At 62.3% G+C, this 54,578-nt stretch carries 54 protein-coding genes and 1 rRNA gene (1 of these 55 running past the window's edge); 24 read left to right on the top strand and 31 right to left on the bottom strand.

The window, feature by feature from the left end:
• Both hemW and rdgB read right to left on the bottom strand, forming a co-directional pair.
• Window positions 1-461 carry the 5' end (the start) of a radical SAM family heme chaperone HemW gene (gene hemW / locus AB5Y64_RS14295; protein ID WP_039040830.1) on the bottom strand. The gene continues 685 nt to the left of window position 1, outside the view, so 461 of the gene's 1,146 nt are visible here — the first part of the coding sequence; the start codon lies at window positions 459-461; the stop codon falls past the left edge of the window.
• 132 nt (window positions 462-593) lie between these two features.
• Window positions 594-1,190 (bottom strand): RdgB/HAM1 family non-canonical purine NTP pyrophosphatase, encoded by a 597-nt coding sequence (gene rdgB / locus AB5Y64_RS14290; RefSeq protein WP_039040831.1) that lies wholly within the window; start codon window positions 1,188-1,190, stop codon window positions 594-596.
• A 234-nt stretch (window positions 1,191-1,424) separates the two neighbouring features.
• Here rdgB and AB5Y64_RS14285 point away from each other — a divergent pair, with 234 nt between their 5' ends.
• The 3 genes from AB5Y64_RS14285 to AB5Y64_RS14275 all read left to right on the top strand — a co-directional run bounded on the left by AB5Y64_RS14285 (window position 1,425) and on the right by AB5Y64_RS14275 (window position 4,292).
• A complete protein-coding gene (locus AB5Y64_RS14285; RefSeq protein ID WP_039040832.1) occupies window positions 1,425-2,588 on the top strand; it encodes a multidrug effflux MFS transporter in 1,164 nt (387 codons plus the stop codon).
• A gap of 102 nt (window positions 2,589-2,690) precedes the next feature.
• The gene (locus tag AB5Y64_RS14280) at window positions 2,691-3,740 is read left to right on the top strand and encodes an oxidoreductase (protein ID WP_010675603.1); all 1,050 of its coding nucleotides are present in this window, start codon (window positions 2,691-2,693) and stop codon (window positions 3,738-3,740) included.
• Between the two features lie 306 nt (window positions 3,741-4,046).
• On the top strand, window positions 4,047-4,292 hold the full coding sequence (locus tag AB5Y64_RS14275) for a hypothetical protein (protein ID WP_010675602.1): 246 nt from the start codon (window positions 4,047-4,049) through the stop codon (window positions 4,290-4,292).
• An 80-nt stretch (window positions 4,293-4,372) separates the two neighbouring features.
• Here the strand turns inward: AB5Y64_RS14275 and AB5Y64_RS14270 are convergent, their stop codons facing one another.
• Together AB5Y64_RS14270 and AB5Y64_RS14265 are read right to left on the bottom strand one after the other, a co-directional pair.
• Complete coding sequence (locus tag AB5Y64_RS14270) at window positions 4,373-4,828, bottom strand: NfeD family protein (RefSeq protein WP_010675601.1); 456 nt, start codon at window positions 4,826-4,828, stop codon at window positions 4,373-4,375.
• The gene (locus AB5Y64_RS14265) at window positions 4,825-5,748 is read right to left on the bottom strand and encodes an SPFH domain-containing protein (protein WP_029314806.1); all 924 of its coding nucleotides are present in this window, start codon (window positions 5,746-5,748) and stop codon (window positions 4,825-4,827) included. The genes AB5Y64_RS14270 and AB5Y64_RS14265 overlap by 4 nt, the downstream gene beginning before the upstream one ends.
• Before the next feature lie 197 nt (window positions 5,749-5,945).
• On the opposite strand from AB5Y64_RS14265, the gene cysG reads away from it, so the two are divergent.
• The 5 genes from cysG to cysC all read left to right on the top strand — a co-directional run bounded on the left by cysG (window position 5,946) and on the right by cysC (window position 12,563).
• Window positions 5,946-7,370 carry a siroheme synthase CysG gene (gene cysG / locus AB5Y64_RS14260; protein ID WP_039040833.1) on the top strand — a complete coding sequence of 475 codons (1,425 nt, stop codon included), beginning with the start codon at window positions 5,946-5,948 and terminating at the stop codon, window positions 7,368-7,370.
• 104 nt (window positions 7,371-7,474) lie between these two features.
• Complete coding sequence (gene cysD, locus AB5Y64_RS14255; protein ID WP_052258884.1) at window positions 7,475-8,443, top strand: sulfate adenylyltransferase subunit CysD; 969 nt, start codon at window positions 7,475-7,477, stop codon at window positions 8,441-8,443.
• Window positions 8,444-8,467: 24 nt separating this feature from the next.
• Window positions 8,468-9,895, top strand: coding sequence for a sulfate adenylyltransferase subunit CysN (gene cysN, locus AB5Y64_RS14250; RefSeq protein ID WP_010675597.1), 1,428 nt, complete (start codon window positions 8,468-8,470; stop codon window positions 9,893-9,895).
• Between the two features lie 4 nt (window positions 9,896-9,899).
• Window positions 9,900-11,624 carry an SLC13 family permease gene (locus tag AB5Y64_RS14245; RefSeq protein ID WP_039040834.1) on the top strand — a complete coding sequence of 575 codons (1,725 nt, stop codon included), beginning with the start codon at window positions 9,900-9,902 and terminating at the stop codon, window positions 11,622-11,624.
• Window positions 11,625-11,969: 345 nt separating this feature from the next.
• On the top strand, window positions 11,970-12,563 hold the full coding sequence (gene cysC, locus AB5Y64_RS14240) for an adenylyl-sulfate kinase (protein ID WP_039040835.1): 594 nt from the start codon (window positions 11,970-11,972) through the stop codon (window positions 12,561-12,563).
• A gap of 219 nt (window positions 12,564-12,782) precedes the next feature.
• Here cysC and AB5Y64_RS14235 read toward each other — a convergent pair whose 3' ends face one another.
• The 11 genes from AB5Y64_RS14235 to AB5Y64_RS14185 all read right to left on the bottom strand — a co-directional run bounded on the left by AB5Y64_RS14235 (window position 12,783) and on the right by AB5Y64_RS14185 (window position 24,879).
• Window positions 12,783-14,459, bottom strand: coding sequence for a UvrD-helicase domain-containing protein (locus AB5Y64_RS14235; protein ID WP_039040836.1), 1,677 nt, complete (start codon window positions 14,457-14,459; stop codon window positions 12,783-12,785).
• Window positions 14,456-16,381 (bottom strand): ATP-dependent endonuclease, encoded by a 1,926-nt coding sequence (locus AB5Y64_RS14230; RefSeq protein WP_039040837.1) that lies wholly within the window; start codon window positions 16,379-16,381, stop codon window positions 14,456-14,458. Before AB5Y64_RS14230 ends, AB5Y64_RS14235 begins: the two co-directional genes overlap by 4 nt.
• Before the next feature lie 551 nt (window positions 16,382-16,932).
• Window positions 16,933-18,561 (bottom strand): PAS domain-containing methyl-accepting chemotaxis protein, encoded by a 1,629-nt coding sequence (locus AB5Y64_RS14225; RefSeq protein WP_039040839.1) that lies wholly within the window; start codon window positions 18,559-18,561, stop codon window positions 16,933-16,935.
• 237 nt (window positions 18,562-18,798) lie between these two features.
• Complete coding sequence (locus tag AB5Y64_RS14220; protein WP_010675590.1) at window positions 18,799-19,647, bottom strand: TIGR03899 family protein; 849 nt, start codon at window positions 19,645-19,647, stop codon at window positions 18,799-18,801.
• A gap of 121 nt (window positions 19,648-19,768) precedes the next feature.
• Window positions 19,769-20,245, bottom strand: coding sequence for a DUF3299 domain-containing protein (locus AB5Y64_RS14215; RefSeq protein WP_010675589.1), 477 nt, complete (start codon window positions 20,243-20,245; stop codon window positions 19,769-19,771).
• Between the two features lie 31 nt (window positions 20,246-20,276).
• Window positions 20,277-21,524 (bottom strand): ABC transporter permease, encoded by a 1,248-nt coding sequence (locus tag AB5Y64_RS14210; RefSeq protein WP_039040840.1) that lies wholly within the window; start codon window positions 21,522-21,524, stop codon window positions 20,277-20,279.
• A 58-nt stretch (window positions 21,525-21,582) separates the two neighbouring features.
• Entirely contained in the window at window positions 21,583-22,269 is a 687-nt protein-coding gene (locus AB5Y64_RS14205; RefSeq protein WP_039040841.1) for an ABC transporter ATP-binding protein, read from the bottom strand.
• A 4-nt stretch (window positions 22,270-22,273) separates the two neighbouring features.
• Window positions 22,274-22,882: a DUF2796 domain-containing protein gene (locus AB5Y64_RS14200; protein WP_182935264.1), complete on the bottom strand. Its 609-nt coding sequence runs from the start codon at window positions 22,880-22,882 to the stop codon at window positions 22,274-22,276.
• A 36-nt stretch (window positions 22,883-22,918) separates the two neighbouring features.
• Window positions 22,919-23,209, bottom strand: coding sequence for a hypothetical protein (locus tag AB5Y64_RS14195; RefSeq protein ID WP_080560573.1), 291 nt, complete (start codon window positions 23,207-23,209; stop codon window positions 22,919-22,921).
• Window positions 23,210-23,252: 43 nt separating this feature from the next.
• Window positions 23,253-23,795 (bottom strand): YtfJ family protein, encoded by a 543-nt coding sequence (locus AB5Y64_RS14190; protein WP_010675585.1) that lies wholly within the window; start codon window positions 23,793-23,795, stop codon window positions 23,253-23,255.
• A gap of 205 nt (window positions 23,796-24,000) precedes the next feature.
• Window positions 24,001-24,879: a hypothetical protein gene (locus tag AB5Y64_RS14185; RefSeq protein ID WP_010675584.1), complete on the bottom strand. Its 879-nt coding sequence runs from the start codon at window positions 24,877-24,879 to the stop codon at window positions 24,001-24,003.
• A gap of 123 nt (window positions 24,880-25,002) precedes the next feature.
• Between AB5Y64_RS14185 and AB5Y64_RS14180 the strand changes: the two genes are divergently transcribed.
• On the top strand, window positions 25,003-25,353 hold the full coding sequence (locus tag AB5Y64_RS14180; RefSeq protein ID WP_010675583.1) for a hypothetical protein: 351 nt from the start codon (window positions 25,003-25,005) through the stop codon (window positions 25,351-25,353).
• A 26-nt stretch (window positions 25,354-25,379) separates the two neighbouring features.
• Here AB5Y64_RS14180 and ppa read toward each other — a convergent pair whose 3' ends face one another.
• On the bottom strand, window positions 25,380-25,910 hold the full coding sequence (gene ppa / locus AB5Y64_RS14175) for an inorganic diphosphatase (protein ID WP_005335667.1): 531 nt from the start codon (window positions 25,908-25,910) through the stop codon (window positions 25,380-25,382).
• 233 nt (window positions 25,911-26,143) lie between these two features.
• On the opposite strand from ppa, the gene mpl reads away from it, so the two are divergent.
• Both mpl and AB5Y64_RS14165 read left to right on the top strand, forming a co-directional pair.
• Window positions 26,144-27,514, top strand: coding sequence for a UDP-N-acetylmuramate:L-alanyl-gamma-D-glutamyl-meso-diaminopimelate ligase (mpl, locus tag AB5Y64_RS14170; protein WP_039040843.1), 1,371 nt, complete (start codon window positions 26,144-26,146; stop codon window positions 27,512-27,514).
• A complete protein-coding gene (locus AB5Y64_RS14165; protein ID WP_039040844.1) occupies window positions 27,511-28,122 on the top strand; it encodes a flavin prenyltransferase UbiX in 612 nt (203 codons plus the stop codon). Before mpl ends, AB5Y64_RS14165 begins: the two co-directional genes overlap by 4 nt.
• A gap of 70 nt (window positions 28,123-28,192) precedes the next feature.
• Here the strand turns inward: AB5Y64_RS14165 and AB5Y64_RS14160 are convergent, their stop codons facing one another.
• The gene (locus AB5Y64_RS14160) at window positions 28,193-28,807 is read right to left on the bottom strand and encodes a TetR/AcrR family transcriptional regulator (RefSeq protein ID WP_029314803.1); all 615 of its coding nucleotides are present in this window, start codon (window positions 28,805-28,807) and stop codon (window positions 28,193-28,195) included.
• A gap of 201 nt (window positions 28,808-29,008) precedes the next feature.
• On the opposite strand from AB5Y64_RS14160, the gene hpt reads away from it, so the two are divergent.
• The 3 genes from hpt to AB5Y64_RS14145 all read left to right on the top strand — a co-directional run bounded on the left by hpt (window position 29,009) and on the right by AB5Y64_RS14145 (window position 31,339).
• Entirely contained in the window at window positions 29,009-29,539 is a 531-nt protein-coding gene (gene hpt, locus AB5Y64_RS14155; protein ID WP_010675579.1) for a hypoxanthine phosphoribosyltransferase, read from the top strand.
• 112 nt (window positions 29,540-29,651) lie between these two features.
• Window positions 29,652-30,569 (top strand): ABC transporter ATP-binding protein, encoded by a 918-nt coding sequence (locus AB5Y64_RS14150; RefSeq protein ID WP_039040845.1) that lies wholly within the window; start codon window positions 29,652-29,654, stop codon window positions 30,567-30,569.
• Window positions 30,566-31,339: an ABC transporter permease gene (locus AB5Y64_RS14145; protein WP_010675577.1), complete on the top strand. Its 774-nt coding sequence runs from the start codon at window positions 30,566-30,568 to the stop codon at window positions 31,337-31,339. The genes AB5Y64_RS14150 and AB5Y64_RS14145 overlap by 4 nt, the downstream gene beginning before the upstream one ends.
• Before the next feature lie 61 nt (window positions 31,340-31,400).
• Here the strand turns inward: AB5Y64_RS14145 and AB5Y64_RS14140 are convergent, their stop codons facing one another.
• The 9 genes from AB5Y64_RS14140 to thpR form a co-directional block, all read right to left on the bottom strand.
• Window positions 31,401-31,748, bottom strand: coding sequence for a putative quinol monooxygenase (locus tag AB5Y64_RS14140; RefSeq protein ID WP_010675576.1), 348 nt, complete (start codon window positions 31,746-31,748; stop codon window positions 31,401-31,403).
• A 20-nt stretch (window positions 31,749-31,768) separates the two neighbouring features.
• The gene (gene panC / locus AB5Y64_RS14135; protein WP_039040846.1) at window positions 31,769-32,623 is read right to left on the bottom strand and encodes a pantoate--beta-alanine ligase; all 855 of its coding nucleotides are present in this window, start codon (window positions 32,621-32,623) and stop codon (window positions 31,769-31,771) included.
• Between the two features lie 96 nt (window positions 32,624-32,719).
• Entirely contained in the window at window positions 32,720-33,514 is a 795-nt protein-coding gene (gene panB / locus AB5Y64_RS14130) for a 3-methyl-2-oxobutanoate hydroxymethyltransferase (protein ID WP_039040847.1), read from the bottom strand.
• A gap of 20 nt (window positions 33,515-33,534) precedes the next feature.
• Window positions 33,535-34,032, bottom strand: a complete 498-nt coding sequence (folK, locus tag AB5Y64_RS14125) for a 2-amino-4-hydroxy-6-hydroxymethyldihydropteridine diphosphokinase (protein WP_039040848.1) — start codon at window positions 34,030-34,032, stop codon at window positions 33,535-33,537.
• Window positions 34,033-34,042: 10 nt separating this feature from the next.
• Window positions 34,043-35,533 carry a polynucleotide adenylyltransferase PcnB gene (gene pcnB / locus AB5Y64_RS14120; protein WP_039040849.1) on the bottom strand — a complete coding sequence of 497 codons (1,491 nt, stop codon included), beginning with the start codon at window positions 35,531-35,533 and terminating at the stop codon, window positions 34,043-34,045.
• Window positions 35,534-35,633: 100 nt separating this feature from the next.
• The gene (gene gluQRS, locus AB5Y64_RS14115) at window positions 35,634-36,536 is read right to left on the bottom strand and encodes a tRNA glutamyl-Q(34) synthetase GluQRS (protein ID WP_039040850.1); all 903 of its coding nucleotides are present in this window, start codon (window positions 36,534-36,536) and stop codon (window positions 35,634-35,636) included.
• Window positions 36,537-36,645: 109 nt separating this feature from the next.
• Entirely contained in the window at window positions 36,646-37,095 is a 450-nt protein-coding gene (gene dksA, locus AB5Y64_RS14110) for an RNA polymerase-binding protein DksA (RefSeq protein ID WP_029314801.1), read from the bottom strand.
• 119 nt (window positions 37,096-37,214) lie between these two features.
• Window positions 37,215-37,958, bottom strand: coding sequence for a DNA/RNA nuclease SfsA (sfsA, locus tag AB5Y64_RS14105; RefSeq protein ID WP_039040851.1), 744 nt, complete (start codon window positions 37,956-37,958; stop codon window positions 37,215-37,217).
• Complete coding sequence (gene thpR / locus AB5Y64_RS14100; RefSeq protein WP_039040852.1) at window positions 37,955-38,500, bottom strand: RNA 2',3'-cyclic phosphodiesterase; 546 nt, start codon at window positions 38,498-38,500, stop codon at window positions 37,955-37,957. Before thpR ends, sfsA begins: the two co-directional genes overlap by 4 nt.
• A 184-nt stretch (window positions 38,501-38,684) precedes the next feature.
• Between thpR and hrpB the strand changes: the two genes are divergently transcribed.
• The 3 genes from hrpB to AB5Y64_RS14085 all read left to right on the top strand — a co-directional run bounded on the left by hrpB (window position 38,685) and on the right by AB5Y64_RS14085 (window position 44,025).
• The gene (gene hrpB / locus AB5Y64_RS14095) at window positions 38,685-41,138 is read left to right on the top strand and encodes an ATP-dependent helicase HrpB (protein WP_368204025.1); all 2,454 of its coding nucleotides are present in this window, start codon (window positions 38,685-38,687) and stop codon (window positions 41,136-41,138) included.
• Window positions 41,139-41,259: 121 nt separating this feature from the next.
• On the top strand, window positions 41,260-43,581 hold the full coding sequence (gene mrcB, locus AB5Y64_RS14090) for a penicillin-binding protein 1B (protein ID WP_010675566.1): 2,322 nt from the start codon (window positions 41,260-41,262) through the stop codon (window positions 43,579-43,581).
• Window positions 43,582-43,623: 42 nt separating this feature from the next.
• Window positions 43,624-44,025: a VOC family protein gene (locus tag AB5Y64_RS14085; protein ID WP_010675565.1), complete on the top strand. Its 402-nt coding sequence runs from the start codon at window positions 43,624-43,626 to the stop codon at window positions 44,023-44,025.
• A gap of 89 nt (window positions 44,026-44,114) precedes the next feature.
• Here the strand turns inward: AB5Y64_RS14085 and AB5Y64_RS14080 are convergent, their stop codons facing one another.
• Both AB5Y64_RS14080 and AB5Y64_RS14075 read right to left on the bottom strand, forming a co-directional pair.
• Window positions 44,115-44,435, bottom strand: a complete 321-nt coding sequence (locus tag AB5Y64_RS14080; protein ID WP_010675564.1) for an SMR family transporter — start codon at window positions 44,433-44,435, stop codon at window positions 44,115-44,117.
• Window positions 44,423-44,815, bottom strand: coding sequence for an SMR family transporter (locus AB5Y64_RS14075; protein ID WP_319882424.1), 393 nt, complete (start codon window positions 44,813-44,815; stop codon window positions 44,423-44,425). The genes AB5Y64_RS14080 and AB5Y64_RS14075 overlap by 13 nt, the downstream gene beginning before the upstream one ends.
• Before the next feature lie 157 nt (window positions 44,816-44,972).
• On the opposite strand from AB5Y64_RS14075, the gene AB5Y64_RS14070 reads away from it, so the two are divergent.
• Window positions 44,973-45,854, top strand: a complete 882-nt coding sequence (locus AB5Y64_RS14070; RefSeq protein WP_039040858.1) for a LysR family transcriptional regulator — start codon at window positions 44,973-44,975, stop codon at window positions 45,852-45,854.
• 42 nt (window positions 45,855-45,896) lie between these two features.
• On the opposite strand, the gene AB5Y64_RS14065 is transcribed toward AB5Y64_RS14070, so the two are convergent.
• Window positions 45,897-46,412 (bottom strand): DUF2937 family protein, encoded by a 516-nt coding sequence (locus AB5Y64_RS14065; protein ID WP_010675561.1) that lies wholly within the window; start codon window positions 46,410-46,412, stop codon window positions 45,897-45,899.
• A gap of 202 nt (window positions 46,413-46,614) precedes the next feature.
• Between AB5Y64_RS14065 and AB5Y64_RS14060 the strand changes: the two genes are divergently transcribed.
• Both AB5Y64_RS14060 and AB5Y64_RS14055 read left to right on the top strand, forming a co-directional pair.
• Complete coding sequence (locus AB5Y64_RS14060) at window positions 46,615-47,298, top strand: phosphatase PAP2 family protein (protein ID WP_010675560.1); 684 nt, start codon at window positions 46,615-46,617, stop codon at window positions 47,296-47,298.
• Between the two features lie 259 nt (window positions 47,299-47,557).
• Entirely contained in the window at window positions 47,558-48,460 is a 903-nt protein-coding gene (locus AB5Y64_RS14055; protein WP_039040859.1) for a sulfite exporter TauE/SafE family protein, read from the top strand.
• Between the two features lie 46 nt (window positions 48,461-48,506).
• Here the strand turns inward: AB5Y64_RS14055 and AB5Y64_RS14050 are convergent, their stop codons facing one another.
• Entirely contained in the window at window positions 48,507-49,319 is an 813-nt protein-coding gene (locus AB5Y64_RS14050; protein ID WP_039040860.1) for a hypothetical protein, read from the bottom strand.
• 200 nt (window positions 49,320-49,519) lie between these two features.
• On the bottom strand, window positions 49,520-50,806 hold the full coding sequence (gene hemL / locus AB5Y64_RS14045; protein WP_039040861.1) for a glutamate-1-semialdehyde 2,1-aminomutase: 1,287 nt from the start codon (window positions 50,804-50,806) through the stop codon (window positions 49,520-49,522).
• A 209-nt stretch (window positions 50,807-51,015) separates the two neighbouring features.
• Here hemL and clcA point away from each other — a divergent pair, with 209 nt between their 5' ends.
• The 4 genes from clcA to AB5Y64_RS14025 form a co-directional block, all read left to right on the top strand.
• Window positions 51,016-52,410 carry a H(+)/Cl(-) exchange transporter ClcA gene (gene clcA, locus AB5Y64_RS14040; protein WP_039040862.1) on the top strand — a complete coding sequence of 465 codons (1,395 nt, stop codon included), beginning with the start codon at window positions 51,016-51,018 and terminating at the stop codon, window positions 52,408-52,410.
• A gap of 87 nt (window positions 52,411-52,497) precedes the next feature.
• Window positions 52,498-53,190, top strand: coding sequence for a DUF6776 family protein (locus tag AB5Y64_RS14035; protein ID WP_039040863.1), 693 nt, complete (start codon window positions 52,498-52,500; stop codon window positions 53,188-53,190).
• A gap of 89 nt (window positions 53,191-53,279) precedes the next feature.
• Window positions 53,280-53,630, top strand: coding sequence for an iron-sulfur cluster insertion protein ErpA (gene erpA, locus AB5Y64_RS14030; protein WP_010675554.1), 351 nt, complete (start codon window positions 53,280-53,282; stop codon window positions 53,628-53,630).
• Between the two features lie 490 nt (window positions 53,631-54,120).
• Window positions 54,121-54,578: ribosomal RNA gene (locus tag AB5Y64_RS14025) — 16S ribosomal RNA — on the top strand; the annotation flags it as partial.

Below are 54,578 nucleotides of genomic sequence, written 5' to 3'. Positions count from 1 at the left end.
GCGTGGGCCAGTTCGGCGGCCTTGCGCGCCTCCTCGGGGCCGTGGATGCGGCCGAGCCGGGTCAATTTCTCCTGCTGGAAGCTCTGCACCCCGATGGAGATGCGATTGATGCCGGCCCGCTGGAAGCCGGCGAACTTGTCCGCCTCCACCGTGCCCGGGTTGGCCTCCATGGTGATCTCGCAGTCCGGGGCGAGGGCGATCCGTGCGCGCACCCCGTCCAGCAGCGCCTGCATGGCGTCAACGGAGAGCAGGCTCGGCGTGCCGCCACCGATAAAGATGGAGGAGAGGGGGCGCCCCTGGGCCCAGTGCAGATCCTGCTCCAGATCCTCCAGCAGGGCCGCCACGTACTCGAGGTGGGGCAGCTCCCCCTTCTGGGCGTGGGAGTTGAAGTCGCAGTAGGGGCACTTCTGGACGCACCAGGGCACGTGGATATAGAGGGAGAGGGGCGGCAGTTGCAGCATGGGATTTCCAGTATTCAACAATCAAAAGGGGTCGGGTGGCCCTGGTTGCCGGTGACAACGGGCGGGGCGCCGCGAACGAAACGGGGGCCGACGGCCCCCATTGTAGATGACAACGCGGCGGGAGACAGCGCTTTAGTTGACCGCCGCCAGGGCCGCTTTGAGCTTGGCCAGGGCCTGGCCACGGTGGCTGAGCTGGTTCTTGAGCTCCGCCGGCATCTGGGCCGAGGTGCAGTTGTGGTCGGGGACGAAGAACACCGGGTCGTAGCCAAAGCCGTGCTGGCCGCGCGGTTCGTCGATGATCATCCCTTCCCAGCTGGCCTGGCAGATGATGGGGGTGGGATCGTCGGCGTGGCGCATGTAGACCAGCACGCACCAGAAGCGGGCGCTTTTCAGGTAATCCGGCGCGCCCTTGAGCTCGGCCAGCAGCTTGTCGATGTTCTCCTTGTCGCTGGCACCGGCACCGGCAAAACGGGCGGAGTAGACGCCGGGGCGCCCGTGCAGCAGATCCACTTCCAGACCGGAGTCGTCGGCCACGGCGGGCAGGCCGGTGACGCGGGCGGCGTGGCGGGCCTTGATGATGGCATTCTCGACGAAGGTGGTGCCGGTCTCGTCGGCATCGGAGACTGCAAACTCGCTCTGCGGGATCACCTGGATCTTCATATCGGCCAGCATGGCGGCCAATTCCTTCACCTTTTTCTGGTTCCCTGTTGCCAGGACAAGCTTGTTCATCACACACCTCCGCAAAAATAATCTGCGCATTCTATGCGGGGGAGGGGTTTAGTAAAAGCGCCAATTGCCCGGGATCCGGTGCCAACGGGGGATCCTGGTTCCACCCCCTGAGAGGTAGAAGAGATACATGTTTCCAGTGGGGAATAACCGAAGTGATTAAATACCATTTCAATTCATTACTCTGAGTCAGTAGACTCGCGGCCCAATCGATATTCCTAGGGCTTGAGGTGACTGATGCCATTGATTCTTTTGCTTGTACTCCTGGTGTTGTTCAGCCCGCTGGCCATCGACATCTATCTGCCTGCCATCCCCCAGATGGCCGAGCAGCTGGGGGCCGAAGTGACCCTGATGCAGGGCACCATCACCTGGTTCCTGTTCAGCATGGGGCTGGGGCAACTGCTGGTGGGGCCGCTGGCCGATCGCTACGGGCGTAAACCCATCGCCCTGGGGGGCGTGCTGCTCTACGGCCTGAGCGCCCTGGCAGCCGGCTTTGCCGCGAGCCTCGGCGAGCTGATGCTGGCGCGGGTGCTGCAAGGCTTCGGGGCCTGCGCCACCTCGGTGGCCGCCTTCTCGGTGGTCCGTGACAGCTATGGCCCCAAGAAGAGCGGTCAGATGATCTCCTATCTGAACGGTGCCATCTGCTTCATCCCCGCACTGGCGCCCCTGCTGGGTGGCTGGCTCACCGCCAAGGCGGGCTGGTCGGCGAACTTCTGGTTCATGGCCGGTTACGCCGTGGTGGTCGGTAGCTGGCTGCTGTGGCGGATGCCGGAAACCCGTCCTGAGGAGACCAGCAGTGCTGGCCCGCTCATCAGCTGGTCCCGCTACAGCCCGGTGCTGCGCTCCCCGAGCTTCCTGTTCAACGCGGCGCTGTGCATGCTGGCGATGGCGGTGATCCTCGCCTACGTGACGGCGGCGCCGGTACAACTGATGGTGACCCTGGGGCTGGACATGAGTGGCTTCAGTCACTGGTTCACCGCCAATGCGGCCCTCAACATCCTGGCCTGCTTCCTGGCCCCGCGCTTCATCGCCCGGGTAGGGCCAAGACGGACCCTGCGCATTGGCCTGCTGGTGCTGCTGCTCTCCGCCATCACCCTGACCCTGGCCATGCACATCCCGCACCCGCTGGCCATGATGGGCCCGGTGTTCCTCTCCAGCATCGGCTTTGCGATGATCCTGGGCGCCGCCGCGGGTATGGCGCTGGCCCCCTTCGGCCACTGCGCCGGCACTGCGGCCGCCCTGCTCGGCCTGTTCCAGATGAGCGGCTCCGGCGCCCTGGTGGGGATCACCGGTTGGCTGATGCCGGATCCCCTGAGCCAGCTGGCCTTGCACATGTGGCTGCTGCTGCCCCCGCTGGTGATGCTGATGACCCGCCAGGGCCGGCGCTTGTGTTTGCAATAAATCCTGTGCTCTGATGAGCACACTCAGGGGGCCTTGAGCCCCCTTCTCTTTTTCAGGCGACCCGCCTGCCTCGCATGATCACAGACCCGTGGAGAAAACCGGATGAGCCACACAATCAACGCCGCCCTGGTGGGATACGGCTTCGCAGGACAGACCTTTCACGCCCCCTTCCTGGCCACGACCCCGGGCCTGACCCTGCGCTGGGTGGTGAGCCGGGATGCCGCCAAGGTACAGGCCGCGTTGCCCGGCACCCGGGTCGGCACCCTGGAGCAGGTGCTGGCCGATGACAGCCTCGATCTGGTGGTGATCGCCACCCCCAACGACACCCATGCCCCCATCGCTCGCGAGGCCCTGCTGGCGGGCAAGCACGTGGTGATCGACAAGCCGTTTGCCCTGGATCTGGCCGAAGCGAAGGCGCTGGTCGAGTTGGCGGAGAAGCAGCAGCGGCTGCTCAGCATCTTCCACAACCGACGCTGGGACGGGGATTTCCTCACGGTGCGCCGTCTGCTGGCGGAGGGGGCGCTGGGGCAAGTTGCCCAGTTCGAATCCCACTTCGACCGTTATCGCCCCGAGGTGCGCCAGCGCTGGCGCGAGGCGGGCGGCCCGGGCTCCGGTCTCTGGTTCGATCTCGGCCCTCATATCCTGGATCAGTCGCTCCAGCTGTTCGGCCAGCCGGACTGGTTGCAGGCAGATCTGGGCAAGCAGCGCCCCGGGGCCCTGGCGGACGACTACTTCCATGTGGTGCTGGGTTACGGCGAGATGCGGGTCATTCTGCACGGCAGTTGTCTGGTGTCGGCCGTGATGCCCCGCTTCGTGGTGCACGGCAGTCAGGGCTCCTTCATCAAGTTCGGCATGGACGTGCAGGAGGAGCAGCTCAAGGAGGGCAAGCGGCCTCCGGCGGCGGACTGGGGCGTGGATCCCGCCCCCGGCCAGCTCAGCCAGATCCGGGACGGTCAGCTCCTGCAGCAGACCGTGGCTGGCGAAGCGGGGGACTACGGCGCCTACTATCGCGGTGTCTGCGCCGCCATCCGGGGAGAAGGGGAGAACCCGGTGCCGGCCGACGAGGCCCTGGCGGTGATGGCCTTGCTGGACCTGGCCCGGGAGAGCGACCAGCAGGGGCGGCGCCTGCCTTGTCAGAAGCTGTCTGACTGACGGCGTTATCCGACAGCGCCGAGAGCCTGACAGAAAGACAATGGCTGACTGGCAATCGCCAGGTAATTGGCGATTTGTTGTGCGAATTTGGTGGTGAATGGGTGTTTTATATTAATATTTGTCGTTGCAGCAGTGTTTCTTATCATGCCAACGAGAAAATATCATTGTGATACGCGTTTTCATCGGCCGCATATGGGGATATATTTCGCGCGCCTTCGGGCTCCAGCGGCCGGTGTGCCGACAGGAGCCGGGGCGTACAGTGATGGTCTCTGCACCATCTCTCCATCTTTTTTTGAGGGTATGCACATGAACAAAGTACTGGTAGCCGGTATCCTGGGTCTGATGTTGACCGCCTGTGGTCAGAAAGAAGAAGCTGCCGCTCCGGCTGCGACCCCGGCCGCAGACGTTGCTGCCACTGTCGAGAAAGCCGCTAGCGAAGCGTCTGCTACCGTCGAGAAGGCTGCTTCCGAAGCTTCCGCTACTGTCGAGAAGGCTGCCGCTGACGTGGCCACCAAGGCTGAAGCTGCCGTGAGCGATGCCAAGGCCAACTAAGCCAGCACCTCATTGAAAAACGGGTCCGGCGCACTCGCGCCGGGCCCGTTTTTTTATGGCCATGGCGGGGCGTTGCCCAGTCAGCCGAGGGGTTCCACCAGCAGGATGTGGGAGTCGGCCCCCACCACCTTGACCCGGCTGCCGGCCGGCAGCGGCGCGTTGCAGCGCACCGTCCAGACGGTGTCGTCCAGATGCACCCGGCTCATCCCCTGGCTGACCTCGTCCAGCAGGGTCAGCTCGCGGCCCATGTAGCTTTGCATCCGCTCGTTGATGGGAGCGGCGGCATCCAGCCCGGAGCGATCCCGGCGATGCTGCCAGCGCCACCAGGCCCAGGTGGTGAGCAGGGATTGCAGGGCGAAGAGCAGCAACTGCGCCTGCCAGCCGAAGGGCCAGACCAGCAGCAAGAGTCCCACCTCCAGGGCGGCGATGCCGGTCCAGAGCAGAAAGCCCACCGACCCCATCACCTCGATGGCCAGCAGCACGAAGCCGAGCCCCAGCCAGTGCCAGTGGGTCAGCCCCTCGAACAGGGCTGTCATGATTTGCCCGCCTTGCCGTCTTTGTTGAACAGCTCGGCCATGCCCGCCACCGAGCCTATCAGGCTGCCCGCTTCCAGGGGCATCATGATGATCTTGCTGTTGGGGCCTTCACCGATGCGGGCCAGGGCCTCGGTGTATTTCTGGGCCACGAAGTAGTTGATGGCCTGCATGTCGCCCTCGGCGATCGCCTGGGAGACCATGTGGGTCGCTTTGGCTTCTGCCTCGGCGGCCCGCTCCCGCGCTTCGGCGGCGAGGAAGGCGGCCTGACGCTCACCCTCGGCTTTCAGGATCTGGGACTGCTTCTCCCCCTCGGCCTTCAAGATCTTGGACTGGCGCACCCCTTCGGCCTCCAGCACCTCGGCCCGCTTCTGGCGCTCGGCCTTCATCTGGGCGTTCATGGCTTCCACCAGGGCGAGGGGCGGGCGCACATCCTTGATCTCGATCCGGGTCACCTTGATGCCCCAGGGGGCGGTGGCGGCATCCATGGTGCGCAGCAGCTTCTCGTTGATGGTGTCGCGCTGGGAGAGCATTTCGTCCAGCTCCATGGCGCCGAGCACGGTCCGCATGTTGGTCATGGTGAGATTGCGGATGGCACTGGTGAGATCATTGACCTCGTAGCCCGCCTTGCGGGCATCCACCACCTGCACGAAGCTGATGGCGTCGATGGTGACGTTGGCGTTGTCCCGGGAGATCACCTCCTGGGCCGGGATGTCCAGCACCTGCTCCATCATGATGATCTTGTGGCCGATGCGGTCGATGTAGGGGATCAGCAGGTTGAGGCCCGGGGAGAGGGTGCGGGTGTAGCGGCCGAAGCGCTCCACGGTCCAGTTGTAACCCTGGGGCACTATCTTGATGCCGGCACTCAGGGTGGCGAGTACCAGGAATATGAAGATCCCCAATACAATCAATGACTCATTCATGATTAAGCTCCTTATGAAACACTTTCACTAGCCTAGGGTCTGGTGCCATCCACCACAAGCAGATTCGCTTCTCTATTGCCGCCACACGGCTTTACTAATTACCAAAACGCATTAAAGAGCATTTTTTATTATTTTGAGGGATAAGCGCTCCTGCCTATAGTCGCCCCAGATGTCGCGATGCCGAGGAGCGGGCCCTGATGGATTATTTACCTATGTTTGCCAGGTTGGAAGGCCGCCCGGTACTGCTGGTGGGCGGGGGCGAGGTTGCCCTGCGCAAGGCGCGCCTGCTGCTGGCGGCAGGTGCCCGGATCACCCTGGTCTCTCCCGTGCTCGAGCCCGAGTTCCATGAATTTGCCGGTCGCTTCACCCATGTGGCGGCGCGTTTCGACCCGGCCCACCTGGCAGGGCAGATCCTGGTGGTGGCCGCGACCGACGATCTCGAGGTCAACGCCCTGGTCTACCAGAGCGCCACCGAGCGCGGTCTGTTCGTCAACCTGGTGGATGACCCCGAGCGCTCCAGCTTTATCTTCCCCTCCATCATCGATCGCAGCCCCATCGTGGTGGCCGTCTCCAGCGGCGGCAAGGCCCCCGTGCTGGTGCGCCTGTTGCGCGAGCGGCTCGAGAGCCTGCTGCCCCGCCATCTTGGCGGTCTGGCGGAGCTCTCCGGCCGGGTGCGCCGCCGGGCCAAGCAGGTGCTGGCCTCCCTCTCCGATCGCCGCCGCTTCTGGGAGCGCGCCTTTGCCTCCAACACCCTGGCCGGTCTGATTGAGAAAGCCGATTGGCAGGGTGCCGAGCAGTGGCTGAACGAGGGACTGGACAAGGCTCGTACCGAAGTGGGCGAAGTGGTGCTGGTGGGGGCGGGCCCGGGGGATCCTGGCCTGCTGACCCTCAAGGCGCTGCAACAGATTCAACAGGCCGAAGTGGTGCTCTATGACCAGCTGGTCTCCCCCGAGATCCTGGATCTGGTGCGCCGTGACGCCACCCTGGTGTCGGTCGGCAAGAAGGCGGGTGCCCACAGCGTGCCCCAGGAAGAGACCAACCGCCTCTTGGTGGAATACGCCAAAGCGGGCAACCGGGTGGTGCGCCTCAAAGGGGGCGATCCCTTCATGTTCGGTCGTGGTGGCGAGGAGCTGGAAGTGCTGGCCGAGGAGGGTATTCCCTTCTCCGTGGTGCCCGGCATCACCGCCGCCGCCGGTGCCACCGCCTATGCGGGCATTCCGCTCACCCACCGCGACCATGCCCAGAGCGCCGTCTTCATCACCGGCCACTGCCAGAAGGAGGGCAAGGAGCCCGACTGGCAGCAGCTTGCGGCCACCAACCAGACCCTGGTCATCTACATGGGGCTGATGCGCTCCGAGCATATCCAGCAGCAACTGGTGAGCCATGGCCGACGCGCCGCCACCCCCATCGCCATCATCGAGCGGGGCACCACGGCCCGCCAGCGGGTGCTGACCGGCACCCTGGCGGATCTGGCCGAACTGGCCCAGCAGGCGGTGAGCCCGTCGCTTATCGTCATCGGTGAAGTGGTGGCCCTGCGCCAGCAACTCGCCTGGTTTGGCGAGCAGGGGCAAGGGCAGGAAGCAAAAAGCGGCCACGAGCTCAAGCTGGTGAGCCTGGCCTGAGAGGCGAGACCCGAATCGATTTGACGGTGCGGCCAAGGCGGCACCGAACTGAACCAACACCGCGCCCCGAGCAGGTGCGTTAGCAATGAACCGAGGACCCAGACATGGACCGTGAAAGACTGACCCAACTGCAGCCATCCGATGCACAGAGCATCCGTGCAGGAGTCACCCGCGAGCGACTGACTCACCTGCAGCAACTGGAAGCCGAGAGCATCCATATCATCCGCGAGGTGGCCGCCGAATTTGAAAACCCGGTGATGATGTACTCCATCGGCAAGGACTCCTCCGTCATGCTGCACCTGGCCCGCAAGGCCTTCTACCCGGGCAAGATCCCCTTCCCCATGCTCCACGTGGACACCAACTGGAAGTTCAAGGAGATGATCAAGTTCCGGGACGAGACCGCCAAAAAGTTCGGGCTGGATCTCATCGTCCACAAGAACCCGGACGGTCTGGCCATGGACATCAACCCCTTCGTGCACGGCAGCAGCAAGCACACCGACATCATGAAGACCGAGGGGCTCAAGCAGGCGCTCAACAAATACGGCTTCGATGCCGCCTTCGGTGGTGCCCGTCGCGACGAGGAGAAATCCCGCGCCAAGGAGCGCGTCTACTCCTTCCGCGACAAGTCCCACCGCTGGGATCCGAAGAACCAGCGCCCGGAGCTGTGGCGCGTCTACAACAACCAGGTCAACAAGGGGGAGAGCATCCGTGTCTTCCCGCTCTCCAACTGGACCGAGCTGGACATCTGGCAATACATCTATCTCGAGAACATCGACATAGTCCCGCTCTACTTCGCGGCCATGCGCCCCGTGGTGGATCGCGGCGGCATCAAGATCATGGTGGATGACGATCGCATGCCCATCGGCCCGGAAGACGAAGTGAAGCAGGAGCTGGTGCGCTTCCGTACCCTCGGCTGCTACCCGCTGACCGGGGCCATCGAATCCAATGCCACCACCCTGCCGGAGATCATCGAAGAGATGCTGATCACCACCTCGAGCGAGCGGCAAGGGCGGCTCATCGACCACGATCAGGCCGGCTCCATGGAGCAGAAGAAGCGTCAGGGCTATTTCTAAAAAAATGTTCTAAGGAATCGCAACATGAACAACCACATTCAGACCGCCATCAGCGAACAGGGCATTGAAGCCTACCTGCACGCCCAGCAGCACAAGAGCCTGCTGCGTTTTCTCACCTGCGGCAGCGTGGACGACGGCAAGAGCACCCTCATCGGCCGCCTGCTGCACGACTCCCAGCAGATCTATGAAGATCAGCTCAAAGCACTGGAGTCCGACAGCCAGAAGCTCGGCACCACCGGCGAGAAGCTGGACCTGGCCCTGCTGGTGGACGGCCTGCAGGCGGAGCGCGAGCAGGGCATCACCATCGACGTGGCCTACCGCTATTTCTCCACCGCCAAGCGCAAATTCATCATCTCGGATACCCCGGGCCATGAGCAGTACACCCGCAACATGGCCACCGGCGCCTCCACCTGCGATCTGGCCATCATCCTGATCGACGCCCGCAAGGGGGTGCTGGATCAGACCCGCCGTCACAGCTTTATCGCGAGCCTGCTCGGCATCAAGCAGTTCGTGGTGGCAGTGAACAAGATGGACCTGGTGGAGTTCAGCCAGGAGGTGTTCGATCGCATCAGCTTGGAGTACCGCGAATTCGCCAAGAAGCTCAGCGTCGACACCATCCACATCGTGCCGGTCTCGGCCCTGGACGGCGACAACGTGGTGAACCCGAGCGACAAGCTGGCCTGGTACCAGGGCGAGACCCTGCTCTCCTTGCTGGAGTCCGCCGAAGTGGAGCGCGAGCTGGAGCGTCACCCGGTGCGCCTGCCGGTGCAGTACGTGAACCGCCCCAACCTCGATTTTCGCGGCTTCGCTGGCACCTTGGCCTCCGGCATCCTGCGGGTGGGCGACAAGCTTGCCGTGCTGCCGTCCGGCAAAGAGAGCACGGTGACCCGCATCGTCACCTTCGACGGGGATCTGGAGTACGCCCTGCCGGGTCAGGCCATCACGGTCACCTTCGCGGACGAAATCGACATCAGCCGGGGCGACCTGCTGGTGGATGCGGCGAAAAAGCCCCAGGTGACCCAGAACGTGCTGGCTCACATCGTCTGGATGGGGGAAGAGTCCCTGCAACCGGGCCGGGTCTATGACGTCAAGCTGGCCACCAAGAAGAGCCGTGGCCAGGTGGAGGCCATCCGCCACCGCATCGAGATCAACAAGCTCGACGAGCTGCCCGCTTCCGAGCTCAAGCTCAACGAGATCGGCCTGTGCGAATTCAGCCTCACCGACCCGGTGGCGTTCGACCCCTACAAGGAGATCCGCGACACCGGCAGCTTCATCCTCATCGACCGGCTGACCAACGTCACCGTCGGTGCCGGCATGATAGTGGAAGGGCTGGCGGCCAAGGTGATGGCAGGGCAATACAGCGAGTTCGAAGTGGAGCTCAACGCCCTGGTACGCAAGCACTTCCCCCACTGGCAGGCGCTGACCATCAGCAACGATTCCGGCAAGGAGTAAGCCCATGACCTGGCAACAATCCCTGGTGCTGGGTCTGCTGGCTGCCCTCGTCGCCCTGCTGATCCAGGGCAAACTCCGGCCGGCGCTGCTCTTCTCGGGCGCCGTGCTCATCACCTACCTGAGCGGCCTGGCGGACATCAACGCCGTGGTGGCGGGCTACACCAACAGCGCCCTGCTGACCCTGGTGTTGCTGCTGCTGGTGTCGCTCGCGGTGGAGAAGACTCGGGTCATGAGCTGGTTTGCCAACCTGGTGGGCACCGGCTCCTTCAACAAGGTGCTGGTGAAGGTGTGGTTTTCCACCGCCTTCCTGTCGGCGTTCGTCAACAACACCGCCGTGGTGGCGTCCATGCTGGGGGCGGTCAAGCGCAACCCCAACCATGCGCCCTCCCGGCTGCTGTTGCCCATGTGCTTCGCGGCGACCTTTGGCGGCGTGCTGACCCTGATCGGCACCTCCACCAACCTCATCGTCAACAGCTTCCTCATCAAGATGGGGGCCAAGCCGCTTGGCATGTTCGACTTCTTCATGGTGGGGGCGGGGACCCTGCTGACCGGCCTGGTTGCCGTGCTGCTGTTTGCCCGCCATCTGCCGGAGCAGGACACCGAGATGAGCCGGGAATCCGGCTATTTTCTCGAAGCCAAGGTGGGCCCCGGCTCGCCGATGGCCGGGCGCAGCGTCAAGGAGAACGGCCTGCGCAGCCTGAAAAGCCTCTATCTCGCCGAGATCATCCGGGGCAACCAGGTGATCTGCCCGGTGCAGCCGGAACACGAGTTGCACGAGGGGGACATGCTGCTGTTCTGCGGCGACGTGGAGAGCGTCGGCGTGTTGCAGGAGCTCAAAGGGCTGGATCTCTACGGCCAGCATCGCCTCAACGGCCAGCACCTGGTGGAGGTGATCGTCAGCCACAGCTCGCGCCTGGTGGGTCAGACCATCAAGGATGCGGAGTTTCGTACCCACTTCGATGCGGTGGTGCTGGCGGTGCGCCGGGGCGAGACCCAGCTCACCGGCGGCCTCGGCCAGATTGAACTGCACGCAGGGGACACCTTGCTGCTGGCCCCCGGCCCCAAGTTTGCGGGCAACAAGTCCCTCTCCCGGGAGTTCGTGGTGGTGAGCGGGCTGGAGGCCTCCACCCGGCTCGATGCCACGCGCAGCGCCGCCGTGGTGGCGGGGTTCCTCGGGGTGCTGACCCTGTCGGTGCTCGACCTGGTGCCGCTCTTCAAGGGGCTGCTGGTGATGCTGGTGGTGCTGCTCTTCTCCCGCATCCTGACCCTGGACGAGATCCGCCGTCGCTTTCCGCTGGATATCTGGCTGGTGGTGGGCGGGGCCCTCGCCATCGCCGATCAGCTGGAGAAGAGCGGCCTGGCCAAGCTCATCGCCGACTGGCTGATGGGGGAGTTCAACGGGGCCAGTCCCTTTATCGCCTTCGTGGGGATCTATCTGTTTACCCTGGTGCTGACGGAGCTGATGAGCAACAACGCGGCGGCGGCCCTTGCCTTCCCCATGGGATTCCAGCTGGCGCTCAGCATGGATGTCTCCACCATGCCGTTCATTCTGGCGGTGCTGTTCGGGGCGAGTTCCAGCTTTATCCTGCCCTACGGCTACCAGACCAACCTGATGGTCTATGCGGCGGGCAACTACAAGATGCCGGATTATCTCAAGCTGGCCCTGCCTGTCTCCCTGGCCTACAGCCTCGGGGTGATCGTCATGGTACCCCTGCTGTTTCCGTTTTAAGGTCTGATACCGGGGGATGTGTTAAGGGCTGCTTATGTTAACGCAGCTTTTATCAAGGCAGCTTATGATGCAGGGGAGTGCCAGGGCACTGGCATCCAGGCGTAAGCGCCAATCAGGGGGTGTTGCATGCGCAATATCAGGGCATCAGCACCTTGCCGCCTCATCGCGAGGCGGCTCCCCGCTGTAGCGGACAGTTTTCAGTATTGCGGCGTGAGCGCCAATCAAGGAGTGTTGGATGAGCAATGCCATGGCATCAGCACGTTGTCGACTGATAGTCCGAGGCGGCTCCCTGTGGTGCCGGACAGTTTAAGTTTTGAGGCGTGAGCGCCAATCAAGGAGTGTTGGATGAGCAATATCGTGTGGCATGCCCATGCCGTCGACAAACAGAGCCGGGCCGAGCAGAAGGGGCAAAAGCCCCTGGTGATCTGGTTCACCGGACTCTCCGGGGCGGGCAAGTCCACCCTGGCGGGGGCACTGGAGCAGGCGCTGGCCGCCTCGGGCAAGCACACCTATCTGCTGGATGGGGACAATGTGCGCCACGGCCTGTGCGGCGATCTCGGCTTCGATGACGCCGCCCGCCAGGAGAATATCCGCCGGGTCGGCGAAGTGGCAAAACTCATGGTAGATGCGGGCCTGATCGTCCTCACCGCCTTTATCTCGCCGTTCCGTGCCGAGCGGGATCTGGTACGCAGCCTCCTGGGTGCCGACGAGTTTGTCGAGGTGTTTGTGGATGCGCCCCTTAGCGTGTGCGAAGAGCGTGACCCCAAGGGGCTCTACAAGAAGGCGCGGGCGGGGGAAATTCGCAACTTTACCGGTATCGACTCCGCCTACGAGGCACCGGAAAACCCGGAAATCCATCTGCTGAACGCTGGCAAGCCGGTAGAGGCCATGGTGGATGAACTGCTGACGGCGCTAAGGCAGAGAGGGCTGACAGACTGAGGTCGATGTTCGCCACTGATCATCTATAGCAGAGGGGGCCTTGGCCCCCTCTTTATTTCCCTATTTCCCCGCAACGATTTATGTGTCGCTACAACCATTTATCCGTTGAACGTTTTTGATATCTTAGGATGCAATAAGCGTAGTGCATTGCATCGCAATGCCTAATTGTCGGGCTATTAAGCGTCAACCAATATTGCGGGTATGACGACCCTATTTTGCTTATGGTTCTTGTTTCACAAACGGTATGGTATAGCCGAAATATTCAGTTTGAGGTGTGCGATGCACATCCCAGCGCTTCGTATGTCCAGCTGGACGTTCTCGCTGATCCGCATGAGTAAGGACTAGGCGTTTTTTGGCACGTGAGACACCGACAAAAAAAGCACAGCGGTTTTCATCCTGATTTCCAAAGAAGTTCTCGTTTTCGATGGCCATGATGATGACCGAATCAAACTCAAGGCCCTTACTCTTATGGATGGTCAGTATTCGTACGGCTTGATCGTCTGAGAAGCGCTTAAGGGCTTGGGGCAAGTCAGGCTCCAGCGTTAGTAATTCTTCAATCTTGGTCTTAGTATCACGGATTACTTCGTTTAGCCGGTCACGAGACTCGTAATCAGGGGAAAGCGACATTAGTGTTTCAACACTGATTTGCTTCAGAAATATTTGAACAAACACCCACCAGCCAGAGAAAGGGGGGGCAACCAGCTCGTTAAGGGCTATTTCTTTTCGTTGCTGCTTGATCAGCCGATCAAGGTCTTTGCGCGCATTCGACGGAGTCTCGTCATTTGCAAACGGGATTAGCTGGTTCATGAGCCGAATCCATGATTTGGGCTCGCGCTGACCATAGAGGCAGGAAAGATAGTCCACGATCAAACGTGCTGCAGGCTCGACTGTGATGTCTTGCATCTGCTGCTCGTTGCGAAAGGGGATGCCACGAGCCTCCAGTGCCGTCATAAGGTGATCAGCGTACAGGTCAAGCTGATTACGAATCAGGACCGCAATTTCTGCTGGTGGCAGCTGTTCTGTGTTTATCCAACCTGCAATCAAATCTGCGAGGTAGTCTGCTTCTTGACGACTGTTTTCAAAGCGCCACGCGAATACCTCTCCTTCGTCGCCTGCAAGTTGCTCATCAGGCATGATAGAAGCTGGATCCAGCTTGCGAATGATCTCGTTCTGCAAGCGCAGCAAACGTGGTTGAGAGCGGAAGTTTCGGTACATATTGAGCGGAGTTGCTGCAAAATCAGCAACGAAGTCCTGAAAGATGCCTTCCAAAGCGCCTGCCCAGCCCATGATCTTTTGCTTGGTGTCGCCCACGGCGGTCAAGCGAATGTTCGTACCTTGAAAAGCGAGCTTGAGGAGTTCGTATTGACGATTTGTACAGTCCTGGAATTCGTCGAGGAAGACATCGCTGTAGGTTTGACGGATGGCATGTCGCGCGACAGGGGACTTTCTTAGAATCTCAATTGCCCATGGCACCAGATCGGAAAACGTGATCAACGTTCGTGATGGGCCAAGTTTCCGATCTGCAATTTGGTATCCAGCATCCAACGCATACTCACCAGTTAGCACAGGACGGAAACGATCGATGATGCGCTTGGCGAATGCGTGAAAGGTATAGCTGTCAAACCGCGTAGCAAGTTCTGAACCACAGCGTCGCTTGACCCGTTCTTTCAGGTTACTGCTGGCATCGACCTTGAACGAAATGGCCAGAATCCGTTTGGGATAGCGGCAGGTACCTGTGCGCAATAGGAAATCTGCCCGCTGTGCAAGCATTTCGGTCTTTCCCGCGCCTGGGCCTGCGGTAAGAGCAAGGCTGCGTGTTTGCTCCTTGGCTGCAATTAGGGCGTTGGGCTCAAGTGTCAGCCCATCTGCAGGTTCCCAAGTCTCGACGGTTATCATTCCGGCAGAACCGCGAGTTTGGTGATGACGGCATCTGCCAATCTGCTCAGGGATGCGGGCATGTTGGTCAGTAGTTCTGCATCAGTCAGCTGAGCCAATGCATCAATATGGGCTGCGGGTTTGCTACCAAGCTTGAAGCGCTGATGGTAAGTGTTAAATAGCTTCTGCTCATCTTTGCTGTACTGGCTTGCATCGTGGTGACTTTTACCCAAAACAGCTTTGATCGTGGATGCCTCAGGATCTTCCTTAACTACGCCATACGCATCTGGGTAAGCAAGTAACATGGCGAAATCGAGATCCATAGGAGCCGAGAAAAATACACCTCGACTCTCCAGCTCAAGAAATACGTCTTTCGTTCCTCCATCAAAATAGTGATGTGTTCGGACTGGTGTATCGGCTGTATCCCATTTCGGCAAAGTTAAAGCGGCAGGAAGTATTTTTGCCGGTTCAAACTTAAAGAGTTGATCATTCACGTACTTGATTCGTCCCCAACCAGCAGCATAGCGAGATACATCGAGGTCTAATAATGTCAAATATGGAATTTGCAGTGTGGAAAGTAGGCGCCAAAAGTGATTTACGTGACGTCCCCCCAAGGGGGCTATTGAAACCGCAGATTCATCAACAGGAGATCCCTTCGCTTTAAGAAGTCGTGGTAATACGATTTCTTCACTATCACCCTCTCCAAGAACAACAAGTCGCGAGAAATAAACCTCGGGAAAGGCTTGTACTGCCTCACGCACAAACTTGTGCGCTTCATCAGCTGTGTCTGGCAGCAGGATATGCGTGACTCGTGATGTTCGCTCTTCGGTCAACCTCAGATAACGGATATGTTCCGGAGCAACGCGCCGCAGCATGGATGGTGCGTGGGTAGCGATGAGCGCTTGTGCGTCACCTTGTCCGGTCATTCCATTGAGGGCATTGACGATTCGCCCAAGGTAGTGTGGCGAGAGACTGTTTTCTGGCTCTTCGAGAGCGACCACCGTAAAGACTGGTGGGCGCAGCTTGTCCGGATCGAATGAAGTATCTTCAGCCGCCAGTACAGCACGGCCAATCGCCTGCGAAGAGTGTACCAGTGACAGATACAGCATCGACTTCTGGCCGTCGCTAAGTCGTGAGAAATCGACCAACTGCTCCCCATGGCCAGGAGTGAAAGACACCGACATGTGCCGCAACAAGGCTTCGATCTCGGACGCAACAAAAGTGAGCTTGGGGTCGGCAAAGAAGTTGCCTTTGTGTAAAGCGCCCCATGCATTTCTCAAACTTGCGCTGAACGCATTGATTGATGGATTGCCCGCCAAGCTGTCACTGATTTGGTCGGTCAGTCCCTTGATGACTGTTCGCTCTGCATCCCAGTTCACCGCACGCAGCATGCGCCCCAGTAATGCATTGGCTCCATAGGCAATGTGATCGGCGGGATCACGGCGTGCGGGGAGGTAGTGGATATGTATATGGTTACGTTCCGCTCGGGGTACTTGGGTGGTGGTAAGTGGTGAGCCATCTGGATTGATGTCCAACACATAGACCATGTTTTCCTCTATATCCCCATCCAACCCCATGGTTGCATTAAGGCGAAAACGAATACGTGGTGTGCCATCGATCTCGTCGAGGCGCATATGACCGAAATGAGGTGCAACCGTGCTGTTGTCTCCGTCATCTTTTAATTCAGGGAATACAAAGTCGGCCTCGATCCATAACTGGCGCTCCGCCGGAGGCACTTCTTCGTTCAATGGGACATGAAAGTCTGAGCGCAGTATTCGACGCAGTGATGGATCAAAGGCAAACAACCGACACAAGGCCTGCAGTGCAGCTGTTTTGCCGGAGCCATTAGGCCCAATGAGGTAAGTCATCTCCTCCAATGGAATTTCGGTGGGTGCTGCCCCGAAAGATTGGAAGCTCGATAGGCGGAGGGTTTGCAGCTTCATTGGGCATCCTATGTCTTAGAACGAAGAGAATGGGGATCATCACCATGTTGAGTGATTCGTAGCAGGTTGCCGATTGCACATCTAACTCGGATGGCAAAGTTCTTGCCCGTGGATTCGCGGCATTTTACCTGTACTTTTGTGCAGGCTTGGCTCATGGCTGACTCCGACGAGAGGGTTGCCAAGCAGCTATGTTACCGAACGGCGCTGGGGAGAGAAGCGGAAGAGGGGCGTTTTCTGGGCAAGATCAACAAATTTATTAATAAGTCGGTGGTGATGGGTTTCTCAGCATTGGCCGTGCATCAGAGCAGGGTAGTGAAATCGAGGATTCACCCTGTTGAGTGCCCTGTCGCACAGCGGCCATTCAAAGCGCGGCAAGGGTAAGACGGTGGCAGCGGGAGTAGATAAGCGGCTGGCCGCCCTGTAACAGCGGGGTTGGATCTAGAGTTCTGTCCCAGCCTTATAATGTCGATGGGCCCCGTCTTGTGAGAGACGGGGCCCATGCTTTTTTGTATTAGCGCACGGTCTTTGGGTCTGGTTTGCTCCGTGAAGGCTTAGCGGGCCAGCAGAGGTTGGCCGCTGGTCAGGGCGGCACTGGTTGGCCGGGTGGCGGGATGCTGCTGGAACTGGCGCACCAGCCGCTCCAGATCCCCGAGCTGCTTCACGAGGGCAATGATGCCCTGCACGGCGTGGCGGCTGCCCTGGCTGGAGTCATCGGCCAGACGCTTGATGTCCAGCACGCTGTGATGGATGTCCTGGGTGACCAGGGATTGCTCCTGCATTGCCTGGGCTATCTGGTTGCTGCCTGCGGTCACCTGCAACAGGCGTTCACTTATCTGTTGCAGGATATCGCCGGTGGCGGCGGCCTTGAGGCGGCAACTGGCGGAGAGCTGTTCCCCTTGCGCCATGGCCTGCTGGGCATCGTCGGCGCTGGCCTGCAAGAGGCTTATCATCTGCTGGATCTCGCCGGTGGAGGATTGGGTCTTGATGGCGAGGGTGCGGATTTCGTCCGCCACCACCGAGAAGCCGCGACCGGACTCGCCCGCCCGGGCCGCCTCGATGGCCGCATTGAGGGCCAGCAGGTTGGTCTGGTTGGCGATGTTGTTGATGACGTCCAGGATGCCGTCGATGGCGCGGCACTGGCTGGCCAGCGCCTCTATCACGGCGCGGGAGGTGAGCAGCTCGCCGTGAACCCCTTCCACCGCCGCCACGGTATCGAGCACGCTGCGATTGCCCTCCCGAAACAGCACGGCGGTGTTGTCCAGGCTGTCCGAGGAGGCGCTCGAGCTGTGGGAGACCTCGCGAATGGACGCCGTCATCTCGGTGATGGCGGTCGCTACCTGGTTGGTCTGGGCCTGCTGTTGCTGCAGGTTGCCGGTGATGGACTCGGCATTGCTCAGATCCGTCTGCGCCGCCTGCACGATCTGCTGGCAAGTCTGCTGGGTTCGGGCCAGCACCGCATTGAACTCGGCCTGGTTCATCTTCATGGCGAGCTCGACGGCAGCCAGACGATCGACCCGGCCGGTATACAGCAGTTGCATCAAGGGGTTGTCGAAACGGTGGCGGGCCAGGGTCTCCAGCCGGGCGAGGCGCCGGGAGAGGATCTGGCAGATGACGAGCGCAACCACCAGGGGCAGGGCGCCGATGAGCAGTGGCCAGCCCGGGCCGTGCTGATAGCCGAGGGTGACCAGACTGGCCAGCAGTGCCATCAGGCAGAGGTGGATCCCCAGGGTGTGGCAGCAGGTGGGCAGGCGCAGGGCCCGGGGGGTCTTGCCGCGGCGCATCTCGTCATAGACCCGCTCCGCACGCTGTTTGACCGCGTCGTCCGGCGCCGTGCGCACCGACTGGTACTCCACCACCTTGCCGCTTGCGTCCTGAATGGGGGTGACGAAGGCGTTGACCCAGTAGTGATCCCCGTTCTTGCAGCGGTTCTTGACCGGGCCCATCCAGCTTTTGCCTTCCCGCAGATGGCGCCACATGTCGGCAAACGCCTGGGGCGGCATGTCGGGGTGGCGGACCAGGTTGTGGGGCGCCCCTTGCAGCTCCTCCAGGGTGAAGCCGGCTATCTGGCAGAACTCGTCGTTGGCATAGGTGATGCGGCTCTCCAGATCCGTGGTGGAAATCAGGTTCTGGTGCGACGGGTAGAGGCGCTCACGCTGGGTAACGGGTTGATTGACTCTCATGGTACTTCCTGCCTGACAGGGGAAAGAGAGTCTGGTTGCAATTCGTACACCAGAGTGCCCAAAAACGCTTAAATTGCGCTCTATATGTCTCTTTTGCGCTCAAAACCCGCAGAGGGGGGAACATGGCCCGGGCTCGCGTCCGCCCCTGCCGTCAGGATTCGCTTTTTGGGAGCCGTTTTGGCAATGGCGGGGCGGGTTTCGCAATTTGGCAAGGCGGGGCCGGGGCCTCCGCCAGCCTCAGGCGGGCAGATCCGGCTCGCTGACCGGGGCCGGCATCTGGGTCTCTATCTGCAGGTGGGTGGAGAGCAGGGTCTTCAGATCCTGCAGGTACTCCTCCAGGGGGGGCTCGTCCAGCAGCAGGGCAAGCTCGTTGCCTACAGGGGTGAGCCGGTAATAGAGCAGGGTGAGGTTGCTCTGGCGTTGGCGCAGACGCCAGCGCTGGTTGCCAAAGGCCAGCTCGACCCCGTCGGCGGGCAGGGGACCGGATTCGAGCTCGCCACGGTGCAGCAGCCCGAGATCGCACAGCAGCAGCAGGGCGCTGTAGGGCACCCGGTATTTGCCGAGCCCCATTCGGGTGACCTTGGCGCGACTGAGCAGGCTGGCCCCCTTGTGCATGCCCAGCAGCAGACGCTGCTCGTCGCTGCCCTCGTAGTGGCAGGAGAGGGCGCAGATGCGCTGGAACAGCTGGGCTTCGCGCTGGGTCATCTCCTTGAGGGTGTTGAGGGCACGGATGGAGAAGCGGCCCGGGGTCGCCACTTCCAGGGCGAAGATGCGACCCCACAACTGCTGCATGGGGGTCATGCTGATGTCTTCGGCCAGTTGCAGGAAGCGGGTGAGCCAGTCGCTGTCTATCTCGCCGCCGGCGGCGGTCTCTTCGCAGTGGCGCGCGGCCATCACCATGATGGATTCCAGATTGCGCTGGCGGGTGGCCTGCTCCGCCAGCTGGCGGAAGGTGGCGCGCTGCTCGAAGGTGCTGTCGCTGTTGCGGGTGAGCATGCCATCGATGCCGCGGCTGCGGGCCAGGCGCAGGGTCTGCTCCTGGCTGCTCAGGATGGAACTCTCTTTCTTGGGGGGCAGGTCAGCCATGCTGGCTCCGTGATGGCAAGGTCTGGTAGTGAATGTTACTCCAACCAAATCCATGAACAATCCCTTTGCCGGGGTCGTCACGGGATAAAAAAATGGCCTCCCGGGGGAGGCCATCAGGGGCTCACTCTTCGTAGACGCTGACCTCGACCGCGTCCATGGAGTAGGAAGCGGTGGCCATCTCGTGGCTGGAGCTGACGGTGTGCATCTTGCCCTTGACCCAGATGGCGTCCCAGAGGTCATCCACCGGCGCTCCCTTGGGGTAGCTCACGTAGATCACCTGGTTGGTGGGCGGGGGCGGCACGTGAATGCAGGCACCGAAGTAGGGGACCAGCAGGAAGGCGGTGATGGTCTTGGCATCCCCTTCCAGGGGCACCACGAACCCGGGGATCCGTACCTCCTGATTGTCCAGCTTCTTGTTGACGCCCCCCACCGGCTGGGGCACCGAGGAGAAGTCGCCGTCATGGCTGACCTGGGGCGGTGGCAGCAGTTTTTCCCCCTCCGGGATGAGGATATCCCAGTCGATGGTCTTGTAATCTGCAGCCATGGCAGGCAGCACCAGCAGGCTGGCCAGCAGCGCCACTATTTTCCACTTCATCATCTGTTCTTCTCTCTTGGTCGGATGCGTCGGGTCAGACGCGAATGCTCATGCCGTCGCTCAGGCTGTAGCGGTAAGCGCGGGCGGCAGGCAGCAGCCCGATCACCATGCCCGCCAGCCAGACCAGGCCCAGCAGTTGCCACTCATAGGCGCTCGGCAGACCCAGGCTCATTTGCAGGCCATAGTGGCTGAGCAGCCAGGGGCTAGCAAGCCCCTGACCGAGATAGAGCGCGGCCACCCCGAGGGCGATGCCCGCCGTGGTGAGTGCCATCGCCTCCAGCGCCAGCAGCAGGAAGAGATGGGCAGGGCCCGCCCCCAGGGAGCGCAGAATGGCGAGCTCGCGGCGCCGCTCGTTGAGGCCGGCGAGCAGGGTGGTCAGCATGCCGATGAGGCCCGCCACCACCACAAAGCCCGCGATCACCGACAGGGCGGTCTCCGCCACGCTCATCAGCCCCCAGAGCTCCTGCAGGGCGGCTCCCGGCAGGATGGCCATCAGGGGCTCCCTGGGATAGGTGTTGACGCTGCGCTGCAACTGGAACGCCAGGATCCGGTTGCTCAGCCCCACCATGAAGGCGGTGATGGTCTTGGGGGTGAGATCCAGCGCCATCGCCTGTTCCGGGGTCACGTTCTTGCTGTGACGACCGGTGTCCCAGCCCAGGTGGATCGCCTCTATGCCCGCCAGCGGCACATGAATGGTGCGATCGATGGGGGTGCCGGTGGGGGCCAGGATCCCCACCACCTTGAACGGCATGTTGTCGTGCTGGCTGAACGAGGTGTTGCCGGCGCCATGGGCGATGACGATGGATTGATCCAGGTGATAGCCGAGCTTTTCGGCCACCTGGGCACCCAACACCGCTTCAAACGGTGTTTCGAAGGGGCGGCCTTCGCGCAGAACGAGCGCCTGCTGCTGGCCGTACTTCAGGTGGGTGAAGTAGTCCCCGTTGGTGCCGAGCACGCGAAACCCCTTGTGGGAGTCGCCAAGGGAGAGGGGGATGGTCCAGGCGATACCGGGCCTGGCCTTGATGGCCTGGTAGGAGTCCCAGCCCACGTTGTTGGTGGGGTTGCCGATGCGAAACACCGAATAGAGCAGCAGGTTCACCTGGCCGGAGCGGGCGCCGACGATGAGATCGGTGCCGGAGACGGTGTTGGCGAAGCTATCCCGTGCCTGACTGCGCACCCGCTCCACCCCGAGCAGCAGGGTGACGCTGATGGCGACGGCCAGCAGGGTGAGCCCGGCGGTGAGGCGACGGGCCCAGAGACTTTGCAGGGCGAGTTTCAGCATGAAAGCCTCCGCAGTGAAGGGGAGATGGCCGGACGGGCTGCGAGATGATGGCGTGTGGTCATGCCGCCCTCCGGTTGAGCTGTTGCAGGTTCTCCACCCGGGGGAAGAGGGGCTCCAGATAGGGATCGTGACTGACGAAGACCAGGGTAGACCCCTGCTTGTCGCACTCCTCGAACAGCAGTCGGATGAAGGCGGCCCGGTTGTCAGTGTCCAGGGCCGAGGTGGGCTCGTCGGCGATCACCAGAGGAGGGGAGCCTATCAGGGCGCGGGCGGCGGCGACTCGCTGCTGCTGGCCGATGCTGAGGGCGTGGACGGGGCGATGGAGTGCCTCATCCGGCAGTTGCAGTTCTGCCAGCAGGCGGCGCGCCTCCTGCTCGGGGCTCCCTGTCAGGCGGGCCCGCTTGGCGGGTGAAAAGGTGAGGGCAGCGGTGACGTTGTCCTGCACCGAGAGAAACGGCAGCAGATTGAACTGCTGGAAGATGTACCCCAGATTGGCCGCCCGGAACTGGTCACGGGCGCGGCCGGAAAGCCGGGCCAGGGGCTGGCCCAGCACCTCCAGGGTGCCGTGGTTGGCGGTCTGGATACCGGCCAGCAACCCGAGCAGGGTGGACTTGCCACAACCCGATGGGCCCTTGATGAAGACGCGCTCACCCTCGTGGATGCGAAGGGCGGGCAGATCGAGGACGGCTTCGTGACCCGGCCAGGCAAAGGCCAGATCACGGATCTCAACCACGGCATGTTTCATGGTGTTACCAGCCCAGTTTGTTGGCGGACGGAGTCAGTTCGGCGGCGGTCTGGCCGGTGGGCAGTATGCCCTGCACGCTCAGCTTCTCCAGGCTCGGGTAGAGGCTGAACAGGGTGGCCTCGAGACCGGTGAGCTTGGCCGGGGTAGCGCAGGTGTAGGTGTACATGGCCCCCATGTCCGCATGGCCCGCGTCGTCGTGATGGTGTTCATCGTGAGCGCCATCAGCCTTGTCGTGCTCGTGCTCGTGCTCGTGCTCGTGCTCGTGCTCGTGCTCATGGTCATGGTCATGATCTTCCTTGGCGGCCTGCAGCTCCTGCTGGGTCAGCTTGCAGCCGGCGGCCGGGTCGAAACGGAAGAGGGCGTCGGGCTGCTGGAGGCGGGCCACCGCCTTGGCATACTGCGCTTTCTCCTCATCGGTGTTGGCGGCATGCTCGAAGCCCACCAGATCGGCGGCAGGGGCCTGCAACTCGATCATCAGCTGGTTGCCGTCGAGGACCAGGTTGAGGTGGCCGTGACCGTGCTCATGGGCACCGTGGCTGTGGCTTTCGTGTTCGTCGTGATGGGCCTGGGCGCCGAAGGCGGCAGCGGCCAGCAACAGGGTGACTGCTTTCATCGTTAATCCTTTTGAATAAATAGAGAAAAGATTGGTTCAAAAAAAGAAACAATGAAGGGGCGGTGGGGCGCGGATACGGCGATGTCCCGTGGTGCCGGTGGCCGCCCTCGGTTGGGGAGTGCCGATATACCGGTCGATGCCAGAGGAGAGGGGAGGGAGAACGGGGGTCGGCGTCAGTGCCAGCTTGCCATCCAGATGCAGGACGCAGAGGGTGCAGGTATGACCGTGATCGGGCAGGGCTGCTTCAAGAGGGTGCTGTGCCAGCGCCGGTTGCATCCACAACCAGCCCAGCAGCAACACCCAGATTGTCAGTGTGGAACGACCCATAGACCCTTGTGGAAAGGGCGCCATCAGCGCCCTTCTCTCTGATTCAGAGATGGGACTGGATGAGCCCCATCACCTTGGTTATCTCGGCGGCATCGAGCTGGCCATCTTTGGCAAACAGCACCTTGCCCTCTTTATCCAGCAGTATGATGGCCGAACTTTCCGGGGTGAGCGCCCAGGCGTTGCGGGCCATCCCCTTGGCATCCAGCACCATGGCGGACCAGGGGAACTCTTTCTTGCTGTCCTCGGCACTGCTCTTCACGAAACCGGACGTGCCCCAGATGGCGTCATTGCTGTTGATGATGGTGACGGTCTGGTACTTGTCGTGGGGCAGCTTGGCCGCCTTGATCGCCTCGATCATGGGGGCATTGAGCTCCTTGGCGCTGGAGCGACCCGCGATGTGCTGGATCAGGAAGACCTTGCCGGTCAGGACCTTGCTCTGCCAGGGCTGATAGCTGATCTCCTTCTCCTTGAGCACCAGCTCCCCCTTGTCGCTGATGTTGACCAGCGGCACCTGGGTTGATTCCTTGATGTTGTGGGCCATGACCAGGGTTGGCAGCAGCGCCAGAGTAAGCACGAGATGTTTCATCCGGATGACACTCCTTTGTGATGTTATAACGATTTTTGGGTCGAGGGAATGGGACCCTGAACATCCTAAACTGATCGGATCTGTTTAAAAAGTGTTAAATAATGCAGGGTGCGACGGTGATCTTGTCAACATGGTCGCCATCCCCCCAATGACGGCGGCAAGAATGGCATGTCATCCATCAAAAGCAAGTGATGGTCAGAAGAGGCTAGTAGAGCGGTTCGCTGATCAAGGGAATCTGGGCCATGGTCATCTGCTGGGCCAGCAGGGGAGAACCGGTGAGCAGCACGTGGCGCTGATTGCCGATCACCAGGGTGTCTCCCTCAAGGCCGCTGTCGGCCGTGATGGCGAGCCAGGCCGGCGAGACGCTGCCGATGCTGATGTTCGGATAGATGATGCTGAGGCTGTACTGGGGTGCCAGCTCCGCCAGCAGACTGGCCATGAGCAGCGCCTTCTCGTCGCTGTCGGCCTTGTTGTCCTGCAGGGCCTGCAAGGGCGGAGCGAAGTGGTCCATCTGCTCGGGCGGGGTGGGGATGCCGCTCAGCCACTCCTGCAGCAGGGTGACGCTGGTGGCGAGATCCTTGGCCGAAAACTGCTGTGCCAGGGGTTTGAGGTCTCCCTTGAACTGATAGAACAGCTGGGAGTAGTTGGGGCGCACGCAGGGCAGCTTCTGATTGGCCGGGTGAACGCAGGGCTGGACCCGCATCTCGTAGAAGGCGTCCTCCTGATATTGCCGGTAGGCCTGCCAGAACTGGGCGGATTCGAGGCTGCTGTCGTGCAGGGTAAAGGCCTGTTCCAGGTTGCGGAACTTGGTGGCCGTCTCCGGGCTGTGCTGGTTGATCTGGTTGATGCTGTTGTAGAGGCGCGGACTGATGTAGGAGTAGAGTGTTTCCAGCGGGAAGTTGAGGGCGGTGTCGAGCTGTGTCATCTCGTGACGGCTGGCTGAAAAGGTGCGCTCATCTGCCGTCAATTGCAGGTGCTTTTGCTGACCATCCGCAGATTGCCACTGCCAGCTCAGGTTGATCTCGTTGGCCTGCGCCATGGTGCCGAAGAGCAGACTGCACAGAAAGCCTTGTGCCAGTTTCATGGTGCGCCTCCGCCTGGGTTGATAATAAACAACTAGGTGAGTGACCGGCATTTGGATTGGTCTGGTGACAGATATATTGGTAATTATCTGATCTGACTTTAAATTTAATTCAGGAAATAAGTCATGGGGGAAATCATCATGAAGCTTGTTTCACGGTTTCTGCTGATATTGGTGGCCACGCCGGCGCTGGCGGGGCAGGTCATCGTCAATCAGGGATTGTCCAGCGCGGATACCTTCGCCCTGCGGGATCAGCTGGCCCGGGAGCATGAATGGCAGGAGTGGCTGCGCTTCCAGCAGGCCATCAAGTGGCTGGAGGTGCTGCCGGTCAACTGCGATCTGGTGGGAGGTGCCGGTCAGGAATATCGCTGCGGTGATGACTATTACCGCCCCTATCGGCAAAACGGGCGCGACCTCTATATCCAGGGGGATCCCCCCGGAGCGTCCCCGCAACGACCCATAAAAAAGGCGCCATAAGGCGCCTTTTTTTGCGAGGGATACGCTTATTTTGCAGCGTAACGCTCGGCAGAGGTCTTGATCTCGGCTTCGGCAGCGGCCTTGTCGCCCCAACCTTCCACCTTGACCCACTTGCCCGCTTCCAGCTCTTTGTAGCGCTCGAAGAAGTGCTGGATCTGGGCTTTCAGCAACTCGGGCAGATCGTTCACATCCTGGATGTGATCGTACTGCTTGGTCAGCTTGGAGTGGGGAACGGCCACGATCTTGGCGTCTTCGCCTGATTCGTCGGTCATCTTCAGCACACCGACCGGGCGGCAACGGATGACGGAGCCGGCCAGCAGCGGGTAGGGAGTCGGAACCAGCACGTCGACCGGATCCCCGTCCAGGGACAGGGTGGCGTTCACGTAACCGTAGTTGCACGGGTAGAACATCGGGGTGGACATGAAACGGTCAACGAAGATGGCGCCGCTGTCCTTGTCGACTTCGTATTTGATCGGGTCGGCGTTCTGCGGGATTTCGATGATGACGTAGATGTCGTCAGGCAGGCTCTTGCCGGCCGGTACCAGGTTCAGGCTCATGACGTTTCCTTTGAGTGTTGGAGTCAAGTTTGCAGGCCGACATTATAGCGATGTCCCGTCAAATGACCATATTTCAAGGGCCGGGTGGCGTGGCGGAGGGGAGCTTTTCCCCGCGCTTGCCCGATTTCTGTCGTCTGCGGGCGCCGATGCCTTCGCTCCCCATGGGCGCGGCTTGTGCCACCGGGTCAACAGACCCTAGAATGCGCACTCCCTTTACTGGAAAAGGCAGCGGTATGCACATTCACATTCTCGGGATCTGCGGCACCTTCATGGGTGGTCTGGCGGTGTTGGCAAAACAGCTTGGCTATCGGGTGACCGGCTCCGACGCCAACGTCTATCCCCCCATGAGCACCCAGCTCGAGCAACAGGGCATCGAACTGACCGAAGGCTACGACCCCTCCCAGCTCGATCCTGCGCCGGATCTGGTGGTGATCGGCAACGCCATGAGCCGTGGCAACCCCTGTGTGGAATATGTGCTGGACCGCAATCTGCCCTATATCTCCGGCCCTCAGTGGCTGCTGGAGCACGTGCTGAAGGATCGCTGGGTGCTGGCCGTCGCGGGCACCCATGGCAAGACCACCACCGCCAGCATGCTGGCCTGGGTGCTGGAGTATGCCAAGCTGGAACCCGGTTTCCTCATAGGCGGCGTGCCGGGCAACTTCCCGGTTTCCGCCCGTCTCGGCTCGGCTCCCTTCTTTGTGATTGAAGCGGACGAATATGACTGCGCCTTCTTCGACAAGCGATCCAAGTTTGTCCACTACCACCCGCGCACCCTGGTGATGAACAACCTGGAGTTCGACCACGCTGACATCTTCCCGGATCTCGCCGCCATCCAGCGCCAGTTCCACCACCTGATGCGCACCGTGCCGAGCAACGGCCGGGTGCTCTTCCCCAAAGGCGATGACAACCTTACCGCCGTGCGCGAGATGGGCTGCTGGAGCGAGGTGGAGCTGGTGGGCCAGGACGACGCCAAGTGGAAGGCGGTGAAGCTGGCCGATGACGGCTCCGCCTTCGAGGTGTGGCTGGATGGCGTGAAACAGGGGGAGGTGCACTGGGAGTGCATCGGCGAGCACAACGTCAACAACGGTCTGATGGCCATCGCCGCCGCCCGTCATGCCGGTGTCATGGTGGAGCACGGGATCAACGCCCTCTGCCAGTTCAAGTCCCCCAAGCGGCGCATGGAGCTGAAAGGGGAAGTGGCCGGCATCAGCGTCTATGACGACTTCGCTCACCACCCCACCGCCATCGAGACCACCCTGGGCGGCCTGCGCGCCAAGGTGGGCAAGGCCCGCATCCTGGCGGTGCTGGAGCCCCGCTCCAACACCATGAAGCTCGGGGTTCACAAGGAGGAGCTGGCCGGTTGCTTCGACGGTGCCGACGAGGTGTTCTTCTTCCAGCCCCCCAACATCGGCTGGGATCTGGGGGAGGTGACGGCCCACATGACCCGGCCTGCCCGGGTATTCGAGGCCCTTGATGCCCTGATTGGCGCCCTGGTGGCCGAGAGCCGCCCAGGGGATCATATTCTGATCATGAGCAACGGCGGGTTTGGCGGCATTCACGACAAGCTGATCGCCCGCCTCAAGGAGCTGCAGAGCGCATCATGAACAAGGCCATCACCCTGGCGCTGACCGGCGCCTCCGGCGCTCCCTATGCCCTGCGCCTGCTGGAATGCCTGGTGCAGACGGACTATCGGGTCTTCCTGCTCGCCTCCTCGGCGGCCAGGGTTGTGCTCAAGACCGAGCAGCAGCAGGATTGGCCGGGCTCCCCCAGGGAGCTGTCGGCGTACCTCTGTCGCCAATATGGTGCCAAAGAGGGTCAGATCGTCGCCTGCGGCAAGGAGGAGTGGTTCTCGCCGGTAGCTTCCGGCTCGGCGGCCCCCAAACAGATGGTGGTCTGCCCCTGCTCCATGGGTACCGTCTCGGCCATTGCCAACGGCACCTCGGACAACCTGCTGGAGCGCGCGGCAGACGTGGTGATCAAGGAGCGGGGCCAGCTGATTCTGGTGCCCCGGGAGAGCCCCTTCTCGGCGATCCATCTGGAGAACATGCTCAAGCTTGCCCGTCTTGGCGTGACCATCATGCCGGCGGCGCCAGGGTTTTACCATGAACCCAAAAGCATCGAGGATCTGGTGGACTTCATGGTCGCCCGCATCCTCGACCACCTGGGTGTCGAGCATGAGTTGACCAGTCGCTGGGGTTATGCCAACCACTGATACGGTGGGGAGCGGACAAAAAAGCGGCGNGCTGTAAAGCCCGGCGCCGCTTTGTCAACATCTGCGCGAGTCAGCTGGCCTGGATGGGGGCCGTCACGTACTTGAACAGGAAATCCGTCACCTCTTCCCGGCTCGGACGCTGTGGCTGATTGATCATCTGCATCATCACATAGCCAAAACCGGTCAGGGAGCGGGCCAGATCCTGCGCCGACAGCACGCTCTGGATCTCGCCGTTGTCGATGGCCCGTTGCAGGTGGGGGGCAATGCGCTCCAGCGCCTTGTCCAGCAGCCGGGTGTAGCGAGGCCACACTTCTTCCCGCACCGAGGAGCTCCACTCCAGCCAGATGCTGGCGTGATCGGGCTTGTCATAGGCGGCGTCAACGAACAGCTTCACGTGGCGGTGAATGCTCTCCCTGGCGGAGCCCTGACCGTTGTAGGCCTGTTCGAGGATCTGCTGTACGAAGGCTTCGATTTCTGTCAGCACTTCGTCGACCAGATCTTCACGAGTATTGAAATAGTTAAAAACGGTCGCAACCGAGACCTTTGCCTGTTCGGCTATTTCGGCATGCCCCGCACGGCCGATGCCGCGACGGGAAAATACCTCGACGGCACACTCCATCAATTGATCACGGCGAGCCTCCGGCGAAAGCCGGGTTCGACGTCTTATTTCTGCGCGTGGTTCCATAGTTTTTTCATCTAATAGTTATTGATTATGGTGTTTATAGTATTGTCACCGATAATGCCCGAAGGCTTGCTAACTCTATCAATTAAAATAAGCCGATAAAAGCATCACGTATGCCTGACGCCCACTGGTTGGAGTGGTAGAATCCTCGGTTTTGACGTTAATGAACGGCCAATAACCCTTTGGTCATTATTGGAGTATGTGATGAAACACATTGTCGAGGTGATGATCCCCGAGGCCGAGGTTGCAGCCCGGATCGCCACGCTAGGTGAAGAGATTACCGCCCGTTACCAGGGCTCCGAGGAAGTGGTCATGATCGGCCTGCTGCGCGGCTCCTGCGTCTTCCTGGCGGATCTCTGCCGTCAGTGCCAGTTGCCCATCACCCTGGACTTTATGACTGCCTCCAGCTATGGCTCCGGCATGCACAGCACCCGTGACGTGCGCATCCTCAAGGATCTGGATGACGACATCAAAGGCAAGGACGTGGTGATCGTGGAGGACATCATCGACACCGGTTACACCCTCAACAAGGTGCGCGAGATCCTCTCCCTGCGCGAGCCGAAATCCCTGGCCATCTGCACCCTGCTGGACAAACCGTCCCGCCGCGAGGTTCAGGTGCCGGTGGACTGGCTTGGCTTCTCCATCCCGGACGAGTTCGTGGTGGGCTGTGGCATTGACTACGCCCAGAAGTACCGTAACCTGCCTTTCATTGGCAAGGTGGTACCGCAAGAGTAAGCCGGGTCCGAAGTAGCAAGGCAGGCTGGCCGGCCCGCCATCGACTGTCTTCAGGCGGCGTCACAGCCGCCTTTTCTGTCTCGAGATGGGCTCATCCATCACAGGGGTTGCAATGAACGCATTGGAAATCAGCGGTCTGAAGAAGACCTATCAGGGGGGCGTCGAAGCCCTCAAGGGCATCGATCTCACCGTCAAACAGGGGGATTTCTTCGCCCTGCTCGGTCCCAACGGGGCGGGCAAATCCACCACCATCGGCGTGATCAGCTCACTGGTGAACAAGAGCGCCGGCAAGGTGAAGGTATTCGGTCATGACATCGATACCGATCTGGAGCTGGCCAAGTCCCAGCTCGGCCTGGTGCCCCAGGAGTTCAACTTCAGCCAGTTCGAGAAGGTGAGCCAGATAGTGACTCACCAGGCCGGTTTCTATGGAGTGCCGCGGGCCGAGGCCAAGGTGCGCGCCGAGAAGTACCTGCGTCAGCTCGATCTGTGGGACAAGCGCGACATGGCCGCCCGCACTCTCTCCGGTGGCATGAAGCGCCGGTTGATGATTGCCCGCGCCCTGATGCATGAGCCCAAGCTGCTGATCCTGGATGAGCCGACCGCCGGGGTGGACATCGAGATCCGCCGTTCCATGTGGAGTTTCCTCAAGGATCTCAACGAGCAGGGGGTGACCATCATCCTGACCACCCACTACCTGGAAGAGGCCGAGATGCTGTGCCGCAACATCGGCATCATCGACAAGGGCCGTCTCATCGAGAACACCAGCATGAAGAGCCTGCTCGGCAAGCTGGGTCGCGAGACCTTCCTGCTGGATCTGGTGCCGGGTTCCACCGTACCGGCCCTGCCCGAGTTCAACGGCCGGATGCAGGATGAGAACACCCTGGAAGTGGAGCTGGAGAAGAGCCAGTCCCTCAACAGCCTGTTCGAGCAGCTCTCCGCCCAGGGGGTGAAGGTGCTCAGCATGCGCAACAAGGCGAACCGGCTGGAAGAGCTGTTCGTCAATCTGGTAGAGGAGGGTCGCAAAGCATGAACCCCATGACCTATTACATCGCCTTCAAGAGCATTCTGGCCAAGGAAGTGAGCCGCTTCACCCGGATCTGGATCCAGACCCTGGTGCCGCCCGCCATCACCATGAGCCTCTACTTCGTCATTTTTGGCAACCTCATCGGCTCGCGCATCGGCGACATGGGGGGCTTCAGCTACATGGAGTTCATCGTACCCGGCCTCATCATGATGTCGGTCATCACCAACTCCTACTCCAACGTCGCCTCCTCCTTCTACAGCGCCAAGTTCCAGCGCAACGTGGAGGAGCTGCTGGTGGCGCCGGTGCCCAACTACATCATCATCGCGGGGTATGTGGGCGGTGGCGTGGCGCGCGGCCTCTGTGTCGGCCTCATCGTCACCCTGGTGTCGCTGTTCTTCGTGCCGCTGCAGATCCATCACCTGTTCAGCGTCTGCGTGACCGTGCTGCTCACCTCCATCCTCTTCTCCCTGGGGGGGCTCATCAACGCGGTGTTCGCGAAGTCGTTCGATGACATCAGCATCATCCCGACCTTCATCCTGACTCCCCTGACCTATCTGGGGGGCGTCTTCTACTCCATCACCCTGCTGCCGCCGTTCTGGCAGGGGGTTTCCCAGGTGAACCCCATCATCTACATGGTGAACGCGTTCCGCTACGGCTTCCTCGGGATCTCCGACGTGCCCCTCGGCACCGCCTATCTCATCATCATCGGCTTCATCCTGGTGCTCTACGGGATGGCCTGGTGGCTCATCTCCCGCGGCACCGGTCTGCGCCACTGAGGCGCAGCACCTGCCAGCAAAAAGGCGCCCTCGGGCGCCTTTTTATTTGCACATGTCGGTCTCAGAGGGCCGGGGCATCGTAGTCCGCGGGCTCGTCGCTGTAGACGCAGACGTTCCACTTGGCCGCGAGGCCATCATCCGCGAGGCAGTAGCGCTCGAAGAAGGCCTTGATACCGGCGCGCTGGCAGTGGGCCTCGAAGCTCGCCATGTCGCGCCAGATCTCGTTGAAGACGATGGGGAAGCTCTCCCCCTCGGCAAAGGGGCTCTGGATATGGCGGGTGACGATGTACTGCAGGCAGCCATCTTCACGCAGGGTGTCGGGTTCGAGCCCTTGCAGGACGCGGAACAGGGCCTGCTCCTGGCCCGGCTTGGGCTGGAACTGGGCGATGCAGTAAACCTTCTTGGACATCGTGGTCTCCTTGCCGTGTCTCAACCCCGCAGGGCGACGACCCGGTTGTCGATGAGGCGGGCCTTGCCCAGATAGGCGGCCATCAGGATCACCAGGCGCTGGCTCTCGGCGCTGGCGGATTCCAGGGTGTCGGCATCGACGATGTCGATGGCATCCGTCCTGAATCCCGCGTTGTCGAGGCGTTGGCTGGCCTGGGCAACCAGGGAGGGGAGGTGACTGTTCCCCGCTTCAATCTGCCCGGCAATCCAGTTCATGGTGCGCGCGAGCTCGGGGGCGATGGCCCGCTCGGCAGCGGTCAGATAGCCGTTGCGCGAAGAGAGGGCCAGCCCGTCTTCGGCCCGCACGGTCGGCACGCCCACGATCTCGATGGGCATGGCCATGTCGGCCACCATCTTGCGAATGAGCGCGAGCTGCTGGTAATCCTTCTCGCCAAAGCAGGCCACGTTCGGCTGTACCAGATTGAACAGCTTGGTGACCACGGTACTGACCCCGCGAAAATGCCCCGGACGCAGTGCCCCTTCCAGCAGGCTGGAGATGCCGGGCACCTCGACGAAGGTCTGGCTGGCGAGCCCCTGGGGATACATGATCTCCGGTGTCGGGGTGAAGACCAGGTCCACACCGGCGGCCTCCAGGGCGGCGCAATCCTGCTCCAGGGTGCGGGGGTAGTTGGCGAGATCCTCGGCCTTGTCGAACTGCAAGGGGTTCACAAAGATGCTGACCACCACCTTGTCGCCATGGCGGCGGGCCTCCTCGACCAGGGTGAGATGACCCTGATGCAGATTGCCCATGGTGGGCACGAATGCGATGGCGCGGCCTTCGCGATGCCATTGACCGATCTGCTCGCGCAGCGCGGCGGGATTGTTCACAACCAACATCGTCAGTTCACCTTCAGATGAATCAATAAAAGAGGGGGTCGTCAGGGGGGAGGGCGAGACGGGGGCACAGGCCCCCGCGCTCATGACGACAGAAAGTCAGTTGAAGCAGTGCTCGGGGCCGGGGAAGGTCCCCTCGCTCACCTGCTGCACGTAGAGACGAATGGCGGCACGCATGTCACCGGTCTCGGCCAGGAAGTTCTTGGTGAACTTGGGCACATAACCGGAGGTGATGCCGAAGGCATCGTGCATCACCAGGATCTGGCCGTCGGTGGCAGGGCCGGCACCGATGCCGATCACCGGAATGCGCAGCGCCTTGGTGATGCGCTCTGCCAGAGAGACGGGCACGCACTCGAGCACCAGCAACTGGATGCCGGCGGCTTGCAGCTCCAGCGCCTGGCGGTAGATCTCCTGGGCGTGGAACTCGTCGCGCCCCTGCACCTTGAAGCCGCCAAACACGTGGACGGATTGCGGGGTCAGGCCGAGATGGCCGCACACCGGCACCCCGTTGCGGGTGAGGTGGCGGATGGAGTCGCACAGCCAGTCCCCCCCTTCCATCTTCACCATGCGGGCACCGGCCGCCATCAGGCGCGCCGCGTTCTGGTAGGTCTGCTCCGGGGTGGCGTAGCTCATGAACGGCATGTCGGTCACCACCAGGGCATTGGTGGTGCCGCGCACCACGCAGCGGGTGTGATAGACCATCTCGTCCATGCTGACCGCCAGGGTGTCGTCTCCGCCCTGCAATACCATGCCGAGGGAGTCGCCGATGAGCAGCACCTGGGCGCCCTCGTCGTCGAACAGCTTGGCGAAGGTGGCGTCATAGGCTGTGATGGCGGTGATTTTCTGTCCGTCCTGCTTCATCTTCTGCAGGTGGGTAGTGGTGATCTTGCTCATTACGTTGTTCCTACTCTTCTCTACTCGCCTGCTGCACCGGCCAGGATCGCGAGTCCATTGCGCGGGCAGCGGGCAACCAGTTCGGTGAGCGGGGTGCCGCAGGGCAGCACCAGGGAGGGGGCTATCTCTGCAAGGGGGAGCAGGACGAACTCCCGCTCCTTCATGCCATAGTGAGGCACCGTCAGGCGCTCATGCCGGATGACCTCGTCGCCGTACAGCAGCAGATCGAGATCCAGGGTCCGGGGGCCCCAGCGCTCATCCTTGCGCACTCGCCCCTGTGCCTGCTCGATGCGCTGCAGCTCGTCCAGCAGCGCCAGAGGGCTGAGGCGGGTGGCAAGGCGCGCCACGGCATTGACGTAGTCCGGCTGATCCGCAGGGCCCATGGGGCGGCTGCCGTAAAGGTGGGAGGTCTGCAGCAGCTCTGACTCGGGCAGGGTCGCCAGCGCGGCGATGGCGCGGCGAGCCTGGCCGAGGGGGTCGGCCAGGTTGGAGCCGATGGCGACGAAGACCTCGATCATCGGCGGCTCCTTACTCTGCCGACTTCGGCTTGCGGCGACGGGGGCGACGGCGGTTGCGGCCATTGCCGCTGCGCTTCTCGCCATCACCGCTGCGGGAGTCGGCGCGCTCGCCGCTCGCCGGGCGGCGGGTCGCCTCCCGTTGCAGTTGCGGGCGCACGTCCGGGTTGGAGGCCACATAGCGCTCCCACCAGCTCGCCAACTCGCCGAGGCCGCGCTCGACCCGGTTGCGCAGCAACAGGAAGTCGAAGGCCGCACGGAATTTCGGGTGCTCCATGGCGCGCTCGGGGTGCTTGCCCTGGCGGCGGGTCAGGCGCTGCTGCAGGGCCCAGATGTCGCGCACGTCCGTGGTGAAGCGGCGCGGCACGGCGATGATCCGCACCTGGTTGTCGAGCACCTCGTTGATAGCCAGCATGAAGGCATCGTACCAGGGCAGACCGCTCTCGTTTTCCAGCACGCGGCCGCGGGCCTCGACGGCGCCCCACAGCAGGGTGGCGTAGAGGAAGGCGGGGGTGACGCGCTTCTCTTCACGGACCCGGGTATCGGTGTCCATCAGCGCCTGCTCGATGAACTGCTCGTAGGGCGAGTTGCCGTGGGGGGTGAACAGGGCGGCTACCTGGGGGAACAGCGGCTGGAACAGCCCGTATTCCCGCAGCAGCTTGTAGGTGGCCAGACCGTCCCCCGCCAGGAACAGCTTGAGGGTCTCTTCGAACAGGCGGGCGGCCGGGATGTCCTGCAGCAGCGGGGCCAGCTCCCGGATGGGGGCGGCGGTGCGCGGGCTGATGGTCATGTCGAGCTTGGCGGCGAAGCGCACGGCGCGCAGCATGCGCACCGGATCTTCCCGGTAGCGGGTCTCGGGGTCGCCGATGAGCTCCAGTCTGCGCGCGGCCAGGTCTTCCAGCCCACCCTCGAAATCGTGCAGGGTGAAATCCTTGGCGCTGTAGTAGAGGGCGTTGACGGTAAAGTCGCGACGCTCGGCATCCTCTTCGATGGTGCCGTAGACGTTGTCCCGCAGCAGCATGCCTTCATCGGACTGGGCCGACACATGCTTGCTGGTATTGACCTGATGGTGGTGGCCCCGGAAGGTGGCCACTTCGATCACGTCACGACCAAAGACGATGTGGGCCAGGCGGAAACGGCGGCCGATGAGGCGGCAGTTGCTGAACAGCGCCTTGATCTGCTCCGGCGTCGCGTCGGTGGCGATGTCGAAATCCTTGGGGGTCTTCCCGAGCAGCAGGTCACGGACGCCGCCGCCGACCAGGTAGGCCTCATAGCCCCCCTTGTTCAGGCGATAGAGCACCTTGAGGGCATTCTCGCTGATCTCTTTGCGCGAAATCGGGTGCTGGTCACGGCTCAAGGTACGGCGCTGTCCGGCGACACGGGCCGGAATGGGGGACTCCACCGACTGCTCGCCGTCTTCCTTGCCGAGCACTTTGCGGCAAAAGTTTGCGATCTGGGAAAAAATGGTACACCTCGTTATGACTTTAAATTGACGGGAGGCCAAAAAAATAGCGGCCTATCATAGCTCAGCCCCAACCAAATGAGAAACGGTGTGGCCTGCTTCCCCTTGATTGGTCCTTTTGGGGCAAGAAATGCAGCCGGGGCTAGCTTTGCCCTTGCGGGATCTTCTGCTGGCGGGGCACCCGGGCCAGCTGCCAGTGGGCGATGCCCCAGCCGATGATCTCGTCGATACGGCTCGCCATCAGCTCGGGCGGCGGGCACTGACCGAGAAAGTGCAACGCCTGCCACAGGGCCGGTCGTGCCTCGTCCTCCGACAGCGCCGGCGCATGGTTCTGCTTGGAGAGCTTGTTGCCATCCGCTTGCACCGCCAGCGGCAGGTGCACCCAATCGGGGACGGCAGCCCCCAGAGTCTGGTAGAGGGCAATCTGGCGCACCGTGGGTTCCAGCAGATCGGCGCCGCGGACGATCTCGGTGATGCCGCTGTCCATGTCATCCACTACCACCGCCAGGTTGTAGGCGTAGAGCCCGTCCCGGCGGCGCACGATGAAGTCCTCCTCCGCCAGCGCCGCGGGGACGGTGATCTCTCCCTGCAGCGCATCCTCGAACCGATAGACCGGGTGGTGCTGGCGCAAACGGGCGGCACACCCCTCTGCGGTCAGCCCCAGGGCGCGGCAATGGCCGTTGTAGAACCCCCCTGCGGCCATGATTTCGCGCCGGGTACAGCGGCACCAGTAGAGATCCCCGGCCCGATAGAGCTGATCGATGATCTCGTCATAGCGGCCATGGCGCGCGCTTTGGAACATCACCTCCCCATCCCAGCCAAGACCGTGTGCCTCCAGGGTGGTGAGGATAAGGTCAGCCGCTCCCGGCATCTCCCGCGGGGGGTCGATGTCTTCGATGCGCACCAGCCAGCGTCCCTGCTGCGCCCTGGCCTGCAAGAAGCTGCCAAGGGCGGCGACCAGGGATCCGAAGTGGAGCGGACCGGACGGTGAGGGGGCGAAGCGGCCCACATAGGGGCGTCGGGAGGGGGGGGATGTCATGACCATGGCAATTCGGGTAAGCGATGCATTGAGGCTGCATTCTGGGACGGCCCGACCAAAAGCTCAATAAAAAAGGGAGCCTGGGCTCCCTTTTCGTTCCTGTGGATGGGCGGCATCAGCCAGCCATCTGTTTTTCCTTGATCTCGGCCAGCGTCTTGCAGTCCACGCAGAGGTCTGCGGTCGGACGGGCTTCCAGACGGCGGATGCCGATCTCGATGCCGCAATGCTCGCAGTAACCGAAGTCATCTTCTTCGAGCAGCAGCAAGGTTTTCTCGATCTTCTTGATCAGCTTCCGTTCACGGTCGCGGGTGCGCAGTTCGAGAGCAAACTCTTCTTCTTGCGCGGCGCGATCCACGGGATCCGGGAAGTTGGCAGCCTCATCCTTCATGTGGTCGACGGTGCGGTCAACTTCCTGCATCAGTTGGTTGCGCCAGGCTCCCAGGATCTTGCGAAAATGTACCTTCTGTTGGTCATTCATGTACTCCTCACCGGCTTTCATCTGGTAAGGCTCTACACCCGCAATGGCCAGGGGGCCCAGAGATTTCCTGTTTTCGCCTGTTGGCATGCCCTGTCTCCTAATTCAGCACGCTACCCGTGCCATCCATAAATTGAGGGCGACATCTATAGCAGAAGGGTCAACGGGAGGCAAACAAGCCTTATCAATAATGTTACCCACTTCTGCATTTATTCTCTGCCCTCGGGTAGCATATGGTCAGATTCAAATGGGATAAAATCCTGAGCCACCATGCCCTGCACCCCAACATGGGGGCGATAGCATAAAATTTCAACCCCTGCCGCCATCGCCTGTTCAACAAGCTGACTATAGTGCGGATCGATATGGGCTGCAGGGCGCATTCTCGCGATGCCGGAGTGCAATACCATGAACAGCAGCACGGCCCGGTGCCCTGCCGCCTTCATGGCCATCAATTCACGCAAGTGCTTGGCGCCGCGGGTGGTAACCGCATCGGGGAAGTACCCCATGCCGGGTTGCTCCCGTTCGTCGAGCAGGGTGACGGATTTCACCTCGATGTAACAATCCGGCCTGTGGTCATCTTCCAGCAGCAGGTCGATGCGGCTGTTCTCTTCCCCGTATTTCACTTCGGTGCGCAGCCTGGCATAGCCTGCCAGGGGGGCGAGGGCGCCCTGTTCGATGAGCTCCCGGGCGATCTGGTTGGCACGGGCCGTGTTGACGCAGATGAAGTGACCCGCCGGGCTCTCGGCGATTTCCCAACTGTTTGGCAGCTTGCGCTTGGGGTTGTCGGATGTGGAGTACCAGACCCGGGTGCCCGGCAGGGCGCAGCCGGTCATGGCACCGGTATTGGCGCAGTGGATGGTGATCACCTCGCCGTTGTCGAGCGCCACATCCGTCAGGAAGCGCTTGTAGCGGGAGAGCAGCTGCCCGGACTGCAGGGGGGGATCGAAGATCATGGGGTGAGCTCCTCGCGGTGCGGGTTTTTGACGCGGGCCCGCAGGGGCCAGCAGGCGAGCGGTTCGTAGTGGACGCCGTCCGGCGTGCTTACGGATTGATAGAGGCAGAAGCGATCGGCCCTGAGCAGAAAATCCGGCGCAGGCAGCTCGCCGGGGGCCTCGCCCGCCTTGCGCGACAGGGTGACGTGGGGGCGATAGCCCTGCTCGCCGTTGCCCAGCCCGAGTTTTTCACCGTGGCGGCGCAGTGCCCTCGCGAGCACGGTCAGCTCGTTCGGCCACTCACCGGGCCCCACCCAGGCGGCTTTGGCGCGCTGAAACCAGCCGGTCTGATCCAGATGGACGCTGAAAGGGGGGCAGTGCTGTCGCTCGGCGGCCGCGATCAGGCGAGCCTGGGTCGTTTCGTCGGCCTCCCCGAGAAAGGCCAGGGTCAGGTGCAGGTTGCTCTCGGGCACCGGCTGGCCGGGCCAGGGGCGCTGGTCTCGCCAGGTCGCAAGCTCGGGGGCAAGCTCTGGCAGGGGCAGGGCAAAGAAGAGTTTGGGCATGCGGCGTGTCGGTCCTCGTGATGGGCATCGGATAAGGGCCATTCTATGGCAGCCGCTCCCGGGATGTCTTGCCGTGTTGCACCTGACGCTTCCTGCCCCTGCCCGGCAGGGGCGCTTACGATGGCCGGGAGGCTGTGGCAGAATGGACCCCTTTTCAGGAGTGTCACAGAAGGTGCCCATCGCTTTGTCTTCCCTCCCCATCGTCCCGGTGTTGCCCGAACTCTTTGCAGCCCTCGACAACCATACCAGCGTGATCCTGCAGGCGCCCCCCGGTGCGGGCAAATCGACCCTGCTGCCCCTGGAGTTGGTGCGCCAGCACCGGCTGCCCGGGCGCATCATCATGCTGGAGCCCAGGCGCCTCGCGGCGCGCAACATCGCGAGCTTCCTCGCGCGTCAGCTGGGGGAGAAGGTGGGCGAGCGCATCGGCCTGCGAGTGCGCGGGGAGAGCCGCACCAGCAGCCAGACCCGGCTCGAGATCGTGACCGAGGGGGTGCTGACCCGGATGCTGCAGCAGGATCCTGAGCTCACCGGCGTGTCGCTCGTCATCTTTGACGAGTTCCACGAGCGCAGCCTGCACGCCGATACCGCGCTGGCCTTCGCCATCGAAAGCCAGCAGGGGTTGCGCGATGATCTCAAGCTGCTGGTGATGTCCGCCACCCTGGATGGCATGGCCCTGGAGCGCCTGCTGCCAGGTGCCCCCGTGGTGCGCTCCGAGGGGCGCGGCTTTCCCATCGAGTACCACTATCGCCCCGCCAATCGCCAGCAGTGGCTGGAGCCCCAGGTTGGCGCCGTGGTGCTGGAGGCGCTCGCCAGTCAGGCTGGCAGTGCCCTGGTGTTCCTGCCGGGACAGGGGGAGATAGAGCGGCTGGCACAGTGGCTGGAAGGGCGGTTGCCAGGGGATGTGACCCTGGCTCCCCTCTATGGCCGTCTTGACCTCGCGGCCCAGCAGGCTGCCATCGAGCCTGCGCCTGCGGGTCGTCGCAAGCTGGTGCTCACCACCAACGTGGCGGAGACCTCCCTCACCATCGAGGGGATCTCCGTGGTCATCGACAGCGGACTGGAACGGCGCGCCACCTTCGATATCAAGAGCGGCATTACCCGGCTGGAGACCCGGCCCATCGCCAAAGCCTCCGCCACCCAGCGGGCGGGGCGGGCAGGGCGGCTTGGCCCCGGCGTCTGCTACCGGCTGTGGAGCTGCGAGGTGCAGGAGCGCCTCGCCGAGCAGAGTCCCCCCGACATCCTGACGCAAGAGCTCACAGGCCTGCTGATGGACGCCGCCCAGTGGGGGGCCCGGGTGGAGGCGCTGCCCCTGCTGGACATGCCGCCCCCTGCTGCCGTGGCCAGCGCCCGGCGGTTGCTGGTGGCCCTGGGCGCCATGGCCCCGGAGGGTGAGCAACAACTTACCCCGGCAGGCCGTGCCATGGCGGCCTTCGGCACCCATCCCCGCCTCGCCCGCATGTTGCTGCGGGCCCGGGAGCTGGAATCCGAGGGTCTGACAGGGATTGTCGCCGATGCGGCTTTCCTGGTGGCGCTGCTGGAAGAAGATCTGCGAGGATCGGAGCGCCTGTCCGTGCTGTTCCACCGCCGTCAGGGCGCCCTGCGCCAGGGGGCGGCCCGCTGGTTCGAGCGGCTCGGCGTGCGGGCAAGCAGCCCGCAGGGTCAATGGCTGGGGTTGCTGTGCGCCCTCGCCTGGCCCGATCGCATCGGCAAGCTGCGCAGTGGCAGCCGCTATCAGCTCAGTGGCGGGGTGAGCTGCGATCTGGTAGAAGGGCATCCCTGCCAGGGGCTGGGGGCCATCGTGGCCGTCGAAATGGGTCAGAACGAGCGCGGCAGCCGCATCTTCATCGCCGAGCCGGTGGCGCTGGATGAGTTGGTGCGCCAGCTGCCCGAGCTGGTGAGCGAGCGCCAGTGGTTCGACTGGGACGATCGGGAAGAACGGGTGCGTGCGGAGCGCCAGCAGGTGCTCGGCGAGCTGGTGCTCGGCCAGCGGCCGCTGACGGATCTCTCCGATGAACAGAAGGGGCGCTGCCTGCTGCAGGGCATTCGGCGCAAGGGGCTGCACGTGCTGCCCTGGGACGAGAGCAGCGAGGGGCTGCTGGCCCGCTTGCGCTGCGCCCGCGACTGGCTGCCCGACGAAGCCTGGCCCGCCATGGATGAGGAGAGCCTGCTGGCCGACCTCGAGCAGTGGCTGCTGCCGGTGGTGAGCGGCATGACCCGGCTGGAGCAGTTGAAGCGGCTCGACATGAGCGACATCCTGCGCCAGTCTCTGCCCTGGCCCCTGCCAAGGCGGCTGGACGAGGCGCTGCCGAGCCACTTCACCGCACCGACCGGCAGCCGGGTGCGGATCCGCTACCAGCCGGGTCAGGCGCCAGCGATCCCGGTGCGCATCCAGGAGATGTTCGGGCTGGGCGCCACCCCATGCGTGGCCGATGGCCGGGTGCCCCTGGTGGTGGAGCTGCTCTCCCCGGCCCAGCGCCCCTTGCAGATCACCGCGGATCTCGCCGCCTTCTGGGCGGGATCCTATGAGCAGGTGAAAAAAGAGATGAAGGGGCGCTACCCCCGTCACTACTGGCCGGACAACCCGCTGGAGGCGATGCCGACCCGGGTGACCAAGAAGAAGATGGGATTGCAGGAGTAGCCGACGGGGCAGTGTCGGTCGGTACGATCAGAACAAGATGGCGGTGGCACAGCCCCCTCCACAACAGGCATCGCAGGCCGCTCGCATCAGCGGGATGGCGAGGAGAACGACAAGAGGATTTATGGCAACCCAACGACGCAAGCGCACGCCCAAGAAGGCGGCGCCCAAACGCACCATCTGGCGCACCCTGTTCTGGCTGGGCTTCAAGCTCTCTCTGGTGGTGGCGGCCTTCATGGTGGTGTTTGGCATCTATCTCGACACCAAGGTGCGCGAGCGCTTCGACGGCGAGAAGTGGCAGTTGCCGGTGATGGTCTACAGCCGCCCGCTGGAGCTCTATCCCAGCCAGCGGCTCTCCCAGACCCAGATGCTGCGCGAGCTCAACATGCTGAGCTACAAGCAGGTGCGTCAGCCCCATACCCCGGGTGAGTACGCGGTGAGCGGCAATCGCATCGAGCTGGTGCGCCGGCCGTTCGAGTTCCACGACGGTGCCGACGGCGCCCGTGGCCTGCGTCTCACCTTCAACGGGGCGCGCCTCGAGGGGATCCAGTCCCTGGAGAACCAGCGCCAGCTCGGCTATGCCCAGATGGACCCGGTGCTGCTCGATCGCCTCAACACCGAGGATCGGGAAGACCGCCTGCTGGTACGCCTCTCCGAGGTGCCGGACAGCCTGCTGGTGACGTTGCTCACCACGGAAGACAGGGACTTCTACCAGCACGGCGGTGTCTCGCCGGTGGCCATCATGCGCGCCATGGCAGCCAACCTGCTGGCGGGTCGCACCGTGCAGGGGGGCAGTACGCTCACCCAGCAGCTCGCCAAGAACTTCTTCCTGACCCGTGAGCGCAGCCTGTGGCGCAAACTGCAGGAAGCCTACATGGCGGTGCTCATCGACTACCGCTACAGCAAGGACGAGATCCTGGAGGCCTACCTCAACGAGGTCTATCTGGGGCAGAACTTCTCCCAGGGGGTCTACGGCTTCGGGCTCGCCTCCTACTTCTACTTCGGTATTCCGGTCAACGAGCTGGACATCGATCAGGTGGCCCTGCTGGTGGGCATGGTGAAGGGCCCCTCCTATTACGATCCCTGGCGATTTCCCGACCGGGCCAAGGCGCGCCGGGATCTGGTGCTGAAACTGCTTGCGGATCACGGCAGCCTGACCCAGGCCGAGTATGACCTGGCCAGCAAGCAGCCCCTTGGCATTATCGCCCGCGGCCAGATGAGCTATGGCCGTACCCCGGCCTTCATGGGGCTGCTCAAGCGGGAGATCCAGAACCGCTTCGGCCCGGATCTGCTAAAGCAGTCCGGCCTCAAGATCTTCACCAGTCTGGATCCCATCGCCCAGCACGCCGCCGAGCAGGCGGTGGAGTCGGGTCTGGCCACCATCGAGAAGCAGCGTGGCAAGAAGAAGCTGGAGGCGGCCATGGTGGTTTCCGACTGGCACAAGGGCGAGGTGGTCGCCATGGTGGGGGGACGGGATCCCCGCTACGCCGGCTTCAACCGGGCGCTGGATGCCCGCCGTCAGATTGGCTCCCTGGTGAAGCCTGCGGTCTACCTGACCGGCCTCTCCAACGGCCTGACCCTGGGCACGCCGCTTAAAGATCAGCCGATCCGGATTCGCGGCCAGGATGGCCAGATCTGGACGCCGCAGAACTACGACCGCAAGTTCCGCCAGAGCGTGCCCCTGATGGAGGCGCTCGCCAGCTCCCTCAACGTGCCGACCGTCAACCTCGGGATGCAGATAGGCCTGGACAAGGTGGTGGACACCCTGCACAAGCTGGGTGTGCAGCAGGAGATCCAGCCCTATCCGTCCCTGGTGCTGGGGGCGGTGGCGCTCTCGCCCATGGAGGTGAACCAGATGTACCTGCCCATTGCCAACCAGGGGTTGACCCAGCCCCTGTCGGCCATCCGGGCCGTGGTGAATGGCGAGGGGCGCCAGCTCTACCAGCATGACGAAGCGGCCAAGCGAGTGACGGATCCCCAGGCAAGCTGGCTGACCCTGTTCGCCATGACCAAGACGGTGAGCCAGGGGACGGCCCGGGCGCTCGGTGCCAAGTTCCCCGGGGCCACCATGGCCGCCAAGACCGGTACCACCAACGAGCTGCGTGACTCCTGGTTTGCCGGGATGGACAACAACGAGCTGGTGAGCGTCTGGGTCGGCCGTGACGACAACACCCCGGCCGGGTTGACCGGTGCCAGTGGCGCCCTGCAGCTGTTCAGCGGCTACATGAGCCAGCGAGGGGTCAACAGCCTGGGGCTGAAGATGCCCGAAGGGGTGAGCTGGGCCAACTTCTCCCGCTCGAGCGGTGCCCGGGTGGCCAGCGATTGTCCCGGCAGTCTCCAGGTGCCGGCCAAGCTGGCCGGTCTGGCCGAGCCCATGAGCTGTGCCAGCCCGGTCTCGGACCCGGCGAATGCCCTGGACAACTGGTTCAACGGTTTCTTCAACTGACGAAGACGGGCAGCGCAGGCTGCCCGTTTTGCAAGGATTGCCATGACCCATCCTCTGTTTGAGGCCATCCATCACGTGGCCATCATCGCCAGCGACTATCCGCGCTCGCGCCACTTCTATCACCAGGTGCTGGGGTTGCCCATCATTGCCGAGACCCTGCGGGCAGAGCGCCAGTCGTGGAAGCTGGATCTGGCGCTGCCGGACGGCAGCCAGCTGGAGCTGTTCAGCTTCCCGGCGCCGCCGCCCCGCCCCTCCAGGCCGGAGGCGTGCGGGTTGCGCCACCTGGCGTTTCGGGTGGCGGATCTCGACCGGGTCATCGCCCACCTGGAGCAGCACGGGGTGGAAGTGGAGCCGGTGCGGGTGGACGAGCTGACCGGCAAGCGCTTTACCTTCTTCGCCGACCCCGACGGCCTGCCGCTGGAGCTGTACGAGGCAGCGCGTTAGGCTGCCTGTTGCAATCTGGATGATCGGTTTGACCATGAAAAGGCCGCCCTGGGAACAGGGCGGCTTTTTTCATGGGGTTGGAGAGGGGATCATGCTGTGGTCAGCAGGGCGACCGCCACCGCCATCACCATCATGCCGAGCCAGCCGACGGGTCTGAGGCGCTCGCCGAACAGCAGCAGGCCCCCGAGGGCGGTGCCCAGGATGCCGATGGCGCCCCAGGTGGCATAGGCCACGGCCAGATCGATCTTGCCGGTACTGACCGCCTCGCTGAGCAGAGTGAAGGCACAGAGCACCAGCAGAATGCCGAGGACGCCCCACCCCTTGTCACGAAAACCGACGGAGCGGTTGATTGCCATGTTGGCGCCGATATCCAGCAGGGCGGCGCCCAGTACGATGATCAACGGGTGCATGGGGCTTCCCTCCTCTGGCGGGTGGGGGCTGGTACATCATGGGTCTCGCCCAGGGTCACCATGACAATCCCCACTATGGCCAGCGCCAGTCCGATCCACTCCTGGACGCTCAGCTCGTAGCCGAGGAACAGGACGGAGACGGCGGTGATGAGGGCGATCCCCAGCCCTTCCCACAGCGCAAACGCGATACCAATGGAGATTGTCCTGGCGGCCTTGGCGAGCAGCAGGTAGGAGAGGGTGATGAGGAGCCACATCGGCAGATAGTGGATCCAGCCGCTCTCGCTCTTTGGGATCAGGGCCATGGAGGAGGTGCCGGCGACCTCGGTCAGGATGGCCCCCGTCAGGAAGAGGCGGGCCAAAAGCAGGGGACGGGATGACATGCAGTTTCCTTCTGTTGCTGCGACGAAGAGAGGATAACGGCACCCGAAACGGGCAAGGTTATCGCTGAGCGTCGAGAAAGCTGTCGCTGCTTGTTTGCCTTGGGGGCGGGGCAGGGGATAAGGTGGTGATGGAATAATCTGCCGCCAGTTTGAAGTCATGAAGCTAAATCAGATACAACTCTTTGTAGAAACAGCAGACAGTGGTTCGATAGCCAATGCCGCCAGACGACTTGGCAAGAGTCGCAGCGCCGTGAGCTCGGCGATTGCAACCCTGGAAGTGGAGCTTGGCGTCGAACTTTTCGAACGAGGGGCGAATCAGAGCCGGCTGACCGAAATCGGCGAGCAAGTGCTGGACGACTGTCGGCGGCTGTTGCAGGCCGCCAACAGCCTGAAGCTCAAGTGCGAGCACCATGCCTCCGGTGCCGAGGTGGCGCTGCGGGTAGCCCGGGACGACGCCATTCCCGAGGTGGTATGGCGCGAGATGCTGGGGGCGCTGCGTCGCCAGTTTCCGGGCACCAGCATCTCCCTGGTGCTGGCCTCACCGCCGGAGCTGCCGGCCCTGGTGGAAGAGGGGTTCGTGGATGCCGCCTTCGGCCTCATCACCGAGGAACAGGAGCGCAGCGGTCTTTGCATTGACGTGCTCAACCCGATCCGCACCCTGATGGTGGTGGCGCCAAGCCACCCGCTGGCTGGGCTGAAGCGGGTGTTGCAGCAGGATCTGACCGATCACACCCAGGTCACCCTCTCCTATGTGGACGCGTTTTCGGTCAAGAGCCTGCTGCCCATCGGGGGGCAGCATATCGGGTTGTCGAGTTTCGAACTGATGCGGGATGCGGTGCTGGATGGTCTGGGCTGGGCGGTGCTGCCTTCACCCCTTATCCAGAGCCAGCTGCGCCAGGGGGAACTGCTGACCCTGAAGCACAAGTTCAGCCTGCAGTGGCGTGATTACGGAGTCTATCTGTCGGAGAACGCCCATCACGGCAAGGTGCTGGCCTGGCTGAAGAAGGCCATAGAAGCCTATCTCGAACCCTTCGAGTAGCCGCCAACCGGGGCGGGCCCCCCGGTTGGCAGTGAGAGGGGATCAGCGCAGGCCGTGACGGGGGACGCGCTGGCGGGAGCGAAATGGCAGCAGCAGGAGGCCGAGCAGCAGATCCCCCGCCAGGGAGGCCAGCAGACCCGCCGCCACGCCGCAGAAAATGGCGGCCTGTTTGAGGGGGACCACATAGCCGTAGTTGTGCAGGGTATCCTGCCAGAGGGCGGGATCGGCGCGCAGCAACAGGTGGGAGAGCTGCTGGTACCAGGGGCTCTCCCGCACGGCGATCTCCCCCTGAAGGTGCTGCTGCTGGTTCACCAGTTGCTGGAGGCTGGTGGCATCCTGGGTGAAGACGGGATCCTGGCTGGCACCGTAATGGGCGACCAGCGCCTGCAGATCGCCATTGAAGTGCTGGTCCGCCGTGCGCTGGAAGGGGGCCAGCGCCAGACCTGCCTGCTGCAGCCGGGCATCCAGCCGCTGGAAGTAGAGATCGACCAGCCCGGGGATCTGTACACCTGCCAGCAAACCGAGGGCAAACAACATCATGCGAAGGTAGCTGCGCATCATCATCATCCTGAACGAAGGGAGCGCCCATACTAGCCGCAACCGGTGGGAGAGCCAAGGAGGGGGCGCGCTTGCCCACCTGGTCGGCGGCGCCAAAAGAAGAGCCGATGGAATACCTTTGTTACACGAATTCTTACACTTTTGTGATGCAAGTCATCTTGCGGCTGGCCTAGAATGAGCGTTTTTCGAAGGACACGTCGGCATGAGCAAGTTCATTCCTTTCTATCTGGCCGGGGGCCTCATCGCCTTCAGTTGGGGCGCCCTGCCTGAGCACGGCCCCTGGGATGGGTGGGATCTCGCCCTCTTCCAGCTGGTCAATGGCTGGATTGGCCACTCCCCCCGTTGGGCCGATCTGGTGGCCATCACCAACAACCGCCTGTTCGATCTGGCCGCGCTGGCCTGCATGGGCGGGATCCTCGCCAGTTGCTTCTTCCGTGCCGACGGGCAGGAGCGCCGTCGTCTGGTGGCCATGGGGGTCGTGATGCTGCTGGGGGCCCTGGTGATCAATCAGCTCGGGCATCTGTTGCCGGTCAGCCGTCCCAGCCCCACCCTGATGGTGGACGGGGCACTGCGCCTGACCGAGATCAGTGCGATTCCCACCAAGGACTCCGCCGGTGACAGCTTCCCCGGTGATCACGCCCTCTTCCTGATGATCTTCGCCGGTTTTGCCCTGCGCTATCTGCCGCGCTGGGCCGGGGTGGTTGCGGTGGTGATGGTGCCCCTGTTTTCGGCGCCCCGCATCCTGGCGGGTGCGCACTGGATGACGGACGTCTATGTGGGCGCTCTTTGCCTCTCCCTGATCTGCCTGCCGCTGCTATTGCTCACTCCCGTGTCGGATCGCCTGATCGACCGCCTGGCTCCCCGGCTGCCACGCTGGATTGCCTGACGGAGAATGAAAAAAGAAGGCGGGTCACCCCGCCTTCTTTCGTTTACGCCTCACCGGTGCTGTGGTCGTCGCGAAATGACCAGGACTACGCCCGATGAGCCCGGGCTGTCGCCCTCCCAACCAGTATGGATAGCCCCATTCGGGTTCTGCCAGCCAAAATAGTCGGGGCCAAACGTTTGCACCCGTCGTCTCATGATCCTGGCCAGGATTTTTTCCCTCCGCTGCCTTAGAATCGCCGCCCGTTGTTGGAGGTCTCCCCATGCTTGTCACTTTTCTGCGTCTCTTGTTTATCGGTTGTGCCCTGGTCTTTCTCGTTATGCTGGTCCGTGCCTGGTGGCACAAACGGCGTCATGGCCAGCTCGAAGCCACCCCTTTCTGGCCGGTGGCGGCCATCGGCTTTGTGGCCAATTTTCTCGATACCCTGGGGGTGGGGAGCTTTGCGGTGAAGACCGCCTGCTACAAGCAGTTCAGGTTGGTCGATGATCGGGTGCTGCCCGGTACCCTCAACGGCCAGTGCGTGCTGCCGACCGTGACCCAGGCTCTCATCTTCATCGGCGTGGTCAACGTGGATCCCGTCACCCTCATCAGCATGATGGCGGCTGCGGCGGCCGGTGCGGCCTGGGGCGCCCGTTACGTGGCCTCCTTTGATCGCCAGACCATCCGGCTGGTGATGGCGGTCTCCCTGCTGGTGGTCGCCGGTCTCATCTTTGCCGGTCTGCTTGGGCTCTTCCCCCTCGGTGGCGAGGCCATGGGGCTGAGCGGTTACAAGCTGGGGATCGCCCTTGCCGGCAACTTCCTGTTCGGAGCCCTGATGAACGTCGGTATCGGCCTGTTCGCCCCCTGCATGACCCTAGTCTATCTGCTCGGCATGAACCCGCTGGTGGCCTTCCCCATCATGATGGGATCCACCGCCGTTCTCAGCGTCTTCTCGGCGGGGACCTTCATTCGCAAGGGGGCTTTCGATGCGAGGGCCGTGCTGGCGGTGGCCATCTTCGGCCCCATCGGCGTGGTGCTGGCGGCCATGCTGGTCAAATCCATGGAGATGGAGATGCTCAAATGGCTGGTGGCCTTCATCGTCATCTATACCTCCTGGACCATGTACGCCTCCTGGCGGGCGGCGCGGCGACAGCCAGCGCCCGCGCTGGCAGAGGCGACGAGCTAGCTGGCGTCGGCGAGGCCCGCCTGCACGGGCGCCCCGCGTTGGTATGTCATCCCGCTCGCCCGGTCCTGGCGCGTCTTCTGATGCCTCTGGCAGCCCCCTCCGGGTGGGCGGTCTGCTGGCTGGAGGCGACCAGTGCGGCTTCCGCCCTGGCACCGAGAAACACATAGAGCCCCAGCGCCAGCAGCAACCCCACGGCGCAGCCCATCACCCCCACCGCAGGCCAGAGCAGTTCGCTCTGGCCGAGGGATCCCTTGAACAGCAGCAGCAACCCCTCGATGGAGACCGCGATCAGGATGGCGGCGATAAAGCGGGTAATGGTGCGCCGGATGGCGCTGTGGCGGAAGATGTCCTTATGCAGCAGCACTTCCTCTTCGAGGATGGTCTTGCCGAGATCGAACACCGCCAGCGCGAGCGTGAGGAAGATGATGGCGCTGAAGGCCCCCAGCCGGTTCTGCTGGGTGCCGCACAGGAGCAGATAGAGCTGTTCCAGCCCGTGCCAGATGAGGGTGCCGACGATGAGAAACAGGGCCAGACTCAGGACGACGTAGACGGCCCTGAACCAGGGAATGGCGCGCCGCCGCTCTCTGTCCCCCATCAGCCAGGCGATCAGCTGGTGCAGGTTGATCTCCAGCTCCCGGCCATGGCCCTGCACCAGCAGGCGCAGCTGCCCCTGGGCCGCCGGAACGGGCGCCAGTATGGCTGGCCTGATCTGGGGGGCCAGGCTCTTCACCTCCTCGACGAAGGCATAGGTCTTGAGAGACGCCTCGGGGAGGGTGAGCAGCCCCAGCAGCAGGGGGGCCAGCTCGGTTTCGTACTCCTGATAGCGCCGCAGCACATCGATGGGGCTCATCTCTGCCATATACACCTCGGTCCAATGGGCTCCTGAAGCAGGGGCCTGCAAATTGTGGGCCCGATTTATGACAGCCCGTGTACGGCGCGGCGCACCAGCAGGTGGCAAGGTTCCGGTGAGGGACTTAAGGATGCACCACTATGGTGCCTTGTCGGGACGAGCAAACAAAAAAGGGCCCCATCGGGGCCCTCTGCACATCTTGCTGCTTGTCAGCCAGCCAGCTTGGCGAAGCTGCGCTCGGCGGCCGCCAGGGTGTGTTCAATCTCCTTGTCGCCGTGGGCAAGCGACAGGAAGCCCGCCTCGTAGGCGCTCGGTGCCAGATAGACACCCTCTTCCAGCATCAGGTGATAGAAGCGCTTGAAGCGTTCCATGTCGCAGCGAGTCACCTGCTCGTAGCGGGTGATCTCGGTCTCGTCGGTGAAGAAGAAGCCGAACATGCCGCCCACGTAGTTGATGGCAAGCGGGATGCCGTGCCTGGCGGCGGCCGCTTTCAGCCCTTCGGCGACACGGGCGGTCTTGGCGCTCAGCTGCTCATAGAGGCCCGGCTCCAGCAGCAGATCCAGCATGGTGAGGCCGGCGGCCATGGCCACCGGGTTGCCGGAGAGGGTACCAGCCTGATAGACGGGGCCGGTCGGGGCGATGTGCTGCATCACCTTCTTCTTGCCGCCGAAGGCGCCCACCGGCATGCCAGCACCGATGATCTTGCCGAGGGTGGTGAGATCCGGGTCGATGTTGTAGTGACCCTGGGCACCACGCAGGGAGACGCGAAAACCCGTCATCACCTCGTCCAGGATCAGCAGGGCGCCGAATTCGTCACAAATGGCGCGCAGCCCTTCCAGGAAGCCGGGCACCGGCGGGATGCAGTTCATGTTGCCAGCGACCGGCTCGACGATGATACAGGCGATCTCGCTGCCGTACTGGGTAAAGGCTTCGCGCACCGAGTCCAGATCGTTGAACACGCAGGTCAAGGTGTGCTTGGCGAAATCGGCCGGTACGCCCGGGCTGTTGGGCTGACCCAGGGTGAGGGCGCCGGAGCCAGCCTTGACCAGCAGGGAGTCGGCGTGGCCGTGGTAGCAGCCTTCGAATTTGACTATCTTGTCGCGGCCGGTGTAGCCACGGGCCAGCCGGATGGCGCTCATGGTCGCCTCGGTGCCGGAGTTGACCATCCGCACCTGCTCCATGGAGGGCACGATCTGGCGCACCTTCTCGGCCATCAGCACTTCGATCTCGGTCGGCGCGCCGTAGCTCAGCCCTTTTTCCACTGCCTTGATGACGGCGGCCTTGATGGCCGGGTGGTTGTGGCCCAGCAGCATGGGGCCCCAGGAACCGATGTAATCCACATAGGCCTGGCCGTCCACGTCATAGAGGTAGGCGCCATCGGCGTGATCGATGAAGCGGGGTGTGCCGCCGACCCCGTTGAAGGCGCGGACCGGTGAGTTGACGCCACCCGGAATGGTCTGGCGGGCCTGTTCAAACAGCTGATCTGATTTTGACATGGATCATCCTTAATGGGATTTTGGTCGTTACCCGGGCGCAGGCTGCCGATTGCGGCTCGGCAGGGGATGGCGGGAGGAGTATGCTTTGCGCTCTCGCCCCGGACTCTCGCCCGTGATACATGAAACGGGCCGACTATAGCAGAAAGGCCCAGAGCTGGGCAGCCGAGGCCGAGGTGTGTCTGGTCCTCGTTAGATGAGCGTGATTATCCATGGAGCAACAAGCCATTCCTTCCGCCGACGCGGCCTCGCTGCGTCGTCCTCCAGTCTTGCAGCGCCTGATACGGCGGGACAAGATGCCGCTGCTGGTGCTCCTGTTGGCGGCCCTGGTCGGCCTGCTGGCAGGCCTGGTGTGCGGATTGTTCGAGTCTTGCGTTCACTGGCTGGCCCAGCAGCGTGTCGACTTGCTGGCCGATCGCCCCTGGTGGCAGCTCGGCCTGCTCGGCTTTGGTTTCAGCGCCCTGCTGGGGTTGGTCGGCTATTTCCTCACTCATGCCTTTGCCCCCGAGGCAGGGGGATCCGGTATCCCGGAAATTGAAGGGGCCATGGACGACCTGCGCCCGGTACGCTGGTGGCGGGTGTTGCCGGTGAAGTTTTTTGGCGGGGTCTGCACCCTGAGTTCCGGCATGGTGCTGGGGCGGGAGGGGCCCTCGGTGCAAATAGGGGGCAACCTCGGCAAGATGGTGGCGGATATCTTCCGGTTGCCCAAGGAGCATGGCCACGCCCTGCTGGCTGCCGGTGCGGCGGGTGGTCTCGCTGCGGCCTTCAATGCCCCGCTGGCAGGGATACTGTTTGTCATGGAAGAGATGCGACCGCAATTTCGCTACTCCTTCCTCGCCATCAAGGCGGTCGGGATTTCGGCCGTCATGGCGACCCTGATGCTGCAGAACATGAAAGGGCAATCCCCCGTCATCATGCTGCCTCACTACGACGCTCCGGCCTTGAAGGCGCTCTGGCTGTTTCTCTTCATGGGGGGCTGCTTTGGCGTGCTGGGGTTCGTCTTCAACAAGCTGGTGCTTGCCTGTCAGGACGGCTACCTGGCGCTGCACCAGAACAAGCGTCACCGCTTCGTCATCATCGGCATGGGGGTGGCTGGAACCTTTGGCATGCTGTCACTGTTCGCCCCTTCTGTCACTGGAGGGGGAATCGAGCTCATCCCGCATCTGACGGGGGGAGACTATGCGATGGCGACGCTCTTCATCATCTTCTCGGTGCGACTGGTGGGTACCCTCATCTGCTTTTGCTCGGGGGCCCCTGGTGGTGTCTTTGCGCCGACCCTGGCGCTGGGCACCCTGTTCGGGGTGATCTTTGGTCACCTGTTCCACTCTGCATTTCCCGATCTCGGCATCGAACCGGGCGCCTTTGCCATCGCCGGCATGGGGGCGCTCTTCGCCGCCACCGTGCGCGCCCCCATTACCGGCATCGTGCTGGTGACCGAGATGACCGACAACTATCAGCTGATCCTGCCCATGATGATCACCACCATAGGGGCAACCCTGGTGGCGCAATGGTTGGGGGGGCGCCCTATCTATTCCCAGATCCTGGAGCGAACTTTACGGCTTGCTGCGCGTCAAAACCGGGGTGAAAGCAGCATCGCGACCGGTTAACTCTTTGTTTATCCGTATCAATCCGGCATGGTCGCGTATAGTGAAAAGAAACCGGCCGTGTGGATGTCGGCATAGAGAAGAGGCCTTATGTCCCAAATCGTGAAGTTATTGGTGGTGCTGGCCGTGGGGGCATGTATCGGTTATGTCGTCGGGAACAGACAGGAGCTGGCTCAGAGCAGCCTGATGACGGTGCAGCAAGAGACGTTGGAGCGTCAGAGCAAGGCCATTGCACAACTGAAGACGGATCTCGGCGTCAGGGAGACCCTGCTGGCGACCCAGAAGGCCGCCTTCGAGCAACTTCAGCAGACGCTCAAGGATCAGGAAGCTCAGGTACAGGAGCAGAAACGCCAGCTGGCCTTCTTCGAGCGCATCATGCGTCCCACCGGCGAACAGGTGGGGGTATCCATCGACAATCTGACATTGCAGGAGACGAGTGTTCCGGGTCGCTACCACTATCGTCTGGCGCTCACACAACCCGCCAAGAAGCGGGAGTTGTTTCGGGGGCAGGTGCAGATCCGGCTCGAAGGCAGTCTGGCTGACAAGCCCAGGATCCTCAGTGGCCGGGATCTTGGCATGAAGGTGGGGGAGGGACGCTACGCGTTGCGATACTTCCAGCTCTTGGAGGGCAATTGGCAGCTTCCCTCAGGCTTCATCCCGGACAGGGTGAGAATCCTCATCCCGAAGGAGGGTCGGCAACCGGCCCAGGAGCTGGTGGCCGAGTGGAACGAGGTGCTCAAGCCTCTGGTCGCTCAACCAGCCCCCTTGCCGGCAGCGCAGTAAGAGAGTGGTGAATACTTGAACTAAATGGTCGGGTATTGGATAATTTCGCGGTTTCCATGTTTGTGGATGTAACGGTTGTGAGGTCAGCAATGAGTGCAGTAGCAGAAGCCCCCTTGCCCATCCAGATGACGGATGCGGCAGCCAACAAGGTAAAGACCTTGATCACCGAAGAAGAGAATCCCGAACTCAAGTTGCGGGTCTACATCACTGGGGGGGGCTGCTCCGGTTTCCAGTACGGTTTCACGTTTGACGAGAAAATCAATGATGGCGATACCGTGGTCGAGAAGAGCGGCGTCACCATGGTGATCGATCCCATGAGCCTGCAATACCTGGTCGGCGGCAGTGTGGATTACACCGAAGGTCTGGAAGGCTCCCGCTTTACCGTGACCAACCCCAATGCCACCACCACCTGTGGTTGCGGTTCCAGTTTCTCCATCTGATCTACAAGCAGCGTGATATGAAGGGCCCCGAGGGGCCCTTTTCATTTTTGTATGCCTGGCGTGGCTGGCATGCAGATCTTGATGTGGCGAAAACGGGTACCGATTGGTAGCGATAGAGAAGGCGTGCAGGCTCATTTAGATGAATTGTTGATGGTTTTTTAGTCTGGTTGGTTGTTGATTAAACACCTGAACGTCTTTTTCAAATAAACACGTAGTTTTCGCTTGTCAGCGAGAATCATATCCCTATAATGCGCCTCCATCAGCACGGCGCAGTGCGCGTCTGGTCCACCTTGCAAAGCAAGCTGGTGAGGGTTATAGTTTCAGACCCTGCTCTTTAACAATTTGAATCAAGCAATCTGTGTGGGCACTCACAGCATCGAGCATCAAAAACAATTTTTGATATCAATGTCTGATGAAGTGACCAAAGCAACGAAAGTTGCAGCAGTTAATTCAGCAATTCATTGAGCCGCTTTTCGAAGCAACCAAACTTAAATTGAAGAGTTTGATCATGGCTCAGATTGAACGCTGGCGGCAGGCCTAACACATGCAAGTCGAGCGGCAGCGGGAAAGTAGCTTGCTACTTTTGCCGGCGAGCGGCGGACGGGTGAGTAATGCCTGGGAAATTGCCCAGTCGAGGGGGATAACAGTTGGAAACGACTGCTAATACCGCATACGCCCTACGGGGGAAAGCAGGGGACCTTCGGGCCTTGCGCGATTGGATATGCCCAGGTGGGATTAGCTAGTTGGTGAGGTAATGGCTCACCAAGGCGACGATCCCTAGCTGGTCTGAGAGGATGATCAGCCACACTGGAACTGAGACACGGTCCAGACTCCTACGGGAGGCAGCAGTGGGGAATATTGCACAATGGGGGAAACCCTGATGCAGCCATGCCGCGTGTGTGAAGAAGGCCTTCGGGTTGTAAAGCACTTTCAGCGAGGAGGAAAGGT

Source organism: Aeromonas sp. R5-1 (genome assembly GCF_040908265.1).
Classification (GTDB): Bacteria; Pseudomonadota; Gammaproteobacteria; order Enterobacterales; family Aeromonadaceae; genus Aeromonas; species Aeromonas caviae.
Note: the sequence above shows the minus strand (reverse complement) of the source record. Positions and strands in the feature narration are given on the sequence as shown.

Excerpts from the sequence above, each read along its gene's own strand:
- dksA (WP_029314801.1), bottom strand. The coding sequence starts at position 37,095 with ATGCCAACAGGCGAAAACAGGAAATCTCTGGGCCCCCTGGCCATTGCG.
- hpt (WP_010675579.1), top strand. The coding sequence starts at position 29,009 with ATGAAACACATTGTCGAGGTGATGATCCCCGAGGCCGAGGTTGCAGCC.
- AB5Y64_RS14190 (WP_010675585.1), bottom strand. The coding sequence starts at position 23,795 with ATGAAACATCTCGTGCTTACTCTGGCGCTGCTGCCAACCCTGGTCATG.
- AB5Y64_RS14265 (WP_029314806.1), bottom strand. The coding sequence starts at position 5,748 with ATGAATGAGTCATTGATTGTATTGGGGATCTTCATATTCCTGGTACTC.
- panB (WP_039040847.1), bottom strand. The coding sequence starts at position 33,514 with ATGAGCAAGATCACCACTACCCACCTGCAGAAGATGAAGCAGGACGGA.
- AB5Y64_RS14200 (WP_182935264.1), bottom strand. The coding sequence starts at position 22,882 with ATGAAAGCAGTCACCCTGTTGCTGGCCGCTGCCGCCTTCGGCGCCCAG.
- AB5Y64_RS14215 (WP_010675589.1), bottom strand. The coding sequence starts at position 20,245 with ATGATGAAGTGGAAAATAGTGGCGCTGCTGGCCAGCCTGCTGGTGCTG.
- AB5Y64_RS14180 (WP_010675583.1), top strand. The coding sequence starts at position 25,003 with ATGGGGGAAATCATCATGAAGCTTGTTTCACGGTTTCTGCTGATATTG.
- panC (WP_039040846.1), bottom strand. The coding sequence starts at position 32,623 with ATGTTGGTTGTGAACAATCCCGCCGCGCTGCGCGAGCAGATCGGTCAA.
- AB5Y64_RS14050 (WP_039040860.1), bottom strand. The coding sequence starts at position 49,319 with ATGGCAGAGATGAGCCCCATCGATGTGCTGCGGCGCTATCAGGAGTAC.
- AB5Y64_RS14270 (WP_010675601.1), bottom strand. The coding sequence starts at position 4,828 with ATGACAGCCCTGTTCGAGGGGCTGACCCACTGGCACTGGCTGGGGCTC.
- mpl (WP_039040843.1), top strand. The coding sequence starts at position 26,144 with ATGCACATTCACATTCTCGGGATCTGCGGCACCTTCATGGGTGGTCTG.
- cysG (WP_039040833.1), top strand. The coding sequence starts at position 5,946 with ATGGATTATTTACCTATGTTTGCCAGGTTGGAAGGCCGCCCGGTACTG.
- rdgB (WP_039040831.1), bottom strand. The coding sequence starts at position 1,190 with ATGAACAAGCTTGTCCTGGCAACAGGGAACCAGAAAAAGGTGAAGGAA.
- AB5Y64_RS14150 (WP_039040845.1), top strand. The coding sequence starts at position 29,652 with ATGAACGCATTGGAAATCAGCGGTCTGAAGAAGACCTATCAGGGGGGC.
- AB5Y64_RS14225 (WP_039040839.1), bottom strand. The coding sequence starts at position 18,561 with ATGAGAGTCAATCAACCCGTTACCCAGCGTGAGCGCCTCTACCCGTCG.
- cysN (WP_010675597.1), top strand. The coding sequence starts at position 8,468 with ATGAACAACCACATTCAGACCGCCATCAGCGAACAGGGCATTGAAGCC.
- AB5Y64_RS14220 (WP_010675590.1), bottom strand. The coding sequence starts at position 19,647 with ATGGCTGACCTGCCCCCCAAGAAAGAGAGTTCCATCCTGAGCAGCCAG.
- AB5Y64_RS14160 (WP_029314803.1), bottom strand. The coding sequence starts at position 28,807 with ATGGAACCACGCGCAGAAATAAGACGTCGAACCCGGCTTTCGCCGGAG.
- AB5Y64_RS14085 (WP_010675565.1), top strand. The coding sequence starts at position 43,624 with ATGACCCATCCTCTGTTTGAGGCCATCCATCACGTGGCCATCATCGCC.
- gluQRS (WP_039040850.1), bottom strand. The coding sequence starts at position 36,536 with ATGGTCATGACATCCCCCCCCTCCCGACGCCCCTATGTGGGCCGCTTC.
- AB5Y64_RS14145 (WP_010675577.1), top strand. The coding sequence starts at position 30,566 with ATGAACCCCATGACCTATTACATCGCCTTCAAGAGCATTCTGGCCAAG.
- clcA (WP_039040862.1), top strand. The coding sequence starts at position 51,016 with ATGGAGCAACAAGCCATTCCTTCCGCCGACGCGGCCTCGCTGCGTCGT.
- AB5Y64_RS14230 (WP_039040837.1), bottom strand. The coding sequence starts at position 16,381 with ATGAAGCTGCAAACCCTCCGCCTATCGAGCTTCCAATCTTTCGGGGCA.
- AB5Y64_RS14195 (WP_080560573.1), bottom strand. The coding sequence starts at position 23,209 with ATGGGTCGTTCCACACTGACAATCTGGGTGTTGCTGCTGGGCTGGTTG.
- AB5Y64_RS14065 (WP_010675561.1), bottom strand. The coding sequence starts at position 46,412 with ATGCGCAGCTACCTTCGCATGATGTTGTTTGCCCTCGGTTTGCTGGCA.
- thpR (WP_039040852.1), bottom strand. The coding sequence starts at position 38,500 with ATGCCCAAACTCTTCTTTGCCCTGCCCCTGCCAGAGCTTGCCCCCGAG.
- AB5Y64_RS14245 (WP_039040834.1), top strand. The coding sequence starts at position 9,900 with ATGACCTGGCAACAATCCCTGGTGCTGGGTCTGCTGGCTGCCCTCGTC.
- sfsA (WP_039040851.1), bottom strand. The coding sequence starts at position 37,958 with ATGATCTTCGATCCCCCCCTGCAGTCCGGGCAGCTGCTCTCCCGCTAC.
- cysC (WP_039040835.1), top strand. The coding sequence starts at position 11,970 with ATGAGCAATATCGTGTGGCATGCCCATGCCGTCGACAAACAGAGCCGG.
- AB5Y64_RS14235 (WP_039040836.1), bottom strand. The coding sequence starts at position 14,459 with ATGATAACCGTCGAGACTTGGGAACCTGCAGATGGGCTGACACTTGAG.
- AB5Y64_RS14060 (WP_010675560.1), top strand. The coding sequence starts at position 46,615 with ATGAGCAAGTTCATTCCTTTCTATCTGGCCGGGGGCCTCATCGCCTTC.
- hemL (WP_039040861.1), bottom strand. The coding sequence starts at position 50,806 with ATGTCAAAATCAGATCAGCTGTTTGAACAGGCCCGCCAGACCATTCCG.
- AB5Y64_RS14280 (WP_010675603.1), top strand. The coding sequence starts at position 2,691 with ATGAGCCACACAATCAACGCCGCCCTGGTGGGATACGGCTTCGCAGGA.
- AB5Y64_RS14285 (WP_039040832.1), top strand. The coding sequence starts at position 1,425 with ATGCCATTGATTCTTTTGCTTGTACTCCTGGTGTTGTTCAGCCCGCTG.
- AB5Y64_RS14210 (WP_039040840.1), bottom strand. The coding sequence starts at position 21,524 with ATGCTGAAACTCGCCCTGCAAAGTCTCTGGGCCCGTCGCCTCACCGCC.
- erpA (WP_010675554.1), top strand. The coding sequence starts at position 53,280 with ATGAGTGCAGTAGCAGAAGCCCCCTTGCCCATCCAGATGACGGATGCG.
- AB5Y64_RS14055 (WP_039040859.1), top strand. The coding sequence starts at position 47,558 with ATGCTTGTCACTTTTCTGCGTCTCTTGTTTATCGGTTGTGCCCTGGTC.
- mrcB (WP_010675566.1), top strand. The coding sequence starts at position 41,260 with ATGGCAACCCAACGACGCAAGCGCACGCCCAAGAAGGCGGCGCCCAAA.
- AB5Y64_RS14140 (WP_010675576.1), bottom strand. The coding sequence starts at position 31,748 with ATGTCCAAGAAGGTTTACTGCATCGCCCAGTTCCAGCCCAAGCCGGGC.
- AB5Y64_RS14080 (WP_010675564.1), bottom strand. The coding sequence starts at position 44,435 with ATGCACCCGTTGATCATCGTACTGGGCGCCGCCCTGCTGGATATCGGC.
- ppa (WP_005335667.1), bottom strand. The coding sequence starts at position 25,910 with ATGAGCCTGAACCTGGTACCGGCCGGCAAGAGCCTGCCTGACGACATC.
- folK (WP_039040848.1), bottom strand. The coding sequence starts at position 34,032 with ATGATCGAGGTCTTCGTCGCCATCGGCTCCAACCTGGCCGACCCCCTC.
- AB5Y64_RS14075 (WP_319882424.1), bottom strand. The coding sequence starts at position 44,815 with ATGTCATCCCGTCCCCTGCTTTTGGCCCGCCTCTTCCTGACGGGGGCC.
- AB5Y64_RS14185 (WP_010675584.1), bottom strand. The coding sequence starts at position 24,879 with ATGAAACTGGCACAAGGCTTTCTGTGCAGTCTGCTCTTCGGCACCATG.
- cysD (WP_052258884.1), top strand. The coding sequence starts at position 7,475 with ATGGACCGTGAAAGACTGACCCAACTGCAGCCATCCGATGCACAGAGC.
- AB5Y64_RS14070 (WP_039040858.1), top strand. The coding sequence starts at position 44,973 with ATGAAGCTAAATCAGATACAACTCTTTGTAGAAACAGCAGACAGTGGT.
- AB5Y64_RS14205 (WP_039040841.1), bottom strand. The coding sequence starts at position 22,269 with ATGAAACATGCCGTGGTTGAGATCCGTGATCTGGCCTTTGCCTGGCCG.
- AB5Y64_RS14165 (WP_039040844.1), top strand. The coding sequence starts at position 27,511 with ATGAACAAGGCCATCACCCTGGCGCTGACCGGCGCCTCCGGCGCTCCC.
- AB5Y64_RS14275 (WP_010675602.1), top strand. The coding sequence starts at position 4,047 with ATGAACAAAGTACTGGTAGCCGGTATCCTGGGTCTGATGTTGACCGCC.
- AB5Y64_RS14035 (WP_039040863.1), top strand. The coding sequence starts at position 52,498 with ATGTCCCAAATCGTGAAGTTATTGGTGGTGCTGGCCGTGGGGGCATGT.